Origin of the sequence: Streptomyces sp. NPDC101178 (assembly GCF_044767965.1) — a bacterium.
Taxonomy (GTDB): Bacteria; Actinomycetota; Actinomycetes; order Streptomycetales; family Streptomycetaceae; genus Streptomyces.
The window spans coordinates 604105-658843 of record NZ_JBIWOZ010000002.1 but is presented as its reverse complement, the minus strand read 5'-3'; the positions used below and the strand labels follow the sequence as shown (position 1 = coordinate 658843).

General features: G+C 71.0%; 56 protein-coding genes, 2 tRNA genes and 1 riboswitch (2 of these 59 running past the window's edge). Of the genes, 29 read left to right on the top strand and 29 right to left on the bottom strand.

The annotated features are described in order from the left end of the window. Both ACIRR8_RS07100 and nudC read left to right on the top strand, forming a co-directional pair. A protein-coding gene (locus ACIRR8_RS07100) for a dipeptidase (RefSeq protein WP_404060001.1) crosses the window boundary here: on the top strand, positions 1-1323 show its 3' portion. 72 nt of this gene lie to the left of the window's left edge; only the last 1323 of its 1395 coding nucleotides appear in the window; its start codon lies beyond the left edge, outside the window; the stop codon is at positions 1321-1323. 88 nt (positions 1324-1411) lie between these two features. Further along, positions 1412-2368 (top strand): NAD(+) diphosphatase, encoded by a 957-nt coding sequence (gene nudC, locus ACIRR8_RS07095; RefSeq protein WP_404059999.1) that lies wholly within the window; start codon positions 1412-1414, stop codon positions 2366-2368. Between the two features lie 57 nt (positions 2369-2425). Here the strand turns inward: nudC and ACIRR8_RS07090 are convergent, their stop codons facing one another. Further along, positions 2426-2680, bottom strand: a complete 255-nt coding sequence (locus ACIRR8_RS07090; RefSeq protein WP_237327839.1) for a glutaredoxin domain-containing protein — start codon at positions 2678-2680, stop codon at positions 2426-2428. A gap of 248 nt (positions 2681-2928) precedes the next feature. Here ACIRR8_RS07090 and ACIRR8_RS07085 point away from each other — a divergent pair, with 248 nt between their 5' ends. The 5 genes from ACIRR8_RS07085 (at position 2929) to ACIRR8_RS07065 (ending at position 6882) form a co-directional block, all read left to right on the top strand. Beyond that, complete coding sequence (locus ACIRR8_RS07085) at positions 2929-5154, top strand: ATP-dependent DNA helicase UvrD2 (RefSeq protein WP_404059997.1); 2226 nt, start codon at positions 2929-2931, stop codon at positions 5152-5154. 166 nt (positions 5155-5320) lie between these two features. After that, a complete protein-coding gene (locus tag ACIRR8_RS07080; protein WP_404059994.1) occupies positions 5321-5650 on the top strand; it encodes a hypothetical protein in 330 nt (109 codons plus the stop codon). A 164-nt stretch (positions 5651-5814) separates the two neighbouring features. Next, the gene (locus ACIRR8_RS07075; protein ID WP_366387351.1) at positions 5815-6183 is read left to right on the top strand and encodes a WhiB family transcriptional regulator; all 369 of its coding nucleotides are present in this window, start codon (positions 5815-5817) and stop codon (positions 6181-6183) included. Between the two features lie 92 nt (positions 6184-6275). Further along, complete coding sequence (locus ACIRR8_RS07070) at positions 6276-6539, top strand: hypothetical protein (RefSeq protein WP_404059991.1); 264 nt, start codon at positions 6276-6278, stop codon at positions 6537-6539. Between the two features lie 139 nt (positions 6540-6678). Continuing rightward, positions 6679-6882 carry a hypothetical protein gene (locus ACIRR8_RS07065; protein WP_404059988.1) on the top strand — a complete coding sequence of 68 codons (204 nt, stop codon included), beginning with the start codon at positions 6679-6681 and terminating at the stop codon, positions 6880-6882. 30 nt (positions 6883-6912) lie between these two features. Here the strand turns inward: ACIRR8_RS07065 and ACIRR8_RS07060 are convergent, their stop codons facing one another. Then, the gene (locus tag ACIRR8_RS07060; RefSeq protein ID WP_404059985.1) at positions 6913-8421 is read right to left on the bottom strand and encodes an ABC1 kinase family protein; all 1509 of its coding nucleotides are present in this window, start codon (positions 8419-8421) and stop codon (positions 6913-6915) included. 64 nt (positions 8422-8485) lie between these two features. Beyond that, positions 8486-9622: a ThiF family adenylyltransferase gene (locus tag ACIRR8_RS07055; RefSeq protein ID WP_404059982.1), complete on the bottom strand. Its 1137-nt coding sequence runs from the start codon at positions 9620-9622 to the stop codon at positions 8486-8488. 308 nt (positions 9623-9930) lie between these two features. Here ACIRR8_RS07055 and ACIRR8_RS07050 point away from each other — a divergent pair, with 308 nt between their 5' ends. From ACIRR8_RS07050 to ACIRR8_RS07035, 4 genes are all read left to right on the top strand, one after another. Beyond that, positions 9931-10512, top strand: a complete 582-nt coding sequence (locus ACIRR8_RS07050; RefSeq protein ID WP_404059979.1) for a M48 family metallopeptidase — start codon at positions 9931-9933, stop codon at positions 10510-10512. Positions 10513-10632: 120 nt separating this feature from the next. Next, complete coding sequence (locus ACIRR8_RS07045; RefSeq protein WP_404059976.1) at positions 10633-12213, top strand: TerD family protein; 1581 nt, start codon at positions 10633-10635, stop codon at positions 12211-12213. A gap of 11 nt (positions 12214-12224) precedes the next feature. Then, complete coding sequence (locus tag ACIRR8_RS07040; RefSeq protein ID WP_326703619.1) at positions 12225-12905, top strand: AIM24 family protein; 681 nt, start codon at positions 12225-12227, stop codon at positions 12903-12905. Between the two features lie 17 nt (positions 12906-12922). Then, positions 12923-13678 carry an AIM24 family protein gene (locus ACIRR8_RS07035; RefSeq protein ID WP_404059973.1) on the top strand — a complete coding sequence of 252 codons (756 nt, stop codon included), beginning with the start codon at positions 12923-12925 and terminating at the stop codon, positions 13676-13678. A gap of 69 nt (positions 13679-13747) precedes the next feature. Here ACIRR8_RS07035 and ACIRR8_RS07030 read toward each other — a convergent pair whose 3' ends face one another. Next, positions 13748-14290 carry an NUDIX hydrolase gene (locus ACIRR8_RS07030; protein ID WP_404059971.1) on the bottom strand — a complete coding sequence of 181 codons (543 nt, stop codon included), beginning with the start codon at positions 14288-14290 and terminating at the stop codon, positions 13748-13750. Beyond that, positions 14287-15744, bottom strand: a complete 1458-nt coding sequence (locus tag ACIRR8_RS07025) for a zinc-dependent metalloprotease (protein WP_404059969.1) — start codon at positions 15742-15744, stop codon at positions 14287-14289. Before ACIRR8_RS07025 ends, ACIRR8_RS07030 begins: the two co-directional genes overlap by 4 nt. 190 nt (positions 15745-15934) lie before the next feature. Here ACIRR8_RS07025 and ACIRR8_RS07020 point away from each other — a divergent pair, with 190 nt between their 5' ends. The 3 genes from ACIRR8_RS07020 to ACIRR8_RS07010 all read left to right on the top strand — a co-directional run bounded on the left by ACIRR8_RS07020 (position 15935) and on the right by ACIRR8_RS07010 (position 19170). Next, a complete protein-coding gene (locus tag ACIRR8_RS07020; protein ID WP_404059966.1) occupies positions 15935-17092 on the top strand; it encodes an SDR family oxidoreductase in 1158 nt (385 codons plus the stop codon). 111 nt (positions 17093-17203) lie between these two features. Beyond that, positions 17204-17665 (top strand): molybdenum cofactor biosynthesis protein MoaE, encoded by a 462-nt coding sequence (locus ACIRR8_RS07015; protein ID WP_404059964.1) that lies wholly within the window; start codon positions 17204-17206, stop codon positions 17663-17665. 401 nt (positions 17666-18066) lie between these two features. Continuing rightward, complete coding sequence (locus ACIRR8_RS07010) at positions 18067-19170, top strand: PDZ domain-containing protein (protein WP_404059961.1); 1104 nt, start codon at positions 18067-18069, stop codon at positions 19168-19170. 30 nt (positions 19171-19200) lie between these two features. Here the strand turns inward: ACIRR8_RS07010 and ACIRR8_RS07005 are convergent, their stop codons facing one another. Further along, positions 19201-19761, bottom strand: coding sequence for a PPA1309 family protein (locus ACIRR8_RS07005; RefSeq protein WP_404059959.1), 561 nt, complete (start codon positions 19759-19761; stop codon positions 19201-19203). 136 nt (positions 19762-19897) lie between these two features. Here ACIRR8_RS07005 and ACIRR8_RS07000 point away from each other — a divergent pair, with 136 nt between their 5' ends. From ACIRR8_RS07000 to ACIRR8_RS06985, 4 genes are all read left to right on the top strand, one after another. Beyond that, on the top strand, positions 19898-22885 hold the full coding sequence (locus ACIRR8_RS07000; RefSeq protein WP_404060717.1) for a UPF0182 family protein: 2988 nt from the start codon (positions 19898-19900) through the stop codon (positions 22883-22885). Between the two features lie 38 nt (positions 22886-22923). Further along, positions 22924-22997, top strand: a tRNA-Met gene (locus ACIRR8_RS06995). 210 nt (positions 22998-23207) lie between these two features. Then, positions 23208-25475 (top strand): sel1 repeat family protein, encoded by a 2268-nt coding sequence (locus ACIRR8_RS06990; RefSeq protein WP_404059956.1) that lies wholly within the window; start codon positions 23208-23210, stop codon positions 25473-25475. A gap of 104 nt (positions 25476-25579) precedes the next feature. After that, a tRNA-Met gene (locus ACIRR8_RS06985) sits at positions 25580-25653 on the top strand. 105 nt (positions 25654-25758) lie between these two features. Here ACIRR8_RS06985 and ACIRR8_RS06980 read toward each other — a convergent pair. Beyond that, entirely contained in the window at positions 25759-26178 is a 420-nt protein-coding gene (locus ACIRR8_RS06980; protein ID WP_404059953.1) for a Fur family transcriptional regulator, read from the bottom strand. 131 nt (positions 26179-26309) lie between these two features. On the opposite strand from ACIRR8_RS06980, the gene ACIRR8_RS06975 reads away from it, so the two are divergent. Further along, positions 26310-27794: a catalase gene (locus ACIRR8_RS06975; RefSeq protein WP_404059951.1), complete on the top strand. Its 1485-nt coding sequence runs from the start codon at positions 26310-26312 to the stop codon at positions 27792-27794. Between the two features lie 71 nt (positions 27795-27865). Here ACIRR8_RS06975 and ACIRR8_RS06970 read toward each other — a convergent pair whose 3' ends face one another. Both ACIRR8_RS06970 and hisN read right to left on the bottom strand, forming a co-directional pair. Beyond that, positions 27866-28273 carry a cyclic nucleotide-binding/CBS domain-containing protein gene (locus tag ACIRR8_RS06970; RefSeq protein WP_404059949.1) on the bottom strand — a complete coding sequence of 136 codons (408 nt, stop codon included), beginning with the start codon at positions 28271-28273 and terminating at the stop codon, positions 27866-27868. 165 nt (positions 28274-28438) lie between these two features. Further along, positions 28439-29239 carry a histidinol-phosphatase gene (gene hisN / locus ACIRR8_RS06965; protein ID WP_404059946.1) on the bottom strand — a complete coding sequence of 267 codons (801 nt, stop codon included), beginning with the start codon at positions 29237-29239 and terminating at the stop codon, positions 28439-28441. 135 nt (positions 29240-29374) lie between these two features. On the opposite strand from hisN, the gene ACIRR8_RS06960 reads away from it, so the two are divergent. Continuing rightward, the gene (locus ACIRR8_RS06960; protein WP_404059943.1) at positions 29375-29992 is read left to right on the top strand and encodes a TetR/AcrR family transcriptional regulator; all 618 of its coding nucleotides are present in this window, start codon (positions 29375-29377) and stop codon (positions 29990-29992) included. On the opposite strand, the gene ACIRR8_RS06955 is transcribed toward ACIRR8_RS06960, so the two are convergent. The 4 genes from ACIRR8_RS06955 to ACIRR8_RS06940 all read right to left on the bottom strand — a co-directional run bounded on the left by ACIRR8_RS06955 (position 29884) and on the right by ACIRR8_RS06940 (position 33520). Continuing rightward, positions 29884-30207 (bottom strand): DMT family transporter, encoded by a 324-nt coding sequence (locus ACIRR8_RS06955; protein ID WP_404059940.1) that lies wholly within the window; start codon positions 30205-30207, stop codon positions 29884-29886. The two genes, ACIRR8_RS06960 and ACIRR8_RS06955, sit on opposite strands and share 109 nt — an antisense overlap. A gap of 114 nt (positions 30208-30321) precedes the next feature. Further along, on the bottom strand, positions 30322-31338 hold the full coding sequence (gene rsgA, locus ACIRR8_RS06950; protein ID WP_404059937.1) for a ribosome small subunit-dependent GTPase A: 1017 nt from the start codon (positions 31336-31338) through the stop codon (positions 30322-30324). A 3-nt stretch (positions 31339-31341) separates the two neighbouring features. Beyond that, positions 31342-32694: a 3-phosphoshikimate 1-carboxyvinyltransferase gene (aroA, locus tag ACIRR8_RS06945; protein WP_404059935.1), complete on the bottom strand. Its 1353-nt coding sequence runs from the start codon at positions 32692-32694 to the stop codon at positions 31342-31344. A 112-nt stretch (positions 32695-32806) separates the two neighbouring features. Then, positions 32807-33520, bottom strand: a complete 714-nt coding sequence (locus tag ACIRR8_RS06940; protein ID WP_404059932.1) for a M50 family metallopeptidase — start codon at positions 33518-33520, stop codon at positions 32807-32809. A gap of 53 nt (positions 33521-33573) precedes the next feature. On the opposite strand from ACIRR8_RS06940, the gene ACIRR8_RS06935 reads away from it, so the two are divergent. From ACIRR8_RS06935 to ACIRR8_RS06905, 7 genes are all read left to right on the top strand, one after another. Beyond that, positions 33574-34389: an SOS response-associated peptidase gene (locus tag ACIRR8_RS06935; RefSeq protein ID WP_404059929.1), complete on the top strand. Its 816-nt coding sequence runs from the start codon at positions 33574-33576 to the stop codon at positions 34387-34389. Positions 34390-34434: 45 nt separating this feature from the next. Then, the gene (locus tag ACIRR8_RS06930; protein WP_404059927.1) at positions 34435-35076 is read left to right on the top strand and encodes an alpha/beta family hydrolase; all 642 of its coding nucleotides are present in this window, start codon (positions 34435-34437) and stop codon (positions 35074-35076) included. A gap of 298 nt (positions 35077-35374) precedes the next feature. Beyond that, positions 35375-36031, top strand: a complete 657-nt coding sequence (locus ACIRR8_RS06925; RefSeq protein ID WP_356747237.1) for a sigma-70 family RNA polymerase sigma factor — start codon at positions 35375-35377, stop codon at positions 36029-36031. Next, positions 36028-36348 carry a mycothiol system anti-sigma-R factor gene (gene rsrA, locus ACIRR8_RS06920; RefSeq protein ID WP_404059924.1) on the top strand — a complete coding sequence of 107 codons (321 nt, stop codon included), beginning with the start codon at positions 36028-36030 and terminating at the stop codon, positions 36346-36348. Before ACIRR8_RS06925 ends, rsrA begins: the two co-directional genes overlap by 4 nt. Before the next feature lie 400 nt (positions 36349-36748). After that, positions 36749-37744 (top strand): Tetratricopeptide repeat domain-containing protein, encoded by a 996-nt coding sequence (locus ACIRR8_RS06915; protein WP_015611249.1) that lies wholly within the window; start codon positions 36749-36751, stop codon positions 37742-37744. Positions 37745-37864: 120 nt separating this feature from the next. Next, complete coding sequence (gene def, locus ACIRR8_RS06910) at positions 37865-38503, top strand: peptide deformylase (RefSeq protein ID WP_404059921.1); 639 nt, start codon at positions 37865-37867, stop codon at positions 38501-38503. A gap of 148 nt (positions 38504-38651) precedes the next feature. Beyond that, a complete protein-coding gene (locus ACIRR8_RS06905; RefSeq protein ID WP_404059918.1) occupies positions 38652-39389 on the top strand; it encodes a D-Ala-D-Ala carboxypeptidase family metallohydrolase in 738 nt (245 codons plus the stop codon). A gap of 36 nt (positions 39390-39425) precedes the next feature. On the opposite strand, the gene ACIRR8_RS06900 is transcribed toward ACIRR8_RS06905, so the two are convergent. Then, a complete protein-coding gene (locus ACIRR8_RS06900) occupies positions 39426-40403 on the bottom strand; it encodes a GlxA family transcriptional regulator (protein WP_404059916.1) in 978 nt (325 codons plus the stop codon). 81 nt (positions 40404-40484) lie between these two features. Between ACIRR8_RS06900 and ACIRR8_RS06895 the strand changes: the two genes are divergently transcribed. Beyond that, the gene (locus ACIRR8_RS06895; RefSeq protein WP_404059914.1) at positions 40485-40694 is read left to right on the top strand and encodes a hypothetical protein; all 210 of its coding nucleotides are present in this window, start codon (positions 40485-40487) and stop codon (positions 40692-40694) included. Positions 40695-40709: 15 nt separating this feature from the next. Here the strand turns inward: ACIRR8_RS06895 and ACIRR8_RS06890 are convergent, their stop codons facing one another. The 6 genes from ACIRR8_RS06890 to ACIRR8_RS06865 are packed head-to-tail and all read right to left on the bottom strand — an operon-like array spanning position 40710 to position 43080. Further along, positions 40710-41315, bottom strand: a complete 606-nt coding sequence (locus tag ACIRR8_RS06890; protein WP_404059912.1) for an SMI1/KNR4 family protein — start codon at positions 41313-41315, stop codon at positions 40710-40712. Beyond that, complete coding sequence (locus tag ACIRR8_RS06885) at positions 41312-41728, bottom strand: hypothetical protein (protein ID WP_404059910.1); 417 nt, start codon at positions 41726-41728, stop codon at positions 41312-41314. The genes ACIRR8_RS06890 and ACIRR8_RS06885 overlap by 4 nt, the downstream gene beginning before the upstream one ends. Further along, positions 41725-42159: a hypothetical protein gene (locus ACIRR8_RS06880; protein WP_404059908.1), complete on the bottom strand. Its 435-nt coding sequence runs from the start codon at positions 42157-42159 to the stop codon at positions 41725-41727. The genes ACIRR8_RS06885 and ACIRR8_RS06880 overlap by 4 nt, the downstream gene beginning before the upstream one ends. Positions 42160-42182: 23 nt before the next feature. After that, positions 42183-42551 carry a hypothetical protein gene (locus ACIRR8_RS06875; protein ID WP_404059905.1) on the bottom strand — a complete coding sequence of 123 codons (369 nt, stop codon included), beginning with the start codon at positions 42549-42551 and terminating at the stop codon, positions 42183-42185. After that, the gene (locus ACIRR8_RS06870) at positions 42548-42859 is read right to left on the bottom strand and encodes a hypothetical protein (protein ID WP_404059903.1); all 312 of its coding nucleotides are present in this window, start codon (positions 42857-42859) and stop codon (positions 42548-42550) included. The genes ACIRR8_RS06875 and ACIRR8_RS06870 overlap by 4 nt, the downstream gene beginning before the upstream one ends. Beyond that, positions 42856-43080 carry a hypothetical protein gene (locus ACIRR8_RS06865; RefSeq protein ID WP_404059900.1) on the bottom strand — a complete coding sequence of 75 codons (225 nt, stop codon included), beginning with the start codon at positions 43078-43080 and terminating at the stop codon, positions 42856-42858. Before ACIRR8_RS06865 ends, ACIRR8_RS06870 begins: the two co-directional genes overlap by 4 nt. Before the next feature lie 162 nt (positions 43081-43242). Here ACIRR8_RS06865 and ACIRR8_RS06860 point away from each other — a divergent pair, with 162 nt between their 5' ends. Next, the gene (locus tag ACIRR8_RS06860; RefSeq protein ID WP_404059897.1) at positions 43243-44613 is read left to right on the top strand and encodes a hypothetical protein; all 1371 of its coding nucleotides are present in this window, start codon (positions 43243-43245) and stop codon (positions 44611-44613) included. Positions 44614-44666: 53 nt separating this feature from the next. Here ACIRR8_RS06860 and ACIRR8_RS06855 read toward each other — a convergent pair whose 3' ends face one another. The 9 genes from ACIRR8_RS06855 to ACIRR8_RS06815 all read right to left on the bottom strand — a co-directional run. Beyond that, complete coding sequence (locus ACIRR8_RS06855; RefSeq protein WP_404059894.1) at positions 44667-45467, bottom strand: ABC transporter permease; 801 nt, start codon at positions 45465-45467, stop codon at positions 44667-44669. A 6-nt stretch (positions 45468-45473) separates the two neighbouring features. Then, on the bottom strand, positions 45474-46331 hold the full coding sequence (locus ACIRR8_RS06850; RefSeq protein ID WP_404059892.1) for an ABC transporter permease: 858 nt from the start codon (positions 46329-46331) through the stop codon (positions 45474-45476). Further along, positions 46328-47299, bottom strand: a complete 972-nt coding sequence (locus ACIRR8_RS06845; protein WP_404059890.1) for an ATP-binding cassette domain-containing protein — start codon at positions 47297-47299, stop codon at positions 46328-46330. The genes ACIRR8_RS06850 and ACIRR8_RS06845 overlap by 4 nt, the downstream gene beginning before the upstream one ends. Before the next feature lie 188 nt (positions 47300-47487). After that, complete coding sequence (locus tag ACIRR8_RS06840; RefSeq protein WP_018510062.1) at positions 47488-48507, bottom strand: ribonucleotide-diphosphate reductase subunit beta; 1020 nt, start codon at positions 48505-48507, stop codon at positions 47488-47490. Beyond that, positions 48507-50921: a ribonucleoside-diphosphate reductase subunit alpha gene (locus ACIRR8_RS06835; protein WP_404059886.1), complete on the bottom strand. Its 2415-nt coding sequence runs from the start codon at positions 50919-50921 to the stop codon at positions 48507-48509. The genes ACIRR8_RS06840 and ACIRR8_RS06835 overlap by 1 nt, the downstream gene beginning before the upstream one ends. 133 nt (positions 50922-51054) lie before the next feature. After that, positions 51055-51189: riboswitch (cobalamin riboswitch) on the bottom strand. A 52-nt stretch (positions 51190-51241) separates the two neighbouring features. Beyond that, the gene (locus ACIRR8_RS06830; RefSeq protein WP_404059884.1) at positions 51242-51751 is read right to left on the bottom strand and encodes a GNAT family N-acetyltransferase; all 510 of its coding nucleotides are present in this window, start codon (positions 51749-51751) and stop codon (positions 51242-51244) included. After that, positions 51751-52434 (bottom strand): hypothetical protein, encoded by a 684-nt coding sequence (locus tag ACIRR8_RS06825; RefSeq protein ID WP_404059881.1) that lies wholly within the window; start codon positions 52432-52434, stop codon positions 51751-51753. The genes ACIRR8_RS06830 and ACIRR8_RS06825 overlap by 1 nt, the downstream gene beginning before the upstream one ends. A gap of 133 nt (positions 52435-52567) precedes the next feature. Next, on the bottom strand, positions 52568-52771 hold the full coding sequence (locus ACIRR8_RS06820; RefSeq protein ID WP_404059878.1) for a YbdD/YjiX family protein: 204 nt from the start codon (positions 52769-52771) through the stop codon (positions 52568-52570). 91 nt (positions 52772-52862) lie between these two features. Beyond that, on the bottom strand, positions 52863-54739 hold the 3' portion of the coding sequence (locus tag ACIRR8_RS06815; RefSeq protein ID WP_404059875.1) for a carbon starvation CstA family protein. It continues 352 nt past the right edge of the window; the window shows 1877 of its 2229 coding nt (coding positions 353-2229); its start codon lies beyond the right edge, outside the window; it ends in the stop codon at positions 52863-52865.

Genomic DNA, 54739 nt, shown 5'->3' with positions numbered 1-54739 from the left:
GCCGCGTGGCTGCGCATCCCGTCCGTGTCCGCGCAGCCGGAGCACGACGGGGACGTACGGCGCAGCGCCGAGTGGCTGAGCACCAAGCTCAAGGAGACCGGCTTCCCGGTCACCGAGATCTGGGAGACCCCCGGCGCCCCGGCCGTCTTCGCCGAGTGGCCCAGCGCGGACCCGGACGCCCCGGTGGTCCTGGTCTACGGCCACCACGACGTGCAGCCCGCCGCCCGCGAGGACGGCTGGGACACCGACCCGTTCGAGCCGGTGATCCGCGACGGCCGGATGTACGGACGCGGCGCGGCCGACGACAAGGGCCAGGTCTTCTTCCACACCCTCGGCGTCCGCGCCCACCTCGCCGCCACCGGCCGCACCACCCCCGCCGTGCACCTCAAGCTGCTGATCGAGGGAGAGGAGGAGTCGGGCTCGCCGAACTTCCGCGCCCTGGCCGAGCGGTACGCCGCCCGCCTCGCCGCCGACGCCGTGATCGTCTCCGACACCGGCATGTGGGACGAGGGGACGCCGACCGTCTGCACCGGCATGCGCGGCCTCGCCGAGTGCGAGATCGAGCTGCACGGCCCCGCCCAGGACATCCACTCCGGCTCGTTCGGCGGCGCCGTCCCCAACCCGGCCACCGAGACCGCCCGGCTGGTCGCCGCCCTCCACGACCAGGACGGCCGCGTCGCGATCCCCGGTTTCTACGACGGGGTCACCGACCTCACCGACACCGAGCGCGCCCTCTTCGCCCAGCTCCCCTTCGACGAGGCGACCTGGCTCCGTACGGCGAAGTCGCAGGCGGCCTCCGGCGAGGCCGGGTACTCCACGCTGGAGCGCGTCTGGGCCCGTCCCACCGCCGAGGTCAACGGCATCGGCGGCGGCTACCAGGGCTCCGGAAGCAAGACGATCATCCCGTCCTCCGCGATGGTGAAGATCAGCTTCCGCCTGGTCGACGGCCAGGACCCCGACCGCGTACAGGAGAGCGTCCGCACCTGGGCGGAGTCCCGCCTTCCGGCGGGCATCCGCCACCGGATCACGTTCCAGCCCGCCACCCGCCCCTGTCTGACCCCGCTGGACCACCCGGCCCTCCAAGCGGTGGCCCGCGCGATGGGCCGCGCCTTCGGCAAGAAGATCCTCTTCACCCGTGAGGGAGGTTCGGGCCCGGCCGCCGATCTCAGGGACGTGCTCGGCGCGCCCGTCCTCTTCCTCGGCATCTCCGTACCCTCCGACGGCTGGCACGCGCCGAACGAGAAGGTCGAGCTGGACCTGCTGCTGAAGGGCGTGGAGACGACCGCGTACCTGTGGGGCGAGCTGGCCACGGCACTCCGCTGAATCCGCTGCACACCTCCGCGAACATCCTCTGCACACCCTCCACGAACCTGTGCACACCCGATCCACCCAGGGGGAGTAGGAAGTACCTGTGAGCACCTTCGACAACGCCACCGCAGACCGCCCGATCGGCCTCACCGCGCCCAGCGGCATCGACCGCGCGGCGCACCACCGCCTCGACGAGGCGTGGCTGGCCGTGGCGTGGAGCCACCCGACGACCCGCGTCTTCGTCGTCTCCGGCGGGCAGGTGCTGATCGACGACACCCCCGAGGGCGGCACCGCGATCGTGATGACCCCGGCCTTCGAGGCCCCGGTCACCGAGACCCACCGCTACTTCCTCGGCACCGACGAGGAGGGCGTCAGCTACTTCGCGCTCCAGAAGGACTCGCTGCCCGGCCGCATGGATCAGTCGGCCCGCCCGGCCGGACTGCGCGAGGCGGGCCTGCTGCTCGGCCCCCGCGACGCGGGCCTGATGGTGCACGCGGTCGCCCTGGAGAACTGGCAGCGCCTCCACCGCTTCTGCTCCCGCTGCGGCGAACGCACCGTCATCGCGGCGGCCGGGCACATCCGCCGCTGCCAGGCCTGCGGCGCCGAGCACTATCCGCGCACCGACCCGGCGGTCATCATGCTCGTCACCGACGACCAGGACCGCGCGCTGCTCGGCCGCCAGGTGCACTGGCCCGAGGGCCGCTTCTCCACGCTCGCCGGATTCGTCGAGCCGGGGGAGTCGATCGAGCAGTCCGTGATCCGCGAGGTCTACGAGGAGGCGGGCGTCACCGTCGGCGAGGTCGAGTACGTCGCCAGCCAGCCGTGGCCCTTCCCCTCCAGCCTGATGCTGGGCTTCATGGCCCGGGCGACCTCCTCGGAGATCACCGTCGACGGCGAGGAGATCGAGGAGGCCCGCTGGTTCTCCCGCGAGGACCTCGCCGCCGCCTTCGAGTCGGGCGAGGTGATGCCTCCGTTCGGCATCTCGATCGCCGCCCGGCTGATCGAGCTCTGGTACGGGAAGCCGCTGCCGAGGCCGGGCAGCCTGAACCGCACGAACTGAACGGGACACACCCAGGCCCCCGGCATCAGCCGGGGGCCTGGGCAGAAGCTCGGGGCGTCAGGCGGCCAGAGCCTGCTTCACCTGGGCGAGCGACGGGTTCGTCATCACGGACTCGGTGCCGGCTTCGGAAACGATCAGCAGCGTCGGGACCGTCTGGTTTCCGCCATTCGCCTTCTCGACGAAGGCCGCCGAGTCCGCGTCGTGCTCGATGTTGACCTCGTTGTACGCGATGCCCTCGCGGTCCATCTGGCTCTTGAGCCGACGGCAGTAGCCGCACCAGGTCGTGCTGTACATCGTCACAGTGCCCGCCATGTCGGTGGCGCTCCCTTGTCTCGTCCGTCCCGCTGCGCGACCGGCAGCGTCACATGCGGCCCGGCGGCCTGCGCCGCCTTCCCGCACCGGGTGGAACGTACGGGAGGCGGCCACCATTCCCGCCACCGCACCGAAGCCGTCGTCCCCCCGTATCAGTGCGGCCGCCGCCGCCCGCATCAGTACGACGAATACCTCACCCCTGTGGACAACCGCCGCATCCGTCCCGTGGGACCTGGCAGCATGGCGGGGTGACAGCAGCAACGCACTCCACCCTCTTCCCGCAGGTTCCCGAGACCCCGGACGCCGTGCTCGACGGGCTCGACCCCGAGCAGCGCGAGGTGGCGCTCGCCCTGCACGGACCGGTGTGCGTGCTGGCCGGTGCGGGGACGGGCAAGACCCGCGCGATCACCCACCGCATCGCGTACGGAGTGCGGGCGGGCATCCTCCAACCCGCCACGATCCTCGCCGTCACCTTCACCAACCGGGCCGCCGGCGAGATGCGCGGACGGCTCCGGCAGCTCGGCGCGACCGGCGTCCAGGCGCGGACGTTCCACTCCGCGGCGCTCCGGCAGCTCCAGTATTTCTGGCCGAAAGCAGTCGGCGGCGAGCTGCCCCGGCTGCTGGAGCGGAAGGTGCAGCTGGTCGCCGAGGCGGCCGCCCGCTGCGAGCTCCGGCTCGACCGCAACGAGCTGCGTGACGTCACCGGCGAGATCGAATGGGCCAAGGTCACCCAGACCGTCCCCGCCGACTACCCGGCCGCCGTCGCCAAGACCCAGCGGGACGCCCCGCGCGACCCGGCGGTCCTGACCCAGATCTACTCCGCGTACGAGCAGCTCAAGCGCGACCGCTCGGTGATCGACTTCGAGGACGTGCTGCTGCTGACCGTCGGCATCCTCCAGGACCGCCAGGACATCGCCGACCACGTGCGCGGCCAGTACCAGCACTTCGTCGTCGACGAGTACCAGGACGTGAGCCCGCTCCAGCAGCGGCTGCTCGACCTGTGGGTCGGAGACCGGGACAACCTCTGCGTCGTCGGCGACGCCAGCCAGACGATCTACTCCTTCACCGGTGCCACCCCCGACCACCTGCTGAACTTCCGCACCCGCCACCCCGGCGCGACGGTGGTCAAGCTGGTCCGCGACTACCGCTCCACCCCTCAGGTCGTCCATCTCGCCAACGGTCTGCTGAGCCAGGCCCGCGGCCGGGCCGCCGACCACCGTCTTGAGCTGGTCTCGCAGCGCGACAAGGGACCCGAGCCGGTCTACGCGGAGTACCCCGACGAGCCCCACGAGGCCGAGGCGACCGCCCGGCGCATCCGCGACCTGATCGCGGCAGGTGTCCCGGCCGGAGAGATCGCCGTGCTCTACCGGGTCAACTCCCAGTCCGAGGTCTACGAACAGGCCCTGGCGGACGCGGGCGTGCCCTACCAGCTGCGTGGCGCCGAGCGGTTCTTCGAGCGGGCCGAGGTCCGCGAGGCGGGCACCGCCCTGCGCGGCGCCGCCCGCGCCGGGCGCAACGACCGCCTGCTCGACGGGGCGGAGGGGCTGCCGTCCCAGGTGCGGGCGGTGCTCTCCACGAAGGGCTGGACCACCCGCCCGCCCGCCGGATCGGGTGCGGTGCGCGACCGCTGGGAGTCGCTGGCTGCGCTGGTGCGCCTCGCGGAGGACTTCGAGGCGGCCAGGCCGGGGGCGACCCTGACCGACCTGGTCCGTGAGCTGGACGAGCGGGCCGCCGCCCAGCACGCCCCGACGGTCCAGGGGGTCACGCTGGCGTCGCTGCACGCGGCGAAGGGGCTGGAGTGGGACGCGGTGTTCCTGGTCGGCCTGACCGAGGGCATGATGCCGATCGCCTACGCCAAGACCGACGAGCAGGTCGAGGAGGAGCGCCGCCTGCTGTACGTCGGCGTCACCCGCGCCCGCCTCCACCTCTCGCTCTCCTGGTCCCTGGCGCGCTCTCCCGGCGGCCGGGCGAACCGCAGGCCGACCCGGTTCCTGAACGGGCTGCGCCCGGGCTCCACGGCGGTCGGCGCCCGGGGCGGCGCCGGAGGCGGCGGCGGTATCGACCGGGGCACCGGCCGGGCCGCCGCCGCGGCGGCCGGGCGGACCGAGGCGGTCGCGCCCAGGACCCGGCAGACGGCACGGTGCCGGGTCTGCCGCCGGCCCCTCACCGACGCGGGCGAGATGAAGCTGATGCGGTGCGAGGAGTGCCCGTCCGACATGGACGAGGCGCTTTACGGCCGGCTGCTGGACTGGCGCGCCGGCCAGGCGGCCCGGCTGAGCCAGCCGGACTACTGCGTCTTCACCGAGAAGACCCTGATGGCCATCGCAGAGGCCGTGCCGTCCACCGAGGGCGAGCTGGTCGTCATCGCCGGCGTCGGGAACCGGAAGCTGACCCGTTTCGGAGCCGACGTACTCGCCATCTGCGCAGGTGAGACGGTTGGTGAGGGGACTGAGGAGGGCGGCGCGGCGGACTGAGAAAAACTCGTCCAGAAAATAGTTTGCGCCCGCCCCAGTCGTCACCATAGGTTCTTAACCACGGGAACAGCGACTTCTCTGAAGCCCTGAATCCGTGCTGTACTTACCCGAATACGCGCGACCGGCTCCGGCCGGTCACCCTAGACGCCGAGAGGAGGCGATTGAAGTGATCAGCATCATCGAAACCCAGAAAATGACCGGTCTTTCGGTCGTCTCCGCCTGCTCGCTCGGCCTCACCCGCTCCTCGGCTGCTTCGCTCCGCGCCACCGGTCTGTCCGGCATCTCCGCCGTCAGCCCGCTGTCCCTGGCGAACCTCCCCGTGATGCGGGAGCGCAATGAGCGACCGATCGAGGCACCGGCGGCAGCAGTAGCGAAGGATGCACAGGCTCAGGCCTATGCCTTTGCGGCAGCCGGTGCCGGAGCCGAGAAGAAGACGCAGCAGCACCACACGATGTGGGCCTTCCGTGGGCCTGAACCCTGGAGCGATCCAGCCTGATGCAGCATCAGGCCGGCGCCTCAGGGCCGCGGAACCCCACTCGGGATCCGCGGCCCTTTTGTTTTGTCCGAACGGACGGAACATGCCCTAGGCGCCTCGGACCAGCAGTACCAGCCGCCAATCGGCCAACAGGCCGGCACGACCAGACGAGGACACCACCCACCGTGCAACTCGAAACGCACGCCCCGTCAGTACCGCAGTCCGACTTGATCTCCCCGCCCGGCTCCACGGAGGACTCCACCTTGCTCCCCCTCACCGCGCTCACCGCGCTCGACGACGCCATCGAGAACCTCGGCGTACCCGTCCCCTGCCGCTCGTACGACCCGGAGGTCTTCTTCGCCGAGTCCCCGGCCGACGTCGAATACGCCAAGTCCCTCTGCCGGACCTGCCCGCTCGTCGAGGCCTGCCTCGCCGGTGCCAAGGAGCGGCGCGAGCCGTGGGGTGTCTGGGGCGGCGAGCTCTTCGTCCAGGGTGTCGTCGTTGCCCGCAAGCGGCCGCGTGGCCGTCCGCGCAAGAACCCGGTCGCAGCGTGATCGCCGGCTCCGCCGTCCCCGCCCCCACGCGGTGGCTGCGCCAAGGAACCATCGACCGCCCGCAGACCCATGACCCCCGGAATCAGGCACCAATGATCACCCCCACGCAGGAGCCCGTCGGCTCCGCAACCCCCGACGTCACCATCATCGGCGCGAACGACTCGCGTCAGAACAGGACCCGCGAGATGCAACTCATCCCCGAAGCCCTGGCTCGTGCGCATATGCACGACCGCCTGCGGGAGGCCGAGGTGGACCGCCAGGCGGTGCGCCTCGTCACCGCCCGCCGGATGCAGCGCCGAGCGGAGCGCGCCTCGCTGCGTGCCCGCCGGGCGCTGGCCATGGCCGTCATGCACTGATGGCCGGAACGCATTGAGAGGCCCGGTCTCTCCGCTCCACGCCGGAGCACCACCACACCCCACCGCGGGGCCGTCCGACGAGGGCGGCCCCGCGGTGCGTTGTGCTGCCGGGTTCCGGAGACGGGGATATCGTCACGAGGTGGACGAGGACACGCATCCCCCCGGACAACCCGCCATCGGACCGGTGGTCTGCGCCCGCTGCGGCACCGCCGCCGAAGGCGACACGGCCCCGGTGACCTGGCTTTCCTCCGTGGAGGACGGCCGCCTCCTCCACTTCTGCGAGACCTGCGCCCGCCTCCACATCAGAGCGATCGAGAGCCGCCTCGACTCCCTCTGGTGGTGACCCGGCTGCTACGTGCCGGGGGCGACCCGGCTACGCGTCGCCCCGCGGGTCCTTCTCCGGTTCCTCGCCCTGCGGTGCGTACTCGGCCTCCTCGTTCTCCTCGGCCTCCTCGTTCTCCTGGGCCTCCGCGACGAACCCCGGCAGCCACGCTTCGAGTTCGTCCCGCAGCCGCACCGCCGACCCGAGCTGGCACAGCACCCCGATCGTGCTGAGCGTGACCCGGTGGATCAGGAGGTACGACGGCGGGAGGTTCAGCTGCCTGCCGAGCTGGTGGGCGGGGGAGCGCGGGTCGGCTATCCGGCCCGCCTGGTCCCGCAGCCAGCCCCGGGTGAAGGTGAACTCCTCCAACTGCGCCGGTTCGATGATCGGGAGCAGGTAGTCGAGCACCTCGTCCGGCTCCAGATCGACCGACTCCTTCACGAAGCCCTCGTCACGCAGCAGCCCGTACACCCCCGCCGCGTCGCCCTCCAGCGTCATCCGCAGGGATTCACCGATGGTCCCCGGCAGCCCGCCCGGCAGCCGGTCCACCGTCCCGAAGTCCAGCACCCCCAGCCGCCACGCACCAGCCTCGGCACCCTCTTCGTCCGAGACCTCCGAGACCTCCGGGATCTCCTGGTCGTCCGAGGCCTCCGAGGTGTCCCGGACGTCCGGTGCCTGCGCCGCCGCCGGCAGCAGCCGGAAGTTGCCCGGGTGCGGGTCGGCGTGGAGCAGACCGGTGCGGGCCGGACCCGAGAAGAGGAAGCGCGCCAGCAGCTGCCCGGCCCGGTTCCGCTGCTCCGCCGTACCGTCCGCGATCACGTCGGCCAGCGGGACCCCGTCCATCCACTCCGTCACCAGCACCTGGTCGGACTGGTGCACCACCTCCGGGATCACCACATCGGGATCGTCCGCGAACTCCTCCGCGTGGACCCGCTGGGCCTCCGCCTCCAGCTCGTAGTCCAGCTCCTCCGACACCCGGTCGCGCATCTCCTTGATGAGCGGCTTGATGTCCATCCCCGGGACCAAGGGGCCGAGCAGCCGGGCGAAGCGGCTGAGCTGGGTGAGGTCCGAGAGCAGCGCCTCGCCCGCACCCGGATACTGCACCTTCACGGCGACCTCCCGGCCGTCGTGCCACACCCCCCGGTGCACCTGCCCGATCGACGCGGCGGCCGACGGCTTGTCCTCGAACTCCAGGAAATACTCGCGCCAGTCCTCGCCGATCCGCTCCGCCAGCACCGCGTGGACCGTGGCGGTGGGCAGCGGCGGCGCGGCCTCCTGCAGTTTGGTCAGCGCGGCCCGGTACGGCCCCGCCACCTCCTCGGGCAGCGCCGACTCGAAGACGGAGAGCGCCTGGCCCAGTTTCATGGCCCCGCCCTTCAGCTCGCCCAGGGTCTTGAACAGCTGGTCCGCCGTGCGCTGCTGCACCTCCCGGGCGACCAGCTCGGCGGACCTGCCACCGATCCGCTTGCCCAGACCCCAGGTGGCACGGCCGGCGAAGCCGAGCGGGAGCGCGGCCAGCTTGGCCGTACGCGTAACCGCCTTCCGGGGAAGATCAGACATGTGCCCCTCCAGTTCCCAGACTGCCGTGCCGCTCGGGCCGCCGGTGTCTCTCCGGCGGCGGCGGTCACCCAGCCATTGTGTCCTGCGCCGGAACGGGGCCGGAGCCCCCTTCCCCTTCGGCCCGCGTCACCGCTCCGCACGAGCAGTCGGCATGCGGGCCGATCCGCTCGCTCCGCCAGTCCAGCAGCGGCAGCGCGGCCTCCCAGCGTGCCCCGGTGCTCGCCGGCAGCTCCCCGTCCAGGAAGGACAGGGCATGGGCCGCTGCGAGACCGGCGACCGCCGTGGCCAGCCCCAGATCGCAGGCGGGCACCACGCCCCGCCGACCCGAACGCCACTGCGCCAGCATCCGGGGCCACTGCGCATCCCGGTCCGCGCGGTGCAGCTCCAGACACCCCGCGCACCCGGTCCCGCCCGGAAGCACCAGCGGGCCGACCACTCCGGTGGCCTCGATGACGCCCGCATAGAGGTGAGGCGTGCCGGACGCGATCCAGGGAGCCGCGGTGTCCGGGACCGGCGCGTACACCGAGAGGCCGTCCCGGGGCGCGACGACGATCAGCGACAGCCCGGGCACCCCTTCGCCCGCGCCCCGCTCCTCCCCGGCCGACCGGGGCGCGGGCCCGGCGGCGGCCCGGCGGACCAGCCGGCGGGCCGCCACATCGCGCCGTTCCCCCACGGCGGCGGGCGGCAGCCCCGCCGGCGCCACGTCCCCCGGCTCGGTCCGGCCCCCGTCCAGCACCTCCACCTGCCCCACACCGGACCCGGACAGCACCGCGGCGATCGACGCACCGACCCGCCCCGCGCCCCGCACCTGGACCCGCATCGCCCGCCGGGCCGCCATCCGCCGCAGCCCCTCGCCCGGACCGGGGTGGACGACGGAGAGCGAGGCCACGTCAGGACGTTGACGCTCCATCACCTCGGCCCGGTGGCGCAGGACATCCGCCTGCGTTCCCGCCGACCGCGGATCGTCGAGAAGGCCCGCCTCCGTCAGCCGCCCTACCAGGAGGTCCACATGACGGTCCGACAGGTCCAGGGCCCGGGCCTCCTCGCGCAGCAGCGGCAGGCCGCGCGTTCCGTCGAGCAGTTCCAGAAAGCTTCCCGTCGCGATGTCCACCGGACCCAGTGTCACGGCGTGCGCGGGTGTCACCCCGAATTGCACGGTGTTCCGTCCGCGCCATGCCCGGCGCAGCGCGGGCTTCAACATCGGATGCGGGACTTCTCCCCCGAGTCGCACGGCTTTCCCCCGATCGGTGTCGTGACCGCGTGCCCGGGAGGATTCCCGGCCGCGTCGAGCCATTGCCAGAATGCGCGCCCGGGGCGAAGCGTGCGCGGAGTTATCCACAGGTAGCGGGATTAGTCATTCAATAATGCTTCTCATGGTGCGAAGTGAGGTGCGGGGAGTGGAGAGGATCGGTGGCGAACGCACCCGGAGTCGGGACTTCCTCCACTGACAGCGGGTAACGTCGAGGCGTGCCCGCAGACCCGTCACCCGGCGTCGCCGGGGAGATTCCCATGCGCAGCGCCGTGAGCCGCCAGCCCGGCGCGGCCGCTCGTGCGCCCCGCGCCCCGGCGACCAGCGCGGTCGAGGTCCGCAGAAGCACCCGGCGCAGGAAATCGGTCTCCGCCTACCGGGAGGGCGGCCGAACGATCGTGCTCATCCCCGCCCGGATGTCGGAGGCGGAGGAGCGGCGCTGGGTCGGCGTGATGCTCGACAAGCTCGCGGCCCAGGAGAGCAAGCGGGTCCTCGGCGACACCGAGCTCACGGAGCGGGCCGAGCGGCTGTCCGCCCAGTACTTCGACGGCCGGGCCCGGCCCGCATCGGTCCGCTGGGTGACCAACCAGAACACCCGCTGGGGCTCGTGCACCCCGGCCGAGGGCAGTATCCGCCTCTCGCACCGGCTCCAGGGCATGCCGGAGTACGTCGTCGACTACGTACTCCTCCATGAGCTGGCCCATCTGCTCGTCCCCGGCCACGGGCCGGGGTTCTGGCGGCTGCTGGAGGCGTATCCGCGTACCGAGCGGGCCCGTGGCTACCTCGAAGGGGTGGTGGCGGCCGACCAGCTGCCCCGCCCGCCGGCCGCACCCGAGGAGTGAGCCCGGCGGGACGCCACAGGTGGTTCTGTACCGGGTGTGTACCGGCTTGGCCGGATGTCGCGGTTTGCGGTTAGCCTGACGCGACGCATTCACCTTCGGGATGGGGGACGGTCGTTACGTATGGCCAGGGAATTCCAACGAGGCCACAAGGCCAAGATCAGTGATCTCACACCAGGGACAGATCTGTACGTAGGTGTGCAGATCGCCGCCCCTGGACTGACCTTCGACATCAGCTGCTTCGGCCTGGATGCCGACGAACAGCTCTCGGACGACCGGTACTTCATCTTCTTCAACCAGCCGAAATCGCCCGAGGAATCCATTCAGCTGCTCGGTCCGCAGTCCGGTGACACCGAGTCCTTCCGCGTCACGCTCGACCGCATCCCGGCCGCCATCCACAAGCTCTCCTTCACCGCGACGCTCGACGGTGCCGGACAGATGTCGCAGGTCGGCCCCGGGTACATCCGGATCGTCGCGGGCGGCGAGGAAGTGGTCAGATACGCCTTCACCGGGTCGGAGTTCACCACCGAGCGCGCGGTGATGCTCGGTGACTTCTACCTGAAGGACGTCTGGCGCTTCGCCGCCGTCGGCCAGGGCTTCGACGGCGGTCTCGACGCGCTCCTGAGGAACTTCGGCGGCGAGGTCGCCGAAGAGGAAGAGGCGCCGGCCGCCCCGCAGGCTCCACCCGGGTTCGCCCCGCCGGCCCAGGCCACCGCGCCCCCGGCCTTCGCGGCACCACCCGCCGCCCCCCAGGCCCCGCAGCCCGCGCCGTCCTTCGGCGCCCCGCCCGCGCCCAGCCCCGCGCCGCAGCAGCCGATGCACGCCGCGCCCACGATCGCGGCCCCGCTCACCCCGCAGGCGCCCCCGGCCCCGTCCCCGTACGGCCAGCCCGGACACCAGCCCTCGCAGCCCCAGTTCGGCCAGGTCCCAGGCCAGCAGAGCGCCCCGCCCACACCGCCCTACGGCCAGCCCGCGCCCGCCCCCTTCGGGCAGCAGCCCCCCGGCGGACCGCACGGCGTGCCCCAGGGTGCTCCGGCGGCCGGCCCCGGTCTCCACGCGGCCCTCCAGCTGTACAAGGAGACGCCCACCGGCCAGCGCTGGACCCCGCAGAACAAGCAGCTCATGCGCGTCGACCTGACGATGGGCGGCGCCGGCGTGCTGGCCCGCCAGGGCAGCATGGTGATGTACCAGGGCAAGGTCGACTTCGGCTACAAGGGCGCCGGCTTCGTCGGCCGCGCCGTGGGCAACGCCACCGGCCAGGAGATGCAGCTGATGCGCTGTACCGGCCGTGGCCAGGTGTTCCTCGCCGAAGAGGGCTCGTATCTGCACCCGATCGAGCTCCAGGGCGACGCCATCTGCGTCTCCGCCGAGAGCGTCCTCGCCTTCGACGAGTCCCTCCAGTACGAGATCCGCCGCGTCGAGGGGCACGGCATTCCCGGCGGCGCGCTGTTCACCATGCAGTTCCAGGGCACCGGCACCGTGATCATCAAGACCCACGGCACCCCGGTCGTCCTGCCGGTCACCCCCACCACGTTCGCCGACTGCAACGCGGTGGTCGCCTGGTCGGCCGCCTCCCAGGTGATCGTCTCCAGCCAGGTCCGGCTGCGCCGCAACGCGTACCCGGGACACAGCGGCGAGACCGTGAACCTCCAGTTCCGGGGAGCGCCCGGCAACTTCATCGTCGTCCAGCCCTACGAGGTCTGAGGGAGCCCGTCATGAACCAGCAACTCGCGGGCTTCGCCCCGACCCCCGTCACGGCCCGGATGGAGAACCACGGCTCGGCCATGCTCAAGGTCGCCATGGCCTCCGGGCAGGACCTCTACGCGCGCACCGGCTCGATGGTGGCGTACGAGGGGTTCATCCAGTACGAGCCCAATCCGCCCGCCGCCCGGCAGGTCGCCTCCCAGTGGATCACCGGCGAGGGCGCACCCGTGATGAAGTGCTCCGGCGACGGATTGCTCTACCTCGCCGACTACGGTGCCGACGTCGTCGTCATCAACCTGAACAACGAGGCCATCTCGGTCAACGGCACCAATCTCCTCGCCTTCGACGCGCACCTCACCTGGGGCGTCGAGAAGGTCAAGGGGATGGCCAAGTTCGCCGGACAGGGGCTGTGGAACGTCGTCGTCCAGGGCACCGGATGGGTCGCCATCACCTCCCGGGGCACGCCGATCGTCGTCGACTGCGGACGCGGCGACGACGAGACGTATGTCGACCCTGATGCCCTGGTCGCCTGGTCCACCAACCTCAAGGTGAAGGGCAAGCGCAGCTTCAAGGCCGGTGCGCTGATCGGCCGCGGCAGCGGGGAGGCGTACCAGATGGCCTTCTCCGGGGAGGGCATCGTCGTCGTCCAGCCGAGCGAGGACAGTACGGACCGCCTGCGGATCCGGAACTGAGGGGAGGGAAACACACCATGCAGAGTCCGCTTTTCAACTACACCGAGCAGCAGTCCCAGGACCGCTACACGATCCAGAACCCGCAGCTCCTGCGGGTGGCGCTGACCGGGCAGAACGACATTCTGGCCCGCAAGGGCGCCATGGTCGCCTACCAGGGTCTGATGGACTTCGACGGCGAGTACCAGTCGCAGGGCCAGCGGCGCGCCCGCGCGCACACCGGTGAGGGCCTCGACCTGATGCGGGTGTCCGGCCAGGGGACGGTCTTCTTCGCCAACCTCGCCCAGTACATCCATGTCGTGGACGTCGACCGCGAGGGCATGACCGTGGACAGCTCCTACGTCCTCGCGCTCGACTCCTCGCTGCACACCGAGGTCATCGCGGTGGACAGCCAGTACGGGATCTCCGGCAGCGGCAAGTACCAGCTCAACATCACCGGCACCGGCAAGGTCGCCCTCATGACCTCCGGCCAGCCGCTGATGATGCAGGTCACGCCCGAGAAGTACGTCAACGTGGACGCCGACGCCATCGTGGCCTGGTCCAGCGCCCTGCGGGTGCAGATGCAGGCCCAGACGCACTCCAGCGGGGTCTTCCGGCGCCGCGGCAACACCGGCGAGGGCTGGGAGCTGAGCTTCCTCGGCCAGGGCTTCGCGCTGGTGCAGCCGAGCGAGGTCATGCCCCCGCAGAACGCCCAGATCGGCCAGGGCGCCCGCGCCCAGTTCGGCATGGGCCAGCACGGCTCGCACGGCCAGAACCAGAACAACGCCTGGAACTGACCTCCACCCGCAGAGCACAGCGGTAAGGGGCGGCCTCTACGGAGGCCGCCCCTTACGCGTATCCACCCGCTACAGCCGCGCGCGCGTCGCCTCCAGCAGCCGTACGACCGAGGCGTCGGCCACCGATGCCACGTCCTCGTAACCGAACCAGCGCAGCTCCAGGGACTCCTCGCTGATCCGCTCCGCCGCTCCGGCCGGGGCCAGCGCCGCGTACTGCACGTCCAGGTGCCAGTGGCACGGCGACGGGATCGGGTGCCGGTCCAGCCGGACCGGGCCCCCCGGCAGCAGGGTGAGCCCGGTGATGCCGGACTCCTCCGTCGCCTCGCGGAGCGCGGCGGCCTCCAGGGTGGCGTCCTGCTCCTCGCAGTGCCCGCCCATCTGGAGCCACATCCGGAGCTTGCGGTGCAGGGTGAGCAGCACCTTCTCCCGTTCGGGATCGATCACCAGCGCGCTGGCCGTCAGATGCCCGGCCCCGCACGCCTTCCACATGCCGTCGGCGTGGAGCGCCAGATGGTCCAGATAGGCCTGGCGCAGCTCAGCCTGGCCACCACCGGCCTCGCCCTCGGGGGCGTAACCCTTCAGCACGAGGACGGCGTCGTCGTGCAGCGTCACCGGTCGCGGCCGTCCTTGCCGTCCTCCGTGCCGCCCTCGCCCTTGTCCTCGTCGCTCTCCTTGGCCTCGGAGGCATCGGAAGGCTTCTGCGGGCCCTTCGCCGCCTCGCCGAGCATCTTGTCCAGCTCGGAGAAGTCGGCCTGCTCGTGGTGGACGAAGCCGTCCGGGTCGTCCAGGTCGTGCGCGGTCGGCAGCATGTCCGGATGCGCCCACAGGGCGTCGCGGCCCTCCAGGCCCCGGGCGTCGGTGAGCGAGGCCCACAGCCGCGAGGCGTCCCGCAGCCGGCGCGGGCGCAGCTGGAGACCGATGAGCGTCGCGAACGTCTGCTCGGCCGGACCACCGGAGGCACGGCGCCGGCGCATCGTCTCGCGCAGCGCGTCCGACGAGGTCAGCCGGGACTTCGCGGCCTCATGGACCACCGCGTCCACCCAGCCCTCGACGAGCGCCAGAGCCGTCTCCAGACGGGCCAGGGAGGCCTTCTGCTCCGGCGTGTCCTCGGGCTGGAACATGCCCTGCTGAAGCGCGTCCTGCAGCTGCTCGGGGTTGGCGGGGTCGAACTGGCCGACCACGTCCTCCAGCTTGCTCGTGTCGACCTTGATGCCGCGCGCGTACGACTCGACCGCGCCGAACAGGTGCGAGCGCAGCCACGGCACATGGGCGAAGAGCCGCTGGTGGGCGGCCTCGCGCAGCGCCAGATACAGCCGCACCTCGTCCTGCGGGACGCTGAGGTCCTTGCCGAACTGCGCCACGTTCAGCGGGAGCAGCGCGGCCTTGCCCGCCGGGCCCAGCGGCAGCCCGATGTCCGTCGACCCGACTACCTCACCGGCCAGCGTGCCCACGGCCTGCCCGATCTGCTGGCCGAACATGGCGCCGCCCATCGACCGCATCATGCCGATCAGCGGGCCCGCCATGGCCTGCATCTCCTCGGGCAGCACATCGCCCATCGCCAGGCCCACCCGCTCGGCCACCGGGTCGACCAGCTGCCGCCAGGCCGGCAGTGAGGCCTCGACCCACTCCGCGCGGCTCCACGCCACGGTGGAGACCGAGCCGGAGGGCATCGACGTCACGCCGTCCAGCCAGAGATCGGCCAGCCGTAGCGCCTCGTCGACCGCCGTCCGCTCGGACGGGCCGACACTGGCGTCCTTGGTGCCGTCGGCCGTGCCCTGCGAGACGGTCTGGCGCGCGATCTGCTTGGCCATGTCCCAGTTCACGGGACCGCCCTCGTAGCTCAGCATCTGGCCGAGCTGCTGGAAGGCCGCACCGAGATCGTTCGGATTCATGGAGCCGAACATTGCGGCGAACGGGTTGTCCCCGCCGGCCCCCGGCCCGAAACCGAACGGGTTTCCCGGCCCGCCCGCGCCCTGCCCACCTTCGGTGGGGTCCTTCTTCTTGCCCTCGTCGCCGTTCTCCGGCTCCTCCGGCGGAAGGCCGAATCCGAATGGGGTGTCACTCACGGGTTTCCTCGGCTCGTAGGGCCGCCGGCTCGAACCGACGGCGACTGCCCGACATCACCATCCAGCGTAGACACCACGCCCGCTTCGGGCCTCAGTGCTCCGCCGACTCCCGGCCTGCGGCAGGATGGACGCCACCTGGTACGTACGCGTCATTCGGGTACGTACTGAAGACAACCGCTGGAGACGCCCGGTGAGTTCCCCAGATCCGCAGGTTCGCGCAGCGCGAAACCTGACCGACCCGTCGCCCGAGAGCACACCCGAGAAGAAACGCCCCAGGAACCCCAGGAACCGGGGTCCCGTCGTCGCGGTCACCGGTGCCGCGACCGGCGTCGGCGAGCTGCTGACCGCCCACCTCGCCGCATCCGACGAGATCAAGCAGGTCATCGCGATCGACGAACGCCGCGGAGAGGTCTCCGAGGCGACCTGGCACATCCTGGACGTCCGCGATCCGGCGATCGCGGAGAAGCTGCGCGGCGCGGACGTCGTCGTGCACCTGGCCCTCGATCTCGACCTGGAGACCGACCCCGCCGCCCGCACCGCTTACAACGTGCGAGGCACCCAGACCGTGCTCACCGCCGCGGCCGCCGCCGGGGTCCACCGGGTCGTGCTGTGCACCTCCGCGATGGTCTACGGGGCGCTCGCCGACAACGACGTGCCGCTCTCCGAGGACGCCGAGCTGCGTGCCACCGCCGAGGCCACCGGGGTCGGCGACCTCCTGGAGATCGAACGCCTCGGCCGCCGCGCGCCCCGCGCCCACCCCGGGCTCAACGTCACCGTCGTACGCCCCACCGTCCTGGTCGGCGGCACCGACACCGCACTGACCCGCTACTTCGAGTCGCCGCGTCTCCTGGTTGTCGCCGGTTCCCGGCCCACCTGGCAGTTCTGCCATGTCGACGACCTGGTGACGGCCCTGGAGTACGCCGCGCTGGAGAGGATCGACGGCGAGTTCGCGGTCGGCTGCGACGGCTGGCTCGAACAGGAGGAGGTCGAGGAGCTCAGCGGTGTACGCCGGATGGAGCTGCCCTCCGCCGTCGCCCTGGGGGCCGCCGCGCGGCTGCACCGCATCGGTCTCACCCCGTCCCCGGCCGGGGACCTGGCGTACACGATGCACCCCTGGGTGGTCAGCGTGAGCCGGCTGCACGACGCGGGATGGCGGCCGCGGTGGACCAACGAAGAGGTCCTGGGCGCGCTCCTGGAAGAGGTCGAGGGACGCCACACCGTCGCCGGACGCCGCCTCGGCCGAAAGGACGCCACCGCCGTCTCCGCCACCGCCGCCGGGGCCACCGTCGCCCTGCTCGGCACGGCCGCCCTGGTCCGCCGCGCCCGCAAGGCCCGCCGCCGCATCTGACCGCGTCCACAGGGCCCCGGCAGCCGTCTGTAGGAGGCTCCAACGCGGCCGGGCGTCCGCCGGTCGAACAGGCAATTCCGTGTTGTCGGTGCCGTACGGCACGATGGGGGCATGGCACGTACCCAGGACCACCCCGGCGAGCAGGCGGCTTCGGACCCCATCCGGCTGCTGGCGATCCGGGAGAGCGAACTCTCCCTCGACGAGGTCTTCCGTGCGGTCGGGGACGACGCCGCGGGCGGCATCGCGCTCTTCGTCGGCACCGTGCGCAACCACGACGGCGGACAGGACGTCGGCGCGCTCGGCTACTCCTGCCATCCCTCCGCCGAGGACGAGCTGCGCCGAGTGGCGGAGAAGGTCGTCGCCGACTTCCCGGTCCGCGGCCTCGCCGCCGTCCACCGGGTGGGTGAACTGGAGGTAGGCGATCTGGCGGTGGTCGTCGCCGTCGCCTGCCCGCACCGCGCGGAGGCCTTCGCCGCCTGCCGCAAGCTCATCGACGACCTCAAGCACGAGGTTCCGATCTGGAAGCACCAGCGTTTCTCCGACGGTACGGAGGAGTGGGTCGGCGCCTGCTGAGCGCAAACCGGACCGGGCCGCATCAGCCCCGATTTGCGTAACCGCACCCCTGCCGTGAGCGTTGGTCTTCCGGATCGTTAATCTGCAGATCGATCATTCGATCGCTCATGGGGTAGGGAGGTCGTGATGGCGGCACTCGCTTGGCTGTTGATTCCACTTTTCGCTGCTGTCGGTGGTGCGATATGGGCGAGCTGGGCTGCTCGCAACCGCACGACCGGCGATGTCACCGAGCTCGCCGGGTACGCCAGGTTCCGTGACGCGATGGAGAAATCGCACTCCGGTTCCGGGGCACTCTGAGGCCGTAGAACGCCGCGTGACCACCTCTCCGCCGCGCTGCCGCCCGTGCCCGGACGGACCGGCCCCGAAGGTGGACGGACAGGCCCTTCCCGTACTGTCGTTCCATGCCACGCCGCACCGCGACGATGCTCGCCTCCGCCCTCATCCTCATCGCGCTTCTCTGCGCGGGCATGCTGATCAAAGTGCCGTATTCGGAGATGTCCCCCGGGCCGACGGTGAACACCCTGGGTGAGGCGCGCGGCGAGCCCGTCCTGCATATCGAGGGCCCCGAGACCTACGAGACCACCGGGCACCTCAACATGACGACGGTCCGGGTCACCGGAGCGGACTACCGGATGAACCTGGGCCAGGCCGTCTACGGCTGGCTGGCCCACGACAGCGTCGTCGTACCGCACGACACGCTCTACCCGGACGGCAAGACCGAGGAGCAGTCCACCCAGGAGAACGCCGAGGAGTTCAGCCAGTCCCAGGAGAGCGCCAAGGTGGCCGCCCTGAAGGAGCTCGACATCCCGGTCGCCACCCAGGTCATCGTCTCCAGCGTCGTCAAGGGCAGCCCGTCCGAGGGCAAGCTGCACGCGGGTGACGTGATCAAGAGCGTCGACGGTACGGCGGTCAAGGAGCCCGGCGACGTCGCCGAGCTGGTCACCAGGCACCAGCCCGGCGAGGACGTCACCTTCACCATCATTCCGGCCAAGGAGGCGGCCGCCTCCGAGAAGGCCGGCCGGGCCCCCGAAGGCGGCCGGCCGGTCACCATCACCACCGAGAAGGCGCCGCCGGCGGAAGAGGGCGGCAAGGAGCGGGCGGTCGTCGGCATCAGGGCCGGGACGGACCACCGTTTCCCGTTCACGATCGACATCAAGCTCGCGGACGTCGGCGGCCCCAGCGCCGGTCTGATGTTCTCCCTGGGCATCATCGACAAGCTCACCCCGGGCAATCTGACCGGCGGCAAGTTCATCGCGGGCACCGGAACCATCGACGACGCGGGCCAGGTCGGCCCGATCGGCGGCATCAACATGAAGCTCGTCGGCGCCCGGGACGCGGGCGCCCGCTACTTCCTCACACCCGACGACAACTGCGCCGCCGCCGCCTCGGACACGCCGGACGGCCTGACGCTGGTCCGGGTCAAGACCCTCGACGACGCCAGGAAGTCGCTGGAGAAGATCAGCGCCGGCAAGACCGACGCGCTGCCGAGCTGCTCGGCCGGCTGACAGCGCGTCGGGAGGCGGACGGCGGGCCCGTCAGGACTCGAACGTCGCCGAGAGGGCCTCGGCGAGTCCCGGCACCAGACCCGCACCGGTCAGCACCTCGGTGGGGGAGTCCTTCTCGCGCAGCCGTACGGCGGACTCGCGCGCCCCGTCCCGCAGCACGGCCACCGTCATCCGCACCTCCTGCCGGTCGGGGTGCTTGGCGACCCACTGCGTGAGCTGCTGGTCGCTGAGCCCTTCCGGAACGGAGGCCTCGGCGGACGGAGGCAGCATCAGCCGCTCGACGGTCATGGCGCAGCCCGCCACGGAGTCGGGCCAGGCGATGGTGGCGAGGAAATCGTCCAGGGCGGTGCCGGCGGGCAGCTCCTCCTGCTCGATCGGGGTGAGGGAAGCGGTCGGGGAGGCGGCGTCGTCCAGGCCGAGCTGAGCGGCGAGACCCGGCTCCTGGACCCGCAGCCGGGCGGTATCGACCAGAGCGAACAGCCGGGCGGGCTGGTCCCAGCCGAGGGTGGAGGCATAGGCGTCGATTTCGAGGACGGCGACGGTGAGCGGGCTCGCGGCCATCGGAGGTCCTGCGGGAGAAACGTTGGGCATGGGCAATATCCTGCCTCCTTCGGCCCTGATATCGGGAACTAGGTAAAGCTTCAGTAAGTTGCATAGGTGGGCTCTACGACCGCTGGGGCCGCTCCACACGACCGCGAACTTCGAGGTGCGCACGTTGGCTTTCCAGATGCCGGACCGCGGCGGAGGCCCCACCGGGCCACGGATCAGTGTCGGCCGCCCGTCCCGGCGGGCCCGCACCCTGCTCATGACCTTGGGGGTCCTGGCGGTTCTCGCCATGGCCTTCGTCATGTTCGCCGGGTTCTGGACCGACTGGCTCTGGTACCGGTCGGTGGCGTATTCCTCCGTCTTCACCACCACCCTGTGGACCAAGATCGGACTGTTCCTCGTCTTCGGACTGCTGATGGCCCTGGCCATCGGCCTGAACATCTGGCTCGCGCACCGGCTCCGGCCGCCGCTGAGCGCGATGTCGCTGGAGCAGCAGAGCCTGGACCGCTACCGGATGAGCGTCGCCCCCTTCAAGAAGTGGGTGCTGCTCGCCGTCACCGCGCTCGTCGGGCTGATCGCCGGAGCATCCGCCTCCGGCCAGTGGCGCACCTGGCTGATGTACGTCAACGGCGTGCCGTTCGGCACGAAGGACCCCCAGTTCAAGCTGGACGTCTCCTTCTACGCCTTCGACCTGCCGTTCTACCGCTTCCTGCTGGGCTTCGGCTTCGCGGCCACCGTGCTCTCGCTGATCGCCGCCGCCCTGACCCACTACCTGTACGGCGGGCTGCGCATCACCAGCCCCGGTGCCCGCGCGACCGGCGCGGCCACCGGCCACCTCTCGGTGCTGCTCGGCATCTTCGTCTCGCTGAAGGCCGTGGCCTACTGGCTCGACCGGTACGGGCTCGCGGTGAAGTCCAGTGACTTCAAGGCCGCGGACAACTGGACCGGCCTGCGGTACGTCGACGCGAACGCGTATCTCCCGGCGAAGACCATCCTCTTCTGCATTGCGGCGATCTGCGCGGTGCTGTTCTTCGCGACCCTGTGGCGCCGCACCTGGCAGCTGCCGGTCATCGGCTTCGGCCTGATGGTGCTCTCCGCGATCCTGATCGGCGGGCTCTACCCGGCGATCGTGCAGAAGTTCCAGGTCCAGCCGAACGAGCAGGCCAAGGAAGCCCCGTTCATCCAGAAGAACATCGACGCGACCCGCGATGCGTACGACATCGACAAGGCGCAGATGGAGGACTACTCGGGCCAGGCCACCACGAGCGACGACACCAAGCTGCGGGCCGCCGCCAACACGGCCGCCAGCTACCGCGTGATGGACCCCAACGTCGTCTCCCCGGCCTTCCAGCAGCTCCAGCAGCGCAGGAACTACTACCAGTTCCCCAAGACGCTCGACGTCGACCGCTACAAGGGCGAGGACGGCAAGGAGCAGGACACCGTCATCGGTCTGCGTGAGCTCAACATCCAGGGCCTGCCCAAGCGGAACTGGATCAACGACCACTTCACGTACACCCACGGCTACGGCGCCATCGCGGCCCGCGGCACCAGCACCGGCACCAACCCGACGGGGTCCCCGGACTTCACCGAGTCGGGCCTGCCGTCCACCGGTGAGTTCGGGAAGTACGAGCAGCGGATCTACTACGGCGAGAAGACCGAGCAGTACTCCATCGTCGGCGGGCCCCAGAAGGAGCTCGACTACGAGGAGGACGGCGAGAGGACCACCAGCTACAAGGGTGACAGCGGGGTCAGCCTCTCCAACACGTTCAACCGCGCCGCGTACGCGGTCTCCTTCAGCGAGCCGCAGATCCTGTATTCGGGAGCCATCGGTGACGGCTCGCGGATCCTGTACAACCGCACGCCCAAGGAGCGCGTCGAGGCGGTCGCCCCGTGGCTGACCATCGACGGCGACGCCTATCCCGCGGTCGTCGACGGCCGGATCCAGTGGATCGTCGACGCGTACACCACGACGAACGGCTATCCGTACGCCTCCCGGACGACGCTCGGCGACACCACGGCCGACTCGCTGACCACCAACCAGCGCGCGGTCGTCGCCCAGCAGAACCAGGTCAACTACATCCGCAACTCGGTGAAGGCCACCGTCGACGCGTACGACGGCAAGGTCAAGCTCTACGAGTGGGACACCAAGGACCCGGTCCTCAAGACCTGGCGCAAGGCGTTCCCGGGCACCGTGAAGGCCCGTACGGAGATCCCGCAGACCCTCCTGGACCACCTGCGGTACCCGCAGGACCTCTTCAAGGTCCAGCGCGAGCTGCTCACCCGCTACCACGTCGAGGACCCCGCGCAGTTCTACAGCGGCTCCGACGCGTGGCAAGTGCCGGCCGACCCGACCACCAAGGAGTCGGGCTCCGTACCGCCGTACTACCTGTCCATGAAGATGCCGGGCCAGGACCAGCAGGCGTTCTCGCTGACGACCACCTTCACCCCCAGGGGGCGGCCGAACCTCGGTGCCTTCATGGCGGTGAACGCGGACGCGGCCAGCAAGGACTACGGCACGATGAGACTGCTCCGGGTCACCTCCACGGTGAAGGGCCCGGGCCAGGTACAGAGTGAGCTCAACGGCAACGACGACGTCGCCGAGTTCGTGAGGAACCTCAAGGGCACGGACTCCGACATCGACTACGGCAACCTGCTGACGGTTCCGCTCGAAGGCGGCTTCCTCTACATCGAGCCCGTCTACACCCGCGGTGGCAACCAGAACTACCCGCTGCTGCGCAAGGTGGCCGCCTCGTTCGGCTCGAAGATCGTCTTCGAGAACAACCTGGGAGACGCGCTCAACGCGGTCTTCGGGGTCGAGGGCGACGCGGACACCACACCGCCCGACCCCAGTGATCCGCCGGGTGACACCACCAAGCCGCCGGCCACCGGAAGCGATGCGCTCAAGAAGGCCATCGCGGACGCCCAGAAGGCGTACGAGGACGGTGAGGCGGCGCTGAAGGAGCAGGACTGGCCCGCCTACGGCAAGGCCCAGGATGCGCTCCAGGAAGCTCTGGAGCGGGCGGCCAAGGCTCAGCCCACGGCCGGGGCCGAGGGTGACAAGCCCGCTGCCCCGGACAGGGACGACGGGGCCGACCCGGCGAAGAAGCCCGAGGAGAAGCCCGATGAGGGCGCCGGGGCGGAGCAGGCGGCGGCCAGGGCACCTGAGTAAGCACCACCCCGCGTCGTGGTACGGTTTGAACACAACGACGCGGGGTGGAGCAGCTCGGTAGCTCGCTGGGCTCATAACCCAGAGGTCGCAGGTTCAAATCCTGTCCCCGCTACTGAAGACGAAGGCCCGGATCCTATGGGATCCGGGCCTTCGTCATGTCGTCGTTTCTTTCTTGTTCCGTGGGCGTGAAGTGCGGTTCGCTGGGCACCAGTTGGATTCCGACGTGTTTGACTTGTCTCCCTGTGGGCATGTCGACAAAACGCTGAAGTGACCTCACTGGCCGCGATATACCAGGTGTACGCGGGTTACAGGTGGTGCGACGATGGTATTTATGGGGGACAGGGCAACTCTGTTGGAGACAGGGCGGTTTGTGCAGCGGCGCGGCCAGAAGGCGGACAAGGTGGCAGATGCGGCCTTCGCTGCCGTCATCGTCGGCGCCGGCGCGAGCACGCCCGGACCACGGGACGCCACCACCGCCGGTGAAGCGGGGCCCGCCGTCGAGGCGACGTCCCGGGGCAGGGGGCGTACCACGAGCGAGACCGCCGCGACGGTGGGACACCTGGACGCCGATGCCGCACGCGCGGCCGCGGCCCACACCACCGGCGCCATGGGCGTCACGGATGTGACCACGCCGGACGCGAGCCTCACGGACACCGCCACGGGCGCGACGGACGCCTGCGCGGGCACCACCGACGCCGTCGACGCAGCGGACAGCGCCGAGGCGGAGGCGCGCCACCGCCGGGCGGCCGAGGCCGGGGACACCGCGTCCATGAGCGTGCTCGGCGCCCTGCTGCTGCGCCGCGGCGAGCTGGACGGCGCCGAGACCTACCTCCGCGCCGCCACCGCCGACGGCGACCGGGCCGCCGCCAACAACCTGGGCGTCCTGCTCCACCAGCGGGGCTACCCGGACGAGGCCGCGGGCTGGTGGCGCATCGCCGCCGTCGCCGGTTCAGCCGCCGCCGCGCACGCCCTCGGCCGTCACTTCCGGGAGCGCGGCGACGAGCCCGGAGCCGAGTACTGGCTGCGGCAGTCCGCCGAGCAGGGCCACGCGCTGGGGGCTTACGCGCTCGCCGACCTGCTGGAGCACCGGGGCGACATCGGCGCCGAGCGGTGGCTGCGCGCCGCCGCCGAGCAGGGCCACCGGGAGGCCGCCTACCGGCTGGCCCGCACCCTGGAGCGGAACGCGGTCGAGGACCCGCACGACGCCTTCGGCCTGGGCCGGTCCGCCGGCCGGACCGGTCTCGGCCCGCACGCCGGACCGGCCGCTGCCGACGCCCTGACGACGGGCGCTCCGGCGACGGATGCCAAGGGCGGCAGAAGCGCGCAGGCCGAGAAGGACCGAGCCGGCGGGGACAGCCCCGTGGCCGGTCCCGCCGCCGGACGCGTCGGCGAGGCCGAGCAGTGGTACCGCCGTGCCGCCGCCCGGGGCCACCGCCGTGCCGCACTCCACCTCGGCGCGATCCTGGAACAGCGCGGCGAGCTCAAGGAGGCGGGCCGCTGGTACCTCACCGCCGCCAAGGACGGCGAGGCCCGCGCCGCCTGCGCGCTGGGGTTCCTGCTGCGCGACGCCGGCGACGAGGAGAGCGCCGCCGTCTGGTGGCTGCGCGCCGCCCAGGACGGCGACGGCAACGCGGCCAACGCGCTCGGCGCCCTGCACGCGGCACGCGGCGAGCAGCAGACCGCCGAGCGCTGGTACCGCGCCGCCATGGACGCCGGTGACGTCAACGGCGCGTACAACCTCGGGCTGCTCTGCGCCGCCCAGGACCGTACGCCGCAGGCCGAGCAGTGGTACCGCCGCGCCGCCTACGCCGGACACCGCGAGGCCGCCAACGCGCTCGCCGTGCTCCTCCTCCAGGCCGGCGACCACACCGGCGCCGAGCCCTGGTTCTCCAAGGCGGCCGAGGCGGGCAGTGTGGACGCGGCCTTCAACCTCGGCATCCTGCACGCCGGACGGGACGAGGATCGCACGGCGCTGGGCTGGTACGAGCGGGCGGCGGCGGCCGGGCACACCGACGCCGCGCTCCAGGTCGCCATGGCCCTGCTGCGCGATGGCGACGACCGGGAGGCCGAGCGCCACCTGCGCTGCGCGGCGGGCGGCGGCAGCGCCGAGGCGGCGTTCCGGCTGGCCGGGGTGCTGGACGCACGCCAGCCGCCGCCGGGTCCGCCCGCGCTCGGCGAGCCGATGCCGGAGAAGACCGAGTGCGAGGAGTGGTACGAGCGCGCCGCCCAGCAGGGCCACCGCCGCGCCCAGGTCCGGGTCGGCATGCTCGCCGCCGCCCGCGGTGACGTGGAGAGCGCCGCCCACTGGTACCGGGAGGCTGCCGAGGCGGGCAGCCGCAACGGCGCCTTCAACCTGGGGCTGCTGCTGGCCCGCGAGGGCAGCGAGCGCGAGGCCGCCCTGTGGTGGAGCCGCGCCGCCAACGCCGGTCACGGCCGGGCCGCGCTGCGGCTGGCCCTGCTCGCCGCGCGCCGGGGCGAACTCACCGAGGGCCGGCGCTGGTGTGCGCGGGCCGTGGAGCTGGGTCCGGCCGAGGTGGCCGAGCGGGCGGCCCGGCTGAGTGACGCGCTGCACCAGGAGCTGACCGCGTAGGCCTCCGAGCAGCTTCGGGGCGGGCGTGACGGGGCGGGTATGAAGGGGCGGGTATGAAGGAATTTGCGCCGCCCAACCCGTTGACGTAATGTTGCGTTCACCGACGCGGGGTGGAGCAGCTCGGTAGCTCGCTGGGCTCATAACCCAGAGGTCGCAGGTTCAAATCCTGTCCCCGCTACTGAAGACGAAGGCCCGGATCTCGACAAGAGATCCGGGCCTTCGTCATGTCCAGAGGTGCGTAAGAACCCGGGCCCGTCCTCGTGAGGACGGGCCCGGCACGGGCTCACGCAGACGCGGCGCAGCTCGGACAGAGCCCCCGGTACGTCACCTCGACGCCGGAGACCGTGAAGCCGTAGCGCTCCTCCGAGGGCAGGTCCGCGAGCGGATTGCCCGCCGGATGCACATCGCGGATGGCCCCGCACCGGCCGCAGATCAGGTGGTGGTGCGGGCGGTGCGCGTTCGGGTCGTACCGCTTCGCCCGGCGGTCGGTGGAGACCTCCAGCACCTCACCGAGGGACACCATCTCGCCGAGGGTGTTGTAGACGGTGGCGCGCGAGATCTCGGGCAGCCGGTCGACGGCCCTCGCGTGGACCTCGTCAGCCGTCAGGTGCACGTGGTCCCCGTCGAGGACCTCGGCCACGACACGCCGCTGCGCAGTCATGCGCCAGCCGCGTCCACGGAGTCGTTCCAGGAGGTCACTCATGCGGCCCAGCCTAACAGTGGAGGGAGCGAGTCCCGATCAGGTGTGACTTTGGATATTTACTTGACTTGGACAATGTCCATTGTAGGATCCAGAACGGCATCGGCCAAGGGACAGGGCTGTACGGAAAACAGATGGCTGTACAGGACAGGACGCAGGAGGCGCACGTGACGCAGGGACCGCTCACCACGGAGGCCGGGGCTCCGGTCGCGGACAACCAGAACAGCGAGACCGCGGGCGTCGGCGGTCCGGTTCTCGTCCAGGACCAGGCGCTGCTGGAGAAGCTCGCCCACTTCAACCGGGAGCGCATACCGGAGCGCGTCGTGCACGCCCGCGGCGCCGGCGCGTACGGCACCTTCACGCTGACCCGCGACGTCTCGCAGTGGACCCGGGCGAAGTTCCTCTCCGAGGTCGGCAAGCAGACCGAGACGTTCCTGCGTTTCTCCACCGTCGCCGGCAACCTGGGCTCCGCCGACGCCGTGCGCGACCCGCGCGGATTCGCGCTGAAGTTCTACACCGAGGAGGGCAACTACGACCTCGTCGGCAACAACACCCCGGTGTTCTTCATCAAGGACGCCATCAAGTTCCCCGACTTCATCCACACCCAGAAGCGCGACCCGTACACCGGCTCGCAGGAGGCGGACAACGTCTGGGACTTCTGGGGTCTGTCGCCCGAGTCGACGCACCAGGTGACCTGGCTCTTCGGCGACCGGGGCATCCCGGCCACCCTCCGCCACATGAACGGGTACGGCTCGCACACCTTCCAGTGGAACAACGAGGCCGGCGAGGTCTTCTGGGTCAAGTACCACTTCAAGACCGACCAGGGCATCAAGAACCTCACCACCGAGGAGGCCGTCCGCCTCTCCGGTGTCGACCCGGACTCGCACCAGCGCGACCTGCGCGAGTCGATCGAGCGCGGTGACTTCCCGTCCTGGACGGTGCAGGTGCAGATCATGCCGGCGGCGGACGCGGCGACGTACCGCTTCAACCCGTTCGACCTCACCAAGGTGTGGCCGCACGCGGACTACCCGCCCATCGAGATCGGCAAGCTGGAGCTCAACCGTAACCCGCAGAACATCTTCGCCGAGGTCGAGCAGTCGATCTTCAGCCCCGCGCACTTCGTGCCGGGCATCGGCCCGTCCCCGGACAAGATGCTCCAGGGCCGGCTCTTCGCGTACGGCGACGCCCACCGCTACCGGGTCGGTATCAACGCCGACCACCTGCCGGTGAACCGCCCGCACGCCACCGAGGCGCGCACCAACAGCCGGGACGGCCACCTCTACGACGGCCGTCACCAGGGTGCCAAGAACTACGAGCCGAACAGCTTCGGCGGCCCCGTCCAGACGGACCGCCCGCTCTGGCAGCCCGTGCCGGTCAGCGGCACCACCGGCAGCACCGAGGCCCCGAGCCACGCCGAGGACGACGACTTCGTGCAGGCCGGAACCCTCTACCGGCTGATGTCGGAGGACGAGAAGGGCCGGCTGATCGACAACCTCGCCGGGTTCATCTCCCAGGTCTCGCGCGACGGCATCGCCGAGCGGGCGATCGACAACTTCCGCCAGGCGGACGGCGACTTCGGCAAGCGGCTGGAAGCCGCGGTCCAGGCCCTTCGCGGCTGACCGGACGCTTGCCGTCGACGGTGGGCCGGCTCCCCTCGCGGGGATCCGGCCCATCGGGCGTTCGTGGAGGACTACGCCGACCCGGCGGCCGCCACCGTACGGCGGCGGCCCGGCGCCCAGCAGCGGATGATGTCGCGCACCGACACGATGCCGACCGGTCCGTTGTCGTCCAGCACGATCAGATGCCGGAACCCGCCGTGCGTCATGGCTTCCGCGGCCTCCTCCAGGGTCCAGGCCGGGGCGGCGAACACCACGTCGGTGGTGGTGTGGGCGGACGCGGTCTCCTGATCGGGGTTCTGGCCCGATCCGATCGCGTTGAGGATGTCGCGCTCGGTGATGATCCCGAGCCCGCAGGTGTCCGGGTCGTGGACGACGGCCGCTCCGATGCGGCGGGCCGACATCAGCTGGGCGGCCTGGCGGAGCGTATGGGCGGGGCCGATGGTGAGGACCACCGTGCTCATGGCGTCACGGACGAGCATGAAACGAGCCACCTCCTCGGTGCGCCGACTCTGTGAGTCGATTCACAAGTTCACAAGTGGGGGGACTCTCAGAGTTGCATCCTTGGCGCGGGCCGACAAGGGGTGGACCGGGCGCACACCGGGGAGCGCGTGATGACGCGCCGCACTCCCCAGGAGGCAGAGGTCTCAGTAGCGCTGGTTGAGGTAGCCCAGCAGCTCGTCGTGGAGCAGGCTGTTCGACGCGGCCCCGTTCGCGCCGCCGGGCCCGTCGGTCCCTTCCAGGTCGGTGAAGCGCCCGCCCGCCTCCTGGACGATGATCGCGTTCGCCGCCATGTCCCAGAGCGAGAGCTCCGGCTCCGCGCAGATGTCCACGGAACCCTCGGCGACCATCATGTACGGCCAGAAGTCCCCGTACCCCCGCGTCCGCCAGCAGGCCCGGGTCAGATCCAGGAAGCCGTCCAGGCGGCCCTGCTCCTCCCATCCGCTCAGCGAGGAGAACGCGAACGAGGAGTCCGCGATGGTGTCCACCTTCGACACGTGCAGCCGGGTCGCGGAGGTGAGGCTGCGCCCGGAGTACGCGCCGGCGCCCTTCGCCGCCCACCAGCGCCGGTTCAGCGCCGGTGCGGAGACGACACCCACCACCGGCTGGAACCCGTTCTCCCCGGCCTCCATGAGCGAGATCAGCGTGGCCCACACCGGCACACCGCGTACGTAGTTCTTGGTGCCGTCGATCGGGTCGATCACCCAGCGCCGCGGCCCGCTGCCCTCGACCCCGTACTCCTCGCCGAGGATCGCGTCGCGCGGGCGGGCCCGATGCAGATGGCCCCGGATCAGCTCCTCTGCGGCCTTGTCGGCCTCGCTCACCGGCGTCATGTCCGGCTTGGTCTCCACCTTCAGGTCGAGAGCCTTGAACCGGTCCATCGTCGCCGCGTCGGCGGCGTCCGCCAGTACATGGGCCAGGCGCAGATCATCGTGGTAGTCGGGCATGCCGTCACAGTATCCAGCTGTACGGGGCACGGGCCACCGGCCCCCGTCCCCGTACGCGGACCCTTGACAGTCGCCATGAGCGCCTCAACTCTGAACCGCAGGCCCCCGGCACGGCCCCGGGCGTGGGAGGCGGCGATGCCGACAGCGCGAGACGCCCTGCTGGACGCCGCCCTCAGGGCGCTCGCCGAGCGGCCCTGGCACACGGTGCGGATGGCCGACGTCGCCGCGCTGGCCGGAGTCTCCCGGCAGACCCTCTACAACGAGTTCTCCACCAAGGCCGGTCTGGCCACCGCCGTGCTGTGCCAGGCCGCCGACCGCTATCTGACCGGCGTGGACCGCGCACTGACGGCGCCCGCGCCGGCGCACCCGGTCGCTGTGGCGCGCTGGACGGTACGGGCCGCCCGCGCGGATCCGCTGGTCAAAGGGTTGCTCACGGGGCTCTGGGCCGAGGGGCTGCCTCGGCCGGGCCATGAGCTCCCGGGCCACGAGGTCCCGGACCCGGCTCGGCTGCTCGCGCTGGCGAGGGACCGTATGGTGGCCGCGTCGCACGCGCCCGCCCCGCCCTCAGCGGTCGCGGAACGCTGCGAGACCGCACTCCGGCTCGCACTCTCCCATGTGATCGCGCCCCGCCGGCCCGTGCCCGCTCAGTGCGCGGAGCCGGACAGCTGGAGCCCGATCACTCCGATGATCACCAGCGAGATCGACACCAGCTTCAGCGTCGAGACGAGGTCACCGAGGAAGACCATGCCGTAGATCGCCGTCCCCGCCGCGCCGATGCCGGTCCACACCGCGTACGCCGGTCCGACGTCCAGCTTCTTCAGGGCCATCGTCAGCAGGCCGAAGCTGCTCAAGGCGAAGGCAGCGAAGGCGATGGTCGGCCAGATCCGGGTGAAGCCGTGCGAGAGCTTCAGGCAGACGGCGAAACCGGTCTCCAGCAGCCCGGCGACCACGACCAGCAGCCATGCCATCGTCCGTGCCTCCTGCGTAATCGGCGAGCGCTTTCCGCACGGTGCGATTATGCCTTTGCCAGTCGTTGAACCAGGCAGACATGCGCGTGGCGCGAGAACCGAATGCGCCCGGCCTCAGTCGCCCTCGCGCCGTTCGCGGGTCGCGAGCAGCCGCCGGAGCGAGTCGAGCCGCGCCGGATCCGCGTGCCCCCCGGCCACCCAGGCGTCCAGCGCGCACTCCGGCTGGTTCTCGTCGTGGGTGCAGCCGCGCGGGCACTCCTCGGTGCCCGGCTCCAGGTCCGGGAAGGCGTGGATGACGCGCGACGGGTCGACGTGGTGCAGTCCGAAGGACCGTACGCCGGGGGTGTCGACGACCCAGCCGCGGCCGTCGGGCAGCGGCAGCGCGAGCGCGGAGGTGGTGGTGTGCCGGCCGCGACCGGTCACCGCGTTGACGATGCCGGTGGTCCGCCGCCGGTCCTTCGGCACCAGCGCGTTGACCAGCGTCGTCTTCCCGACGCCCGAGTGCCCGACGAAGGCGGTGATCTTGCCGTCCAGCTGCTCGCGCACCCGCTCCGCCGCGCCGCCGTTCTCCAGCTCCTCGCGGCTGGTCACGACGTACGGGACGCCGAGCGGCGTGTACGCCTCCAGCAGCTTGTCCGGCGAGGCCAGGTCCGACTTGGTCAGCACCAGGAGCGGGGTGAGGCCACCGTCGTACGCCGCCACCAGACAGCGGTCGATCATGCGCGGGCGCGGCTCCGGGTCGGCCAGCGCGGTGACGATCGCCAGCTGGTCGGCGTTGGCGACGACCACGCGCTCGTACGGATCGTCGTCGTCGGCCGTGCGCCGCAGCACCGTACGGCGCGAGGCGATGCGCACGATCCGGGCCAGCGTGTCCTTCTCGCCGGACAGGTCCCCGACGATGGAGACGGTGTCACCGACCACGGCGGCCTTGCGGCCCAGCTCGCGGGCCTTCATCGCCACCACGGTCCGGCCGTCGACGAGGCAGGTGAGCCGGCCCCGGTCGACGGTGAGGACCATGCCGTCCTCGGCGTCCTCGTGCTTGGGCCGGATGTGCGTACGCGGCCGGTTGCCCTTGCGGTTGGGGCGGACGCGGATGTCGTCCTCGTCGGGGTTCTTCCCGTAGCGGCGCATGATCTAGATCCCGAGCATTCCGGTCCACATGTCCGGGAAGTCCGGCAGGGTCTTGGCGGTCGTGCCCACGTTCTCGATCTCCACGCCCTTGACCGCGAGGCCGATGATCGCCCCGGCGGTGGCCATGCGGTGGTCGTCGTACGTGTGGAAGACACCGCCGTGCAGCGGGCGCGGGCGGATGTGCAGCCCGTCGGCCGTCTCGGTGACGTCGCCGCCCAGCTCGTTGATCTCCTTGGTGAGCGCGGCCAGCCGGTCCGTCTCGTGGAGCCGCAGATGGGCGACGCCGCTCAGCGTGGAGGGGGAGTCGGCCAGCGCCGCGACCGCCGCGATGCCCGGGGTCAGCTCGCCGACCTCGCCGAGGTCCACGTCGATGCCGTGGATCCGGCCGGTGCCGGTGAAGGTCAGTCCGCGCTCGGTCAGCTCGCAGCTGCCCCCCATCGCGGTGAAGATCTCGCGCAGCGCGTCACCCGGCTGAGTGGTCCGCTCGGGCCAGTCCGGGATGGTGACCTTGCCGCCGGTCACCAGCGCGGCGGCCAGGAAGGGCTGCGCGTTGGAGAGGTCGGGCTCGATCGTCAGGTCCCGGCCGAGCAGCGCGGACGGCGAGACCCGCCACACGTTCGGCTCGCCGCCGGTCTCCGGCTCGTCCACCTGCGCGCCGACGGCCCGCAGCATGTCCACCGTCATCCGGATGTGCGGCATCGAGGGCAGGACGGAACCGGTGTGCCGGACCTCCACGCCCTGGTTGAAACGCGGCCCCGACAGCAGCAGCGCCGAGACGAACTGCGAGGACGACGACGCGTCGATCGCCACCGGACCGCCGTCCAGCGCCCCGCCGCCGTGCACGGTCAGCGGCAGCGCCCCGCGCCCGTCGTCGTCGATCCGCGCGCCCAGCGCCCGCAGCCCTTCGATCACGCCGGTCAGCGGACGTTCGTACGAGCGCGGGTCGCCGTCGAAGCGGATGGGCCCGTCGGCGAGCGTGGCGACGGGCGGCAGGAAGCGCATGACGGTGCCGGCGTTGCCGACGTCGACGGTGACCGGGCCGTGCAGCCCCGCCGGAATGACCCGCCAGGCCTCGCCGGTGCTGTCCGGGGAGGCGGCGGCGGACGGGCTGGTCGCGGACGAGGAGGAGACCGTCTCCTCGATGCCGACACCCATGGCGCGCAGCGCGTCGGCCATCAGCAGGGTGTCGCGGGAGCGCAGCGGACGGCGGAGCCAGCCAGGCTCGGAGGCCAGTGAAGCCAGCACGAGCGCCCGGTTGGTGACCGATTTCGATCCGGGCACGGTGACGGTCGCGTCGACGGCTCCACTCGCGTGAGGTGCGGGCCAGAGGGCGGGGTGCACGGAACTCTCGGTCATGGCCATTACTTTAGTGGCTCCGGGCCCGACCCGGATCGTCAACAAAAGGGCGGAAACCGCCCCGTAACGAAATCGTGGTACGGACCGGAGCCGCGCTCTCCGGTCGTCGGGCTCACCAGCCCAGCAGCCAGCGCCCGCCGCCGATCAGCGAGCACAGCGACACCGCGTGGAAGAGGAAGAGCCACAGCACCGCCGGAGCGTGGGTCAGCCGGGCCAGCTGGTCCGCGTCGGAGTCCGGAGCACCGCCGAAGCGCCGCTTGGACTGGAGCTCGAACGGCGGCCGCACCCCGCCCAGCAGCAGGAACCAGACCACCGCGTACGCGAACGCCGACTGCACGTCCGACGAGGTCAGCCAGGACACCAGGAGGAACGCCGTACCGGTCAGGATGACGGTGAGCGCCCCGTACACATTGCGGATCATCACCAGCATCGCGGCGAGCAGCGCGGTCGCGATCCACAGGAGCAGCGTGATCCGGCCGTTGGTCAGCAGCCAGGCGCCGCCCAGACCCAGCAGCGAAGGTGCCGTGTAGCCGGCCGCCGCCGTGAGGATCATGCCGATGCCCGTCGGCTTGCCGCGGCTCACGGTCAGCCCGCTGGTGTCCGAGTGCAGCCGGATGCCGGAGAGCTGCCGCCCGGTGAGCAGGGCCACCAGGCCGTGGCCGCCCTCGTGCGCGATGGTGATGGTGTTGCGGGCGAGGCGCCATATCGGGTTCGGCACGACGGCGATGAGCGCCAGCGCGGCCGTCACCACCACCAGCCACTGCTCGGGTGCGGGCTGGGTTCCGGTGAGGCGATCCCACAGGTCGCCCAGATCGGTGCTGTTCATCGGCCGGGCGACTCCTTGCGGCGGGGGCGGGCGGTCGTGGCAGTCTGGCACTTATGTGCGGACGGTATGCAGCGAGTCGGCGGCCCGAGGACCTGACCGGAGTCTTCGGGGTCGAGAAGTGGGAACCCACCGAGACCCTGGAGCCGGACTGGAACGTGGCGCCGACCAAAGAGGTCTACGCGGTACTGGAGCGTCCTGTTAAGGACGCGGACGACCAGCGTCCGGTTCGCCAGTTGCGGGCCCTGAAGTGGGGGCTCGTGCCCTCTTGGTCGAAGACGCCCGAGGGCGCGGCCCGGATGATCAACGCCCGCGCGGAGACCGTGCACGAGAAGCCGTCCTTCCGCCGCGCCTTCGCCCAGCGCCGCTGCATCCTGCCCGCCGACGGCTACTACGAGTGGGTCACCGGTGCGCAGGAGCGTCAGCTGGAGGAGAAGAAGGGCAAGAAGCGGGCGCGGAAGCAGCCCTACTTCGTCACGCCCGCCGACGGCTCGGTCTTCGCGATGGCCGGACTGTACGAGTTCTGGCGCGACCCGACCCTGCCCGGCGACCACGAGAACGCCTGGTGGGTGACGTGCTCGGTGATCACCACCGAGGCCGAGACCACGCCGCTGGCCGTCGCCCCCGCCGAGGGCCCCGGCGCGCTCGCCGACATCCACCCCCGGATGCCGCTGATGCTCACCCCGGACCGCTGGGACACCTGGCTGGACCCCACGCACACCGGCCCGGACGAGCTGCGCGCGCTCCTGGAGCCGCCGCCGGGCGGGCTGATGCGCGCCTATCCGGTCGCCACCACGGTCAGCAACGTCCGCAACAACGGGCCGGAACTGCTGGAGGAGCTGGCCGCGCCGGAGGAGGCCACGCTGTTCTGAGGGGTACGCGGCTGTTCCACGCGGTATGCGCGAGACGATGGCCGCGTGAACCGTGAACAGAACGTGCAGACCGACGCCGGTGAGGCCCGGATCACCTGGTTCCGCGCCCCGGCCTCCACCGAGCCCCGCCTCGTACTGGCCGCGAGCCACGGCGCCGGCGGCGGCATCGAGGCCCGCGACCTGCAGGCCCTCGCCGCCGTCCTGCCCGCGCACGGCGTCACCGTCGCTCTGGTGGAGCAGCCGTGGCGGGTGGCCGGCAAGAAGGTGGCGCCCGCTCCGAAGACCCTGGACACCGGCTGGCGCGGCCTCTGGCCCGCGCTGGCCGCGCCCGGGCTGCCGGTCGTCGCCGGAGGCCGCAGCGCCGGGGCCCGGGTCGCCTGCCGGACCGCCGCCGGGCTGGGCGCGGCGGCCGTCCTCGCGCTCAGCTTCCCGCTCCACCCGCCGGGCAAGCCGGAGAGGTCCCGGGCCGACGAACTGCTCTCCACCGGCGTACCGACCCTGGTCGTCCAGGGCGGCAACGACCCGTTCGGGCGACCGGAGGAGTTCCCGCCCGGCCCGTACGAGCTGGTGGAAGTGGCGTACGGCGACCACGGCTTCGCCGTACCGAAGAGATCCGGAGTGAGTGAGGCCCAGACCATGGACGTCCTCACCGGAGCGGTCACCGGATGGCTCACGTCCCTCAGGTGACACGGACCACGGGAATGCGGCGTGCGGGGGCGCTGTTGTTCGGGACGTCGGTACTACGACGTCTGCCGGGACGTCGGTACAAAACGTCCTACGTGGAGAGGGAGTCCGTCGCATGGGTTCGACCATCTGCCCCAGCCGCTCGAACGCCGCTGAACTGGAGTGGACCGTGCTGCCCGCGGCGAAGACCACCCGTGAGCGGTCCGTGGGCGGCGCTGATCGACAGCCCGTCTCCCAGCAAGGTCGACTATTCTCCGAGGCGAGCGGGTCCGGTTTCGGCTCCGCCAGATCGTTGGAGGAGGTGGGTCCGGTCACTGGGACCGACACAGGGACCGACGACGGCCGCGCACCGGAGACCACTGCCGAGCGCAACGCGCGCTTCGAGCGGGACGCCCTCGGCTTTCTCGACCAGATGTACTCGGCCGCGCTGCGCATGACGCGCAACCCCGCCGACGCCGAGGACCTGGTCCAGGAGACCTACGCGAAGGCGTACGGCTCCTTCCACCAGTTCCGTGAGGGCACGAACCTCAAGGCGTGGATGTACCGCATCCTCACCAACACCTTCATCAACTCGTACCGCAAGAAGCAGCGTGAGCCCCAGCGCAGCGCCGCCGAGGAGATCGAGGACTGGCAGCTGGCGCGCGCCGAGTCGCACATGTCGACAGGTCTGCGTTCCGCCGAGTCCCAGGCGCTCGACCACCTGCCGGACTCCGACGTGAAGTCGGCGCTGCAGGCGATTCCCGAGGAGTTCCGCATCGCCGTCTATCTCGCCGATGTCGAGGGCTTTGCGTACAAGGAGATCGCGGACATCATGGGGACTCCCATCGGTACGGTGATGTCCCGGCTCCACCGCGGCCGCCGCCAGCTGCGCGGAATGCTGGAGGACTACGCCCGGGAGCGCGGGCTCGTGGCGACCGGTGCCGGTGGTTCGGACGATCGGAAGGGCTCTACCTCATGAGCTGCGGAGAGCCGCACGAGACGGACTGCTCGGAGGTCCTCGACCATCTCTACGAGTTTCTCGACCGGGAGATGCCCGAGGGCGACTGCACCAAGTTCGAGGTGCACTTCGAGGAGTGCTCGCCGTGCCTGGAGAAGTACGGCCTGGAGCAGGCCGTGAAGAAGCTGGTCAAGCGCTGCTGCGGTCAGGATGAGGTCCCGGCCGACCTGCGCTCCAAGGTGATGGGTCGGATCGACCTGATCCGGGCCGGCGAGACCGTGCCGGAACAGGACATCACCGTCGCCGGAACGGATCAGACCGCGACGGCGCGCGACTGAGAGCTGTCGCACAGCCGAACGCGCGACGGAAAGCTGCCGCACAGCCGAAGCGCACCTGCCGAGGGCCGGCGCCCGCACCATGTGCGGGCGCCGGCCCTCGCCGTTCCGTACCGGGAACAGCTGCCCCCGCCGGAATCGTCGGGCCGGCCGACGCATACGACGACCTGTGCGGGGAAGGCGTCGCCGGGCCGCCGGCGGCGTTGGAGGGGCTCGGGCTCACCACCGGACGCGGCCACCGGCCGCAGGTGGTGGAGGCCCTTGCGAGAGTCCTCGGCCGGGGCGGTCTGACCCGGGCCGGGGCTGGGTAACCCATGGGTAATGAGCGGGCGTCCGGCCGGGCATGGTTGGATGCGAAAGCAGAGCGGAAGACGAGGGTGTCCAGTCGGGACAGGCGGGAATCGTGAGGATCTTCGGGAAGGTACGGCATCGGCCGTCCGCCTCTTGGCGGCAGGCCACGGACCGCGCGTTCACGCTGATCGGCGACGGCCGGTACGAGGACGCGGGGGCGCTGCTGACGCGCGCGGCGGATCTGGAGCCCTGGCTCTCGGAGTCCTGGTTCAATCTGGCGCTGCTCCACAAGTTCCGGCACGACTGGGAGCAGGCGCGCGCGGCGGGCCTGCGGGCGGTCGCGCTGCTGGACCGCGAGTCCGGCGCGCCGGACTGGTGGAACGTGGGCATCGCCGCCACCGCGCTCCAGGACTGGCCGCTGGCGCGCCGGGCCTGGCAGGCGTACGGCCTCAAGGTGCCCGGCTCCGGGCTGAACAGCGCGGCCACCACCGAGCCGACCGGCATGGAGCTGGGCAGTGCGGCGGTGCGGCTGTCGCCGGAGGGTGAGGCCGAGGTGGTCTGGGGCCGCCGGCTCGACCCGGCCCGGATGGAGGTGCTCTCCATCCCGCTGCCGTCCTCCGGGCGGCGCTGGGGCGAGGTCGTGCTGCACGACGGCGTGCCCAACGGCGAGCGGGTCACCGCCGCCGGACCGTCGTATCCGGTCTTCGACGAGATCGAGCTCTGGGCGCCTTCGCCGGTGCCGACCTGGGTGGTGCTGCTGGAGGCGGCCACCGAGGAGGACCGGGACGCGCTGGAGAAGCTCGCCTCGGACGCCGGGTTCGCCGCCGAGGACTGGTCCTCGTCCGTACGGCTGCTGTGCCGGGCCTGTTCGGAGAGCCGGATGGAGAGCGACGAGGGCGACGGGGAGCACCTGGACCCGCACGACCACAGCGAGCCGGGCCATCCCGGGCCGCTCGGCCACCGCACGGCGGGCGGCGGTGACCTGTGGGTCCCCGAGCGCGAGTGCGGTCTCGCGGCACCGGCCGGTCTGGTGCGCGGGCTGCTGGACGGCTGGGTCGCCGACAGTCCGGACAGCCGCGAGTGGCGGGATCTCGAAGAAGTCTGCTGACCGCTGCCCGTAGGCTGTACGCGCACCGATCGCGGTGCTGTTCCTCCCGCGCATCCCGGCATCCGGCCGGGTCCGGCGGGGTCACCGAGTTCAGGTTTTGCAGGAAGGCGTACGGCGGACATGTCGCAGCAGGAGACGGACGGGCGGATCGACGTGGACGACGAGGGGTTCGTTGTCGACACCGAGGACTGCGAGGAGCGCGAGGCGGCGTACCGGGAGCGCGGTACGTCGCGTCCGATCACGGTCGTGGGCAATCCGGTGCTGCACAAGGAGTGCAAGGACGTCACCGAGTTCGGCGACGAGCTGGCGCAGCTGATCGACGACATGTTCGCCAGCCAGAAGACGGCCGAGGGCGTGGGCCTGGCGGCCAACCAGATCGGCGTGGACCTCAAGGTCTTCGTCTACGACTGCCCGGACGACGACGGCAAGCGGCACACCGGTGTGGTCTGCAACCCGGTCCTGGAGGAGCTGGCCCCCGAGGCGCGGGTGCTGGACGACTCCAACGAGGGCTGCCTCTCGGTCCCGACCGCGTACGCCTCCCTCGCCCGCCCCGACTACGCGGTGGTGCGCGGCCAGGACGCGAAGGGCAACCCGATCAAGGTGCGCGGCAGCGGCTACTTCGCGCGCTGCCTCCAGCACGAGACGGACCACCTGTACGGCTACCTGTACATCGACCGGCTCTCCAAGCGCGACCGCAAGGACGCGCTCCGGCAGATGGAAGAGGGCACGCCGCGCTACGAGACCGTCCCGAACGCCTGAAGGGCTTCAGGGGGCCCGGCGCCGACTTCCGGTGCCGGGCTCTCGCGTACCCGTGGCAGATAACTGTCGTTTCCCTGGGGGTAGTTGACGCGGGTAGACCAGCTGCGTCAGGCTCGCCGCACAGCGTCCATGACCGAGAGGGAGCCCCATGCTGAAACGCGCCGCACGCGTTCTGCTCGGACTTGTCATGACCATTACCTTCGCGCTGGGCGGGGCGGTGCTGACCGCCGGACCCGCGCAGGCCGACGGCTGCTACACCTGGACCCGTACGCTCGCGCCCGGAGCCACCGGCAACGACGTCACCCAGCTCCAGATCCGGGTGGCCGGCTGGCCCGGCTACGACTCGGTGCTCGCCATCGACGGCTCGTACGGCCCGGCCACCACCGCCGCCGTCAAGCGGTTCCAGGCGGCCTACGGCCTGGCCGCCGACGGGGTCGCCGGTCCGGCCACCCAGGCCAAGATCTACGCACTCCAGGACAACGACTGCACGCCGATCCACTTCACGTACCCGGAGCTCAACAAGTGCAACAGCACCTGGGCGGGCGGCGCGGTCGCGGCGGGTACGGCCAAGGCCAACGCGCTGAGCAGCATGTGGAAGCTGGAGGCGCTGCGCCACGCGCTCGGCGACAAGTCCATCCGCGTCACCAGCGGCTTCCGCTCCACCTCCTGCAACGCGGCCGTCGGCGGCGCGACCAACAGCCGCCACCTGTACGGCGACGCGGTCGACCTCGGCGCCTCGCCGCACTCCCTGTGCACGCTGGCCAAGCAGGCCCGCTACCACGGCTTCCGCGGGATCCTCGGCCCGGGCTACGCGGGCCACGGCGACCACGTGCACGTCAACCAGGGACCGAACCGGTTCTGGTCGGCGTCCCAGTGCGGCATCTGATCCGCTGATGGCGCGGGCCGTGCCCGGCGTCCGCCCTCAGGCGACGTCGGGCACGGTGCTCGCCGGGCCCCGGAAGGTCCGCCGGTAGGCGTTCGGCGTCGTGCCGAGCGTCCGGACGAACTGGTGGCGCAGGGTCGCCGCCGTGCCGAACCCCGTCTGCGAGGCGATCGTGTCGACCGTCCGGTCGGAGGTCTCCAGCAGGTGCTGGGCCAGCAGCACCCGCTGCCGCAGCAGCCAGCGGTACGGGGTCGTCCCGGTCTCCTGCTGGAAGCGGCGGGCGAAGGTGCGCGGCGACATGTGCGCCTGCGCCGCCAGCCGCTCCACCGACATCTCCTGGTCGAGGTGGCCCTCCATCCACGCCAGCGTCGAGCCGACGGTGTCGCAGGCGTTCCGGGGGAGCGGGCGGCTGATGTACTGCGCCTGGCCGCCGTCCCGGTGCGGCGGCACCACCATGCGCCGGGCGATGGTGTTGGCCGCGTCCTGCCCGTACTCCTGGCGCACGAGATGGAGGCAGGCGTCGATGCCCGAGGCGGTGCCGGCCGAGGTGATGACGGCCCCCTCGTCCACGTACAGCACGTCCGGCTCCACGATGGCCTTCGGATAGCGGCGGGCCAGCTCCGCCGCGTGGCGCCAGTGCGTGGTGCAGCGGCGCCCGTCCAGCAGGCCCGCCGCCCCGAGGACGTACGCCCCGGAGCAGACGCTCAGCACCCGCGCCCCGCGCTCCACGGCCCGGCGCAGCGCGTCCAGGGCCTCCTCCGGATACTCCCGGTCCATGAAGTTGCTGCCCGCCGGTACGGCGACGAGATCGGCCTCCTCCAGCCGTTCCAGGCCGTGTTCGGTACGGATGGTGAAGCCGGCGTGGGTCCGCAGCTCGGGGCCCTCGGCGGAGACGACCGCGAACTCGTGGACCGGCAGGCCCTCTTCGCTGCGGTCGAGTCCGAAGACCTCGGCCAGGACGCCGAGTTCGAAGGGATGGACCTCGTCGAGCAGCAGGACGGCGACATTTTTCAGCATGGAGTCAGTGTGGCAGTAATTTGATGCTGTGTGGCAGTGCTGCCACTGACGAAAACGGTCCGGGCGGACGACAGTAGAGCCATGAACCTCTTCCTGAACTACCTGGCCGTGACCGCTCTCTTCGCCTTCGTGGCGCTCCCGGCCGCCATCGGCCTGGTGCGCGAGCGCCGCATCGACCGCCAGCTGCGCGACGCGGAACGGAGGGAGGTGGCACCTACGGAACCGAGGAGCACCGCGCGACCCTATAAGGTCACGCGGCACTTGAACGGGCGTAGTTGGGTGAAGGCATAGAAGGCTCCCACGGGTTCATCCGTCCTCTCCACCGAACCAGGAGCGTCCCTGGGCCCAGCGGGTCACCCACCCCGCGAAACCGGGCGCGCCCGGCATGAGAGAGGTGCCCGGCCGGGTGCCGAAGGGTATCGCGCCGTTCTCGTCGATCAGCCAGACGTGACCGCGCTCCGGGCCGGTGACGATCAGGTGCCAGTACATGCCGCAGCCATCGGTGCCCAGCAGCAGCGAACCGTGGTCGAAGACCGCGCTCATCCGGTCCTCCCACTGCTGGTACTCCTCCTCCGGCAGCTCCGCTTCACCCTCCTCCGCCTCCCACAGCCACGCCTCCGTGAGCGGAAAGGGCTCGGAGAGCAGGCGCTCGGGACGGCCCGATCCCCAGTCCGAAGGTGTTTGCGCGAGAGGCAGCAGTCCGTAGTAGGGCGGCCCCGCGCGCAGCCCGTCGCAGATCTCCGCCCCGAAGGTGCGGTACGGCTCCGGGAGCACGACACGGTGCTCCGCCTCGAAGGCCCGCACCGCTTCGACGCCGACGGGCGGCACCGCTTCGGGGCGGGACGCGAAGACCGCGCGGAGGGCAGCCGACTCGGCGAGGGCGCAGCTTTCCGTGTTCATGGCGATCATCATGCAGGATCCGGCCCCGGGGCCCTGCCGCTCTCGCTCCCGTCTCTGGACCGAGGGAAGAGGTGGGGGTGTTGGCAGGTGAGGTGGTGGGTGACGGCGGTGTGGGTGGGGTCGGTGATGTCCCAGCTGTGGGGGGAGGGATGTGCGGTGAACAGTTCGCAGGCTTCGTTACGGGGGTCGAGCGCGGAACACCAGGGGAGCGGCGTCAGCTGGGCGAGCCCTGAGCCCTTCCACCGGACCCAGACAGCGCTTCCGGGCCGCCCGCCTTCGTCCCAGAGCATCGCGGCGTGCCGGCCGTCATGGTCGCCGCCGAGTTCGCAGAGGACATGCCCGGCTTCGGGGCGGTGCCCGGGGGCAGCAAGGGCGAGGAGGTGGTCGGGAGGTGGGAGGAGGGCGACGGCAGTGCACTGGTTCATGGCTGGGGCCGCTCTCGTGGATCGTCAGTGGTGTCGTCGGCACTGAGCGGTCCGGCGATGAGGTCCCCAAGAGGGTCGGTGACGTCCCAGGAGTGCCCTGCGGTGTGGTCGGTGAAGAACGAGCACCGTAAGAGGGTGTCGGCGGCGAGGTTGCGGAGGGTGGCGGGGCACCAGGGCTCGGGCCGGATGCGGTGGGCGCGGTCGGTGTCGGTACCGGTCCAGAAGAACCAGAGGGCGGGCCGGTCGGGGTCGTCGGCGGCGCTGAGGAGTGCCGCGTGATCGGTGAGGGCGTCGTGTTCACCGAGTTCGCACAGGACGTAGTGGTCGAGCGTGAAGTCGTCGGGCGGGGTGCCGGGTCCGCCGGCCATGGTGACGAGGGCGACGGTCACCTCGCCGAGAGGAATCCGGGTCACGGCGGTGCACTGCAGCACGTGAGGTCTCTTCTGTGGAGGGGCTACGGGCGGTCGGCCGGGGAGGTGTGCCACCCGGCGAGGGTGAGGCTGAGCCCGACGGCGGGGTCGAGGACGGTGAACTGGAGGGGAAAGCCCGCTTCCAGGGTCCGTATCGCGTCGTCCTGTCGGTGGTGGTCGGTGGCCCAGAACCGCAGCCCTTCGGGAGCGTCGAAGCTGTGGAAGAGGACGGGTCGGACGTCACCGGGTGACGCGTCCCGTACGGCACTCCCGTGTCCGTCGGCGAGGCGGAGGGCTTGTCGGCGGAGCCAGAGGAGGACGAGGCGCCGGTTGCGTACGGTGATGGCGCCGAGCGAGGCGAACCGCTGCCCGTCGGTCACGGTGACCTCGGCTGCGTACGGCGTGCGGCTCATGCGGCACGCTCGTGGTCGCCGGGCCGGACCAGGCCCCGTAGCTGTTCGGCCACCGCCTCGATCTCCGCCACGACGGCGGTGCGGGTGGCCAGTCGCTCTTCCAGGGCGGCGTCCAGCCCCGCGAAGAACAGAGCCCGGTAGGCGGGATCGGCTTCGATGCGTACGAGTTCGGCGAACGGGCTCTCGCGCTCGGCCGGGCGCCGGGTGAGCGCCCACATGAGGCGGGGGAGGCGGAGCCGCAGACGAATCTCGGCGGCCCCCAGGGCGAGGGTGAGTTGGACCCGTAGCCGGGTGAACGCGCCGCTCACAGCACCTCACCCCGACTGCGGGCGTTGGCCCGTGCGGTACGGGCGCGGAGCTGCTCCATGGGGAGCGCGGGGCGTACGTGCCGGGGTTCAGCCTCCCACTCGCGCCCGCCGCCGACGGGGCGGAGCGACCAGTAGAGGCCGGCGACCCCTCGGAATTCGCCTACGCGGTTGCCTCGGCTGGTGTCGACCAGGAGGGTGCCTGCGGTGGGCGACGGCTCCATTTCCACTAGCACTCGTTCTCTTCTCTACGTGGGTATGTCGATCGCTCCGGAGTCCTCTTATGGGGCGGTCGCTTTGCGTGATGAACAGTCAACCCGCAGTAGATGTAAGGCGGTACGGTGATCGAGAGGCCAAGCGGTATCACCGGTATCACGAGGGTGGGAATGACCATGAGCGCACCGAACCAGCGGTTGCGGGATCTCATTTCCGAGTCGGGTCTCACTTATGAGGCACTCGCCAAGGCCGTCCGGCAGGTCGCTGCCGAGTGCGGCGTCGAGTTGGCCACGAACAAGGGCATGATCGGGCACTGGCTCAAGGGTGTCGTACCGCAGGAGATGACCGCTCGGTTCTTGGCCACCGCCCTGTCGCGGCACCTCGGCCGTCTCCTCACGACGGCTGACCTCGGCCTGCCCGTCCCGGATGGGGTGGAGGATGACACCATGGGCCTGTCCCTCGGGGCGGACCCGATCGATGCCTTGGTGCCGATGTGGAGGGCCGAATTGGACCGGCGAACCTTCCTGACCGGCTCCGCCTACTCGGTGGCCGCAGCCGCGCTGCCTCTCGACCATGTGCAGGAGGTGGCCGACAGGTCGGCTGCCGCTCGCACCGGACACATCGTCGGAATGGCCGAGGTGCGTGCGGTGAGGGACATGGTGAGGTTGTTCTCCGAGATGGATGAACGCCACGGCGGCCAGCACGGGCGCTCCGCCCTCGTCCAGTATCTCCGCGACGACGTCGCACCGCTGTGCCGTGCCCGCTTCCACAACGAAGAGATGCGTCAGCACATGCTCTCCGCCGCCAGCCGTGGCGTGCACCTCCTGGGCTGGAAGTCCTACGACGCGGGACAGCAGGGACTCGCCCAGCGCTACTACCTTCAGTCCTACGCCCTGGCCGTCGAGTCCGGCATCACAGGGCAGGACGGGTTCATCATGCGCACCATGGCCATGCAGGGTCTGAAGCTTCACCGCCCCGAGCACTGCCAGGGTCTAGCGGAAACCGGACTGAACCGGGCCAAGGGCAAGGTCGACAACGCGACCATGGCCCTGTTCCGTGTCGTCCACGCCCACACCCTCGCCAAGAGCGGGCAACGGCGAGCCGCTGTCGTCGAGGCCGACCGCGCTCGTGAACTCCTCGCCGCCGACAAGGGCGACGAGACTCCCTTCTGGGCTCTGGCCTGGGGACCACCCGCAGCCTCCGTCTACTCCCGGACGGCCAAGGTGTACGAGGCGCTGGGGGATTTCAGCGCCGCCGCAAGCCAGTACGCCCGGGCGGCGACCGCCCGCCCCGCCACGACCTATGCGCGGATCGTCTCCCTCGACCTCGTCGCCGGCGCGGAGATGCAGCTCAAGCGTGGCCGGATCGAGGAGGCATGTGAGACCTGGAACCGGGCCATCGACCATATGGACGGAGTGCAGTCGGCGCGCACACGCAAAGCTGTGAAGAACATGCGCAGGGACCTCGCGCGGTTCCGCGCCCGGGGTGTGCGCTGTGCGGCGGAGCTCGATGAGCGGGCACTCGACTTCCTCGGGCGATAGGCGAGAGCGCGGCGGGCGAGACAGGAGTCGGACCGCCTGTCCTACGGCCCCGCTCAGTGCCCGCTGCTCTCGTAATGGCGGGACTGCCGTTCCCAGAAGCGGTACGCGGCGTACATGAGCACGACGCCGATGGCCGGGGCGCCCCAGGCGAGCCAATCCGGCACGGCGAGCTCCTCCTCCCGGCCCATCAGCACGGTCGCCGGTAGGTAGGCGACGAAGGCCAGCGGGAAGACGAAGGTCAGCCCGAAGCCGGCCACCGGGCCGAAGATCTTCAGCGGGTAGTTGCCGAAGTCGCTGAAGATCATGTCGATGGCGAACTTGATGGGCGAGACCCTCTTCATCCTGAAGACCAGCGCGGAGGCGGCCAGTTGCAGGGAGCCCTCCACCAGCGCACCGCCCACCACGGCGAGCGCGAGGAAGCCGACGGCTCCCGGCGACCAGTCGACCGGGGCGGAGGCCGAGGCGATGGACAGGAGGACCACTCCGCCCGCCAGGTCGCCCAGCGAACTCAGCCGCACCCTGCGGGTGAGGAGCTGGACCAGCGGCGGTGCCGGACGGACGAGATAGCGGTCGTACTCGCCCTCGACGACGACCTCGTCGACGTGGATCAGCTGGTGTCCGGGGAGCAGCCACAGGCCGTGGGCGGTCAGCCTGATCCCGTAGAGGAAGGCGATCTCGCCCAGTCCCCAGCCGCCGACCTGCCCGAAGCGGTCCAGCACCGCCCAGATGAAGGCCAGCCCGACGCCCTGGTAGAACAGGCCGCCGATGATGTTGATGAACAGGTTCCCCCGGTACTGGAACTCGGCCCGGAACGCCGCACCGGCCAGCAGCAGATAGACCCGTGGACCTCGCATCGCTCCTCAGCCCCCCTGCGACATGACGCGGCGCCGGGCGCGCGACCAGACGAACGCGGCCAGTGTGCCGAGCGCGCCGATCCAGGCGAGCTGGACCCCGAGGGCGGCCACGATGGCCAGGCCCTCGACCTGGCCCAGGTAGACGGCCGCCGGGGTGTACGCGGTGGCCTGGAAGGGCAGCCACTCCGCGGCCACCCTGATCGGTCCCGGCATGAACCACAACGGGACCAGGGTCCCGGAGAAGAACTGCGCCACGAAGCGGTAGGCCATGAGGGCGCCGCTCACCTCCAGGGTCCAGAAGGAGACCATGCCGAGCAGCAGCCCGAGCAGCTGGTTCACGAGCAGCGCGCCGATCAGCGCCACCGGGTAGGCGAACCCGGCGGCCGCGGAGGCGGGTGCCTGGCCCGCGCCGATCAGCAGCGCGAACGGGAGTGCCACCAGCAGGACCGGGACCGCGGCCGACGCCCACCCGAGCTGGCCGGCGAGCATCTGGCCGGGAAAGCCGACGGGCCGCAGCAGGTCCACGGCGACCTTGCCCTCCCGTACCCGCTGGTCGATGGGGGAGGACCGCCACGGGCTGACCAGCTGGTACTGGAGCGTCGTCAGCGTCGCGTACGCCGTCATGGTGGTGAGGCCGAGTCCGTCCACCTCCGCTCGGCCGTCGTAGAGGGCCTTCCAGACCACCGTCAGCAGCCAGATCTGGAGGAGCATCATCACGAAGGACGACAGATAGGCCGTGCGGTAGGTGAGGGCGGTGCGGAACTCCATCCGGGCGCAGGCGAGATGGGCCCGGAGCGGCGTCCTGCCCGGGTGCTTCGCGGAGGTGGGGGCCGTCTTCGCGGCGAGGGCCGCAGGGGCGGTCATCCGCGGTCCGCGTAGATCCGGTGGATGACGCTCTCCAGCTCGGGTTCCACGATCGAGAGGTCGGTCACCCGGTGCTGGGCCAGCACCGCCGCCACCAGCTCGGCGGGAGGGGTGCGTACGGGGTCGAAGCGCAGCCACACCTTGCCGTCCTCCCGGCGGACGACCTCCGCGCCTTCGACGCTCTCCAGCCGGTCGGTCTGCACGACGAGTTCGCGGTGCGGCGCGTAGCGGGTCTTCAGTTCGTCCACCGCGCCGTCGTAGGCGACCCTGCCGTGGTCGATGAGGATGATCCGGTCGCAGAGCTCCTCGACGTCGTCCAGGTCGTGGGTGGTGAGGACGACCGTGGTGCCCGACGCGCGGTTCAGCTCTCCGACGAAGCTGCGTATCCGCTCCTTGGCGATGACGTCGAGCCCGACGGTCGGCTCGTCCAGATAGAGGATGTCCGGGTCGTAGAGCATCGCGGCGGCGAGGTCGCCGCGCATCCGCTGGCCCAGGGAGAGCTGGCGGACGGGGGTGTCGAGGAACGGACCGAGGTCGAGCACCTCGCTGAACTGCCGCTGCCTTTCGCGGAACCGGGCCTCCGGCACGTCGTAGAGGCGGCTGATCAGCCAGAGCGAGTCGCGCAGGGGCAGGTCCCACCAGAGCTGGCTGCGCTGGCCGAAGACCACGCCTATCCGGCGGGCGTTGCGGGACCGGTCCCGCCAGGGCGTGGCACCGGCGACCGTGACCGTGCCGGAGGTGGGGACGAGGATGCCGGTGAGCATCTTGATGGTGGTGGACTTCCCCGCGCCGTTGGGGCCGAGATAGCCGACCATCTCGCCTTGCTGGACCGTGAAGTTCACGCCGTCGACGGCCCGCTTGACGGTCTGTTCACGGGTCAGGAGCGTACGGAGACCCGCGAAGCGGCCCTCCTGCCGTGTGGGTCGGCTGAACTCCTTGACGAGGTCTGCCACTTCTATGACGGGCATGTGCGCCTCTCTGGGGCGAGCCGGGCCCGGTCGGGCGGGATCGATGTGAGAGTGTGCACGCCGAGGGTTGGTCTAGTCCAAGTATTTTCCGTTCGGCCGGTCCTCGTCATGCCGTCGGGGGACGCGGAAGGCCCCACCGTGCTCAGCAGCACGGTGGGGCCTTCTGTCGTACGTGATCCGCAAAGGGCCTAGAAGTCGTCGTCGAACCCGACCGAGCCCTCCACCGCCACCTGGTAGGCGGACGGGCGGCGCTCGAAGAAGTTCGTCAGCTCCTGGACGCCCTGGAGCTCCATGAAGGAGAACGGGTTCTCCGACCCGTACACCGTCGGGAAGCCCAGGCGGGCGAGGCGCTGGTCGGCGACGCACTCCAGGTACTGGCGCATCGACTCGGTGTTCATGCCCGGCAGTCCCTCGCCGCACAGGTCGCGGCCGAACTGCAGCTCCGCCTCGACGGCCTCCTTCAGCATGTCGGTGACCTGCTGCTGGAGCGCGTCGTCGAAGAGCTCCGGCTCCTCCTTGCGGACGGTGTCCACGACCTCGAACGCGAAGTTCATGTGCATCGTCTCGTCGCGGAACACCCAGTTGGTGCCCGTGGCGAGGCCGTGCAGCAGGCCGCGCGAGCGGAACCAGTACACGTATGCGAAGGCGCCGTAGAAGAACAGCCCCTCGATGCACGCGGCGAAGCAGATCAGGTTCAGCAGGAAGCGGCGGCGGTCGGCCTTCGTCTCCAGCCGGTCGATCTTCTCGACCGAGTCCATCCACTTGAAGCAGAACTGCGCCTTCTCGCGGATCGACGGGATCTCCTCGACCGCGTCGAACGCCGCCGCCCGGTCGTCCGGGTCGGGCAGGTAGGTGTCGAGCAGCGTCAGATAGAACTGGACGTGCACGGCCTCCTCGAAGAGCTGCCGCGACAGGTACAGCCGCGCCTCGGGGGAGTTGATGTGCTTGTACAGCGTCAGCACGAGGTTGTTGGAGACGATCGAGTCGCCCGTCGCGAAGAAGGCGACGAGGCGGCCGATCATGTGCTGCTCACCCGGCGACAGCTTGGCGAGGTCGGCGACGTCCGAGTGGAGGTCGACCTCCTCCACGGTCCAGGTGTTCTTGATCGCGTCCCGGTAGCGCTCGTAGAAGTCCGGGTAGCGCATCGGACGCAGGGTCAGCTCGAAACCCGGGTCGAGCAGGTTCTTCTCTTCGTTCGTGGTGCTCATTACTGGCAGGCCTCGCAGGACTCGGGGTTCTCAAGAGAGCAGGCGATGGCGTCCGCGTCGGGAGCCGACGCCTGCTGTACGGGAATGGGGGCGGCGGCCGACGCCTGACCGGACGCGGCACGGGCGATCCGGGTCGCCGGGCGCGAACGCAGGTAGTACGTCGTCTTCAGCCCCTGCTTCCAGGCGTACGCGTACATCGAGGAGAGCTTGCCGATCGTCGGCGTCTCCAGGAACAGGTTGAGCGACTGGCTCTGGTCGAGGAACGGCGTACGGGCCGCCGCCATGTCGATCAGGCCGCGCTGCGGGATCTCCCACGCCGTGCGGTACAGCGCCCGCACGTCCTCGGGGATCCACGCGAAGCCCTGCACGGAGCCGCTGGCCTCGCGCAGCGCCTCACGGGTGCGGGCGTCCCACACGCCGAGCTTCTTCAGCTCGTCCACCAGGTAGCCGTTGACCTGGAGGAACTCACCGCTGAGCGTCTCGCGCTTGAACAGGTTGGAGACCTGCGGCTCGATGCACTCGTACACACCGGCGATCGAGGCGATCGTGGCGGTCGGCGCGATGGCGAGCAGCAGCGAGTTACGCATACCGGTCTTCGCGACCCGGGCGCGCAGCGCGTCCCAGCGCTCCGGCCAGTTCAGCTCGGTGTCGTAGTGGTCGGGGTGCAGCACACCGCGCGCGGCACGCGTCTCCGACCACGCGGGCAGCGGGCCCGAGCGCTCGGCGAGGTCGCAGGACGCCTCGTACGCCGCCAGCATGATCCGCTCGGAGATCTTCGTGGAGAGCGCGCGGGCCTGCGGGGAGTCGAACGGCAGGCGCAGCTGGAAGAAGACGTCCTGGAGGCCCATGGCGCCCAGGCCGACCGGCCGCCAGCGGGAGTTGGAGTTCCCGGCCTGCTCGGTCGGGTAGAAGTTGATGTCGACGACCCGGTCGAGGAAGGTCACGGCCGTACGGACGGTGGAGTCCAGGCGGTCCCAGTCGATCGAGCCGTTCGCCACGAAGGCGCCCAGGTTGACCGAACCGAGGTTGCAGACGGCCGTCTCGCCGTCGTTGGTGACCTCCAGGATCTCCGTGCACAGGTTCGAGGAGTGCACGACCCGGCCCGGCTCGGCGGTCTGGTTCGCGGTCCGGTTGGAGGCGTCCTTGAACGTCATCCAGCCCTGGCCGGTCTGCGCGAGGGTCCGCATCATCCGGCCGTACAGCTCACGCGCCGGCATGGTCTTGCGGGCCAGGCCCTTGGCCTCGGCGGCGCGGTAGGCGGCGTCGAACTCGTCGCCCCACAGGTCGACCAGCTCGGGCACGTCGGCGGGGGAGAAGAGCGACCACTCGGTGTCCGCGTCGACGCGGCGCATGAACTCGTCCGGGATCCAGTGCGCCAGGTTCAGGTTGTGCGTACGCCGCTGGTCCTCACCGGTGTTGTCGCGGAGCTCCAGGAACTCCTCGATGTCCGCGTGCCAGGTCTCCAGATAGACCGCCGCCGCGCCCTTGCGCCGGCCGCCCTGGTTCACCGCCGCCACGGAGGCGTCCAGCGTCTTGAGGAACGGCACGATGCCGTTGGAGTGGCCGTTGGTGCCCCGGATCAGCGAACCGCGGGCGCGGATACGGGAGTAGGAGAGGCCGATGCCGCCCGCGTGCTTCGAGAGGCGCGCCACCTGGTGGTAGCGGTCGTAGATCGAGTCCAGCTCGTCCTTGGGCGAGTCCAGCAGGTAGCAGGAGGACATCTGCGGGTGCCGGGTGCCGGAGTTGAAGAGCGTGGGGGAGGAGGGGAGGTAGTCCAGCTTGCTCATCAGCCCGTAGAGCGCGGTGACCTCGTCCAGCGCCCGCACCGACTCGTCCTCGGCGAGGCCCGCGGCCACCCGCAGCATGAAGTGCTGCGGGGTCTCGATGACCTGGCGGGTGATCGGGTGGCGCAGCAGGTAACGGCTGTGCAGCGTACGGAGACCGAAGTAGCCGAACCGGTCGTCCGCGCCCTCCGCCAGCGTCCGCTCCACCAGCGCGTCCAGCGCCTTCGCGTGCAGCTCCACGAAGGCGGCCGTGCGGTCCGCGATCAGCCCCTCGCGGTGGCCCACGGCGACCGAGGCGGAGAAGGAGGTGGCGCCCTGGCCCGCGGCCTCGTCGGCGATCGTACGGGTCAGCAGCCGGGCGGCGAGTTTGGAGTACGCCGGGTCCTCGGAGATCAGACCCGCCGCCGCCTCGGTGGCCAGCGAGCGCAGCTCGGCCTCGTCGGAGCGGGCGTTGCGCCCACGCAGAGCGGAGGCGGCGACCCGTCCGGGATCGGTGTCGGGCAGATCGACGGTGAGGTCGGTCAGGGTCCGCAACAGGGCGGTCCCGGGTCCGTCGTTCGTGCCTTCGCCGGACGTGGTGGAGGCAGCGGATTCGGTGGCTGAAACCGGATCGGCGGGCGCGATGGTCACTGGGCTTTCCCTCGCTCGGCTGGGGCCGGCGGCGAGCGGGGAAACCGGGCAGCACGATGCCCTTCGGGGCAGCACTGCTCACGGCGTCCACCGGCCCATCCGCGAGGCCCGGACGTCTGGCGTCCGGTTCGGTCGAGCCGGACGCGCTGTCGACAGGTCTTCGGACTTCGGGTGTGCAAAGCACACTGATCACACCGTTGCGGGACAGTTCCGGATTCGCACCGGATTCCCCTGCGGCGACAGCGAGGTCGAGCATACATGTGGGGGCCGCCAGATGATGCGGCCCCCACATGTTGTGTCGCGTCGATTTCATACGCCCCTCAGGAGACCGCCTCCAGCTCCAGCCGGAAGGTCATGAGGCGCAGGCCCGGCACCGGCTCCCAGTCCCGCTCAGGGGTCCGCAGAAAGCCGAGCCGACGGTAGATCCCATGGGCCGGGAGCATGGCCGGCTGCGTCGACAGCACCAGAGCCCGGACACCTTCGGCGGACCGGGCCCGCTCGACGCACGCCCGTACGAGCGCCTCTCCCACGCCCCGTCCGCGCCCCGCGCGGGCCACGGCCAGCATCCGGAACTCGGCCTCGTCCGGACCGGAGATTTCGCGCCACGGAGTGCCGGGAGCGGCATACGTCACACCACCGAGCACCACCCCGTCCGCGTCGAGCGCCACGAGCACCTCGGCCTCGGCCGCCCGCCGCTCCACCGCCCGCAGTTCGAGGAGGTACGGGTCCTGCGGGCCGTCCAGCAGCCCATCGCCGAGATACGCCTCGGCGATGATCCCGCCGAGTACGGCGTACTCGGCGGGCTCCGCCACTCTGATCGTCAGATCCATCAGCCGCTCGCTCCCACTTCGTTGTCCGGCGCGCCGTCGCCCACCGGCGGCAGGTCGCCGCGCTCGACCGGCTGCTGCCCGGAGCCGTCACCGGCGGGCGGCAGCACCCGGTCCAGCTCGTGGTCGTCGGCGCGGTGGGCGGCCAGCGCCGCCGACCGCAGTGTCGCCCGGTCCACCTGCTCGCGCGCCCCGCTCACCGTGATCACGAGACCGTCCTGCTCCTGGGCGTACGCGTGGCCCGACTCCGTGGCCCGGTACCACTGTTCGCCGTCCCGCTCGCACGTCACCAGGGCCTCCTGGCCGCCGGCGGGCGCGGAGCCGTCCGTGCAGTCGGCCACGGCGTGCGGGCGGCGCTCCGCCGACAGCTGGAGCATCCCGCCGTCCGGCGCGGTGTAGGAGCTGCCGAACCCGTCGTCACCGAGCACCCCGACCGACTGGCGCGCCAGGGCGTAGCCCGTGGCCTCGGTCACCCACACATGCTCCGCGACGAGCTGCGCGGCGCTCGCCCTCGCCTCCAGCTCCGCCCGGTCGGGCGCCGGTCCGGCCGAGGAGCTCCGGTCCGCCGACGACTCCGAGCCGGGCGCGGGCACGGTGCCGCAGCCCGTCGCCGCCGCCAGGGTCAGGGCCAGTGTCACGGTCGGGAGGAGGGGCCGGAGCCGGGGCGGCCGGGAGCGCGATGTCATGGGCACATCCTTTCGTACGGTCAGGGCTCCGCGCACCGGGGAAATCGAGCGGTGGCCGGACGCGTCCACGGACGGCAGAAGGGGCCGCCGCGCCCCTGGGAGGGGTGCGGCGGCCCCGATCGGCCGGCGGTGGTCAGCAGCAGCGGAAGCCCTCGCGGGGGTCCGCCTCGCGGGCGTCCGTGCGGTCGCGCTCGAAGGCGCGGCGGGTCATCACCGGCGCGTCCGGATCGTGCGACCGGGCGTGCGCCACGTAGCGGTCGTACGTCGCCTCGCCGGTCATCTCACGGACGTACCAGCGGATCCGCCCGGCCACCCGCCGTACGTCCGCGAGAGTCATGTCCGGCTCCGCACGCCCGGGGCCGTCACGACCGGCTCCGCACGGTCCGCGCGGCTCACGCCCGGCTCCGTACGGTCCCGGTCCGTGCGGCTCACGACCGGCTCCCCGTCGCCGCTGCCTCCTCCTTGCGCAGGCCGCCCTCGGGGCCGACACCGGCGGCGGCCAGTTCGGCCTTCTCCTCCTTGGTGGCGATGAGCGAGGCCGGAGCGACGAACTTGGACTGGACGAACGGCGTCTCGTGCAGCTTGACGCTCTCCGGGTCGCGGATGGCCTTGTAGCAGACCCGGCCGGCGTCCACGAGCACCACGATGATGAGGATGGCGAAGAGCGCGCAGAGCACGCCGTCGACGGTGGAGTTGGTGACGACGGTCCGCATGTCGTCCATGGACTTGGCCGGAGCCAGCACCTCGCCCGCGTCGATGCCCGCCTGGTACTTGTCGCGCTGCGCGAAGAAGCCGACCTTCACGTCCGGCGAGAAGATCTTCTGCCAGCTCGCGGTGAGGGTGACCGCCACGTCCCAGGCGAGCGGGACGGCGGTGACCCAGGCCCACTTCAGGCGGCCGGACTTGACCAGCAGCGTGGTGCAGACGGCCAGCGCGACGGCGGCCAGCAGCTGGTTGGCGATGCCGAAGAGCGGGAAGAGCTGGTTGATGCCGCCCAGCGGGTCGTGCACACCGACCCAGAGGAAGTAGCCCCAGCCGCCGACCACGACGGCGCTGGCGAACCAGACACCGGGCTTCCAGCTGACCTCGCGGAACGGCTTGTAGGCGTTGCCCAGCATGTCCTGGAGCATGAAGCGCCCGACGCGGGTGCCGGCGTCCACCGTGGTGAGGATGAAGAGCGCCTCGAACATGATGGCGAAGTGGTACCAGAACGCCTTCATCGCCGTTCCGCCGATCACCGCGGAGAAGATCTCCGCCATGCCGAGCGCGAACGTGGGCGCGCCACCGGTCCGCGAGAGCAGGCTTGCCTCCTCGACGTCCTTGGCGGCCTGCGCCAGAGCGTCCGGAGTGATGGTGAAGCCGAAGTTGGCGACGGCCTGGGAGGCGGACTGGACGCTGTCGCCGATCACGCCGACGGGCGCGTTGATGGCGAAGTAGAGGCCGGGGTCGATGATGCAGGCCGCGATCATCGCCATGATCGCGACGAACGACTCGACCAGCATCGCGCCGTAGCCGATCACGCGGATCTGCGTCTCCTTCTGGACCATCTTCGGCGTCGTGCCGGAGGAGACCAGGGAGTGGAAGCCGGAGAGCGCGCCGCAGGCGATGGTGATGAAGACGAACGGGAACATCGAGCCGGCGAAGACCGGGCCCGAGCCGCTGGTGGCGAAGTCGGTGACCGCCGGCATCTTCAGCGTCGGCAGCGCGACGATGACGCCGAGCGCCAGCAGCGCGATCGTGCCGACCTTCATGAAGGTGGAGAGGTAGTCGCGCGGCGCCAGCAGCAGCCACACGGGGAGCACGGAGGCGAGGAACCCGTACACGATCATCCAGATGACCAGCGTGCCCGGCTCCAGCGTGAAGAAGTCCGCCCACGACGACTCGGCGACCCAGCCGCCCGCGACGATCGCGAGGAGCAGCAGCGCGACGCCGATGAGGGAGACCTCACTGACCTTGCCCGGCCGCAGGATGCGCAGATACACGCCCATGAAGAGGGCGATCGGGATCGTCATGCCGATCGAGAAGACGCCCCACGGCGAGTGCGCGAGCGCGTTCACGATGACCAGCGCGAGGACCGCGAGCAGGATGATCATGATGATGAAGACCGCGATCAGCGCGGCGATCCCGCCGACCGGCCCTATCTCGTCCCGGGCCATCTGGCCGAGCGAACGGCCGTTGCGGCGGGTGGAGAAGAACAGCGTCACCATGTCCTGGACGGCACCGGCGAAGATGACGCCGACGACGAGCCAGATCGTGCCCGGCAGGTACCCCATCTGCGCGGCGAGCACCGGGCCGACCAGCGGGC

What these genes read in the sequence shown, in the direction of transcription:
- ACIRR8_RS07090 (WP_237327839.1), bottom strand. Translation starts at nt 2,680, where the DNA reads ATGGCGGGCACTGTGACGATGTACAGCACGACCTGGTGCGGCTACTGC.
- ACIRR8_RS07070 (WP_404059991.1), top strand. Translation starts at nt 6,276, where the DNA reads ATGATCACCCCCACGCAGGAGCCCGTCGGCTCCGCAACCCCCGACGTC.
- ACIRR8_RS07060 (WP_404059985.1), bottom strand. Translation starts at nt 8,421, where the DNA reads ATGTCTGATCTTCCCCGGAAGGCGGTTACGCGTACGGCCAAGCTGGCC.
- ACIRR8_RS07055 (WP_404059982.1), bottom strand. Translation starts at nt 9,622, where the DNA reads ATGTTGAAGCCCGCGCTGCGCCGGGCATGGCGCGGACGGAACACCGTG.
- ACIRR8_RS07050 (WP_404059979.1), top strand. Translation starts at nt 9,931, where the DNA reads ATGCGCAGCGCCGTGAGCCGCCAGCCCGGCGCGGCCGCTCGTGCGCCC.
- ACIRR8_RS07045 (WP_404059976.1), top strand. Translation starts at nt 10,633, where the DNA reads ATGGCCAGGGAATTCCAACGAGGCCACAAGGCCAAGATCAGTGATCTC.
- ACIRR8_RS07040 (WP_326703619.1), top strand. Translation starts at nt 12,225, where the DNA reads ATGAACCAGCAACTCGCGGGCTTCGCCCCGACCCCCGTCACGGCCCGG.
- ACIRR8_RS07035 (WP_404059973.1), top strand. Translation starts at nt 12,923, where the DNA reads ATGCAGAGTCCGCTTTTCAACTACACCGAGCAGCAGTCCCAGGACCGC.
- ACIRR8_RS07015 (WP_404059964.1), top strand. Translation starts at nt 17,204, where the DNA reads ATGGCACGTACCCAGGACCACCCCGGCGAGCAGGCGGCTTCGGACCCC.
- ACIRR8_RS07010 (WP_404059961.1), top strand. Translation starts at nt 18,067, where the DNA reads ATGCCACGCCGCACCGCGACGATGCTCGCCTCCGCCCTCATCCTCATC.
- ACIRR8_RS07005 (WP_404059959.1), bottom strand. Translation starts at nt 19,761, where the DNA reads ATGCCCAACGTTTCTCCCGCAGGACCTCCGATGGCCGCGAGCCCGCTC.
- ACIRR8_RS07000 (WP_404060717.1), top strand. Translation starts at nt 19,898, where the DNA reads ATGCCGGACCGCGGCGGAGGCCCCACCGGGCCACGGATCAGTGTCGGC.
- ACIRR8_RS06990 (WP_404059956.1), top strand. Translation starts at nt 23,208, where the DNA reads ATGGTATTTATGGGGGACAGGGCAACTCTGTTGGAGACAGGGCGGTTT.
- ACIRR8_RS06980 (WP_404059953.1), bottom strand. Translation starts at nt 26,178, where the DNA reads ATGAGTGACCTCCTGGAACGACTCCGTGGACGCGGCTGGCGCATGACT.
- ACIRR8_RS06975 (WP_404059951.1), top strand. Translation starts at nt 26,310, where the DNA reads ATGGCTGTACAGGACAGGACGCAGGAGGCGCACGTGACGCAGGGACCG.
- ACIRR8_RS06970 (WP_404059949.1), bottom strand. Translation starts at nt 28,273, where the DNA reads ATGCTCGTCCGTGACGCCATGAGCACGGTGGTCCTCACCATCGGCCCC.
- hisN (WP_404059946.1), bottom strand. Translation starts at nt 29,239, where the DNA reads ATGCCCGACTACCACGATGATCTGCGCCTGGCCCATGTACTGGCGGAC.
- ACIRR8_RS06960 (WP_404059943.1), top strand. Translation starts at nt 29,375, where the DNA reads ATGCCGACAGCGCGAGACGCCCTGCTGGACGCCGCCCTCAGGGCGCTC.
- ACIRR8_RS06955 (WP_404059940.1), bottom strand. Translation starts at nt 30,207, where the DNA reads ATGGCATGGCTGCTGGTCGTGGTCGCCGGGCTGCTGGAGACCGGTTTC.
- rsgA (WP_404059937.1), bottom strand. Translation starts at nt 31,338, where the DNA reads ATGCGCCGCTACGGGAAGAACCCCGACGAGGACGACATCCGCGTCCGC.
- aroA (WP_404059935.1), bottom strand. Translation starts at nt 32,694, where the DNA reads ATGACCGAGAGTTCCGTGCACCCCGCCCTCTGGCCCGCACCTCACGCG.
- ACIRR8_RS06940 (WP_404059932.1), bottom strand. Translation starts at nt 33,520, where the DNA reads ATGAACAGCACCGATCTGGGCGACCTGTGGGATCGCCTCACCGGAACC.
- ACIRR8_RS06935 (WP_404059929.1), top strand. Translation starts at nt 33,574, where the DNA reads ATGTGCGGACGGTATGCAGCGAGTCGGCGGCCCGAGGACCTGACCGGA.
- rsrA (WP_404059924.1), top strand. Translation starts at nt 36,028, where the DNA reads ATGAGCTGCGGAGAGCCGCACGAGACGGACTGCTCGGAGGTCCTCGAC.
- def (WP_404059921.1), top strand. Translation starts at nt 37,865, where the DNA reads ATGTCGCAGCAGGAGACGGACGGGCGGATCGACGTGGACGACGAGGGG.
- ACIRR8_RS06905 (WP_404059918.1), top strand. Translation starts at nt 38,652, where the DNA reads ATGCTGAAACGCGCCGCACGCGTTCTGCTCGGACTTGTCATGACCATT.
- ACIRR8_RS06900 (WP_404059916.1), bottom strand. Translation starts at nt 40,403, where the DNA reads ATGCTGAAAAATGTCGCCGTCCTGCTGCTCGACGAGGTCCATCCCTTC.
- ACIRR8_RS06895 (WP_404059914.1), top strand. Translation starts at nt 40,485, where the DNA reads ATGAACCTCTTCCTGAACTACCTGGCCGTGACCGCTCTCTTCGCCTTC.
- ACIRR8_RS06890 (WP_404059912.1), bottom strand. Translation starts at nt 41,315, where the DNA reads ATGATGATCGCCATGAACACGGAAAGCTGCGCCCTCGCCGAGTCGGCT.
- ACIRR8_RS06885 (WP_404059910.1), bottom strand. Translation starts at nt 41,728, where the DNA reads ATGAACCAGTGCACTGCCGTCGCCCTCCTCCCACCTCCCGACCACCTC.
- ACIRR8_RS06875 (WP_404059905.1), bottom strand. Translation starts at nt 42,551, where the DNA reads ATGAGCCGCACGCCGTACGCAGCCGAGGTCACCGTGACCGACGGGCAG.
- ACIRR8_RS06865 (WP_404059900.1), bottom strand. Translation starts at nt 43,080, where the DNA reads ATGGAGCCGTCGCCCACCGCAGGCACCCTCCTGGTCGACACCAGCCGA.
- ACIRR8_RS06860 (WP_404059897.1), top strand. Translation starts at nt 43,243, where the DNA reads ATGACCATGAGCGCACCGAACCAGCGGTTGCGGGATCTCATTTCCGAG.
- ACIRR8_RS06855 (WP_404059894.1), bottom strand. Translation starts at nt 45,467, where the DNA reads ATGCGAGGTCCACGGGTCTATCTGCTGCTGGCCGGTGCGGCGTTCCGG.
- ACIRR8_RS06850 (WP_404059892.1), bottom strand. Translation starts at nt 46,331, where the DNA reads ATGACCGCCCCTGCGGCCCTCGCCGCGAAGACGGCCCCCACCTCCGCG.
- ACIRR8_RS06845 (WP_404059890.1), bottom strand. Translation starts at nt 47,299, where the DNA reads ATGCCCGTCATAGAAGTGGCAGACCTCGTCAAGGAGTTCAGCCGACCC.
- ACIRR8_RS06840 (WP_018510062.1), bottom strand. Translation starts at nt 48,507, where the DNA reads ATGAGCACCACGAACGAAGAGAAGAACCTGCTCGACCCGGGTTTCGAG.
- ACIRR8_RS06830 (WP_404059884.1), bottom strand. Translation starts at nt 51,751, where the DNA reads ATGGATCTGACGATCAGAGTGGCGGAGCCCGCCGAGTACGCCGTACTC.
- ACIRR8_RS06825 (WP_404059881.1), bottom strand. Translation starts at nt 52,434, where the DNA reads ATGACATCGCGCTCCCGGCCGCCCCGGCTCCGGCCCCTCCTCCCGACC.
- ACIRR8_RS06820 (WP_404059878.1), bottom strand. Translation starts at nt 52,771, where the DNA reads ATGACTCTCGCGGACGTACGGCGGGTGGCCGGGCGGATCCGCTGGTAC.